This is a genomic window from Shinella curvata, from assembly GCF_022899935.1.
GTDB lineage: Bacteria > Pseudomonadota > Alphaproteobacteria > Rhizobiales > Rhizobiaceae > Shinella > Shinella curvata.
The window spans coordinates 270,053-326,231 of the sequence record NZ_JALJCJ010000001.1; the positions used below are offsets into that span (position 1 = coordinate 270,053).

Consider the following 56,179-nt stretch of genomic DNA (forward strand, 5'->3'; position numbering starts at 1 on the left):
ACGCGCCCTTCGTCTATCGGTTAGGACGCCAGGTTTTCATCCTGGAAAGAGGGGTTCGACTCCCCTAGGGCGTGCCACTTTTCCAGCATCGACATTTCTTACCGATCAAGCTGCCGCAGGCCTCCTTAGGGGCTCTTCCGCAAGACAAACAGCCTGTCGCGATACGATTCCGTATTGGATTTTCACGCGTCTTTCCATCACTTCCCGCGATCGAAAAAATGGCCCCATCTTTCGATGGAGCCATCCGTCTCTTTATCGATGTGACCGCCGAAATTTATGTCGGCAGTTACAGGATGAAGTCTCCCTTCACGAGGTTCAGACGGTCGTCGAGATGCAACACGAAATCGGCTTTGCCGTCGCCGTTCCTGTCGCCGTAGACATAAGTATCCGACGCAGCCTTGACGAAGCGAAGCTCGCCGGCCTTGTCGTTGAAACCCTGCGTTCCGATGAAGGTGAAAGCTTGGTTTCCGCCGACCTTTGTGTTCGCATCGATCGCCGACAGGCTGATCCTGTCACCCTGGCCATGCGAAAAGTCGAAGATCGTATCCGTTGCGCTCTTGAACCTGGAGAGATCGCCGACCGACTTGAAGACAAAGGTATCCTTACCGGCACCACCGTAAAGATCATCCGCTCCGGCGCCGCCAGTGAGCGTATCATTGCCCTTGCCGCCCGAAAGCTTGTTGTCGCCGGTATTGCCGATAAGCTTGTCGGCAAACCGGGAACCGGCCAGGTTTTCGATCGAGCTGTAGGTGTCGCCCTTCGCTTCGCCCGCATTGCTGGAAGCCTTCGCAAGGCTCGCGGTGACACCCTTGGTGGCGCCGGTATAGGACGCCGTGTCCGTACCGCTTCCCCCGATCAGGCGATCGGCACCGCCGCCACCGGTAAGCGTGTCGTTCCCCTTGCCGCCGTTCAGCGTGTTGGCGGACCCATTGCCGAGGAGCTTGTCGGCAAATTTCGAGCCCGTCAGGTTTTCGATCGAGCTGTAGGTGTCGCCGTCCGCATCGCGGGTATTGCTGGACGCATCCGCAAGGTTTGCCACAACGCCTCGCGTGGCGTTCGAATAGGATGCAGTATCCGCACCGCTGCCGCCGATCAACCTGTCCGCGCCGGCACCGCCAATAAGCGTGTCGTTGCCTCTACCGCCGTTCAGCGTGTTTACAGAGCCGTCGCCGATCAGTTTGTCGGCGAAGATGGAACCGGTCAGGTTTTCGATCGAAATATAGATGTCGCCCGCTGCATCCCCGGTGTTGGAGGAGGGTTTCGCAAGGCTGGCAACGACGCCTGCGGTCGCGTTTGAATAGGCCGCGGCATCCCTGCCCTCGCCACCATTCAGGCGATCGGCTCCCTTTCCGCCGATCAGTTTGTCATTGCCGTCGAGACCCTTGATGTGATCCGCAGCATCCGTTCCCAGCAGGACATTGTTGCCGTCGTCGCCCTGGATGATGTCGTCAGGCTTGAAATTGGTGATCTGCAACACGAAGGTTTCGGTCGTGGAGCCGCCACGCCCGTCCGTCGCCGTTACCTCGAACGTCCGTGTGGGAGAGCCGTTCGTCGCCGTATCGAAATCGATGTTTGCACCAGCCTTCAGCAACAGCTGATTGCCGACCCGTGTGAACAGGGCATTGCCGGCAGCATCAAGCGTGAACGTCACCGGATCGCCGTCCGCATCGGTCCCGCTGAGAGTGCCAACAACCGTTCCCGCCGCCGCATTCTCGACCAAAGACCCAGCCTGCGTGAAGTTTACGCCGGAGGGGGCGACGTTCACGAGCGTGCTGGCCGTACGCGTCTGGTCGGAGAAGACGAACGTCTCCACGGAGACGACCTTGTCCGTGCCGTCGAAGCTTGCGCCCCGCTCATCCTCGATCGTGAAGCCGGACGATGTCTTGGTGATCGTGTAGTCCGAGCGCTTTCCGGAAAGGATGAGCGTGTCGTTGTCATTGCCGCCGTTGAAGCTATCATTGTTGGCGCTGGCGACGAATGTATCGTTGCCGCCAAGCCCATGAACGGTGTCGCGTCCAAGCCCGCCATCAATCAGGTTGGCTGAATTGTTGCCCAGCAGGGTATCCCCGCGACGACTGCCGACCAGATTTTCGATGCTGATATAGCTGTCGCCCGCCGCATCGCCCTCGTTGCTGCCGGTGTTGAGCAGATCGACTTTCACGCGACCTATGGAGCTGGCGTAGGACGCCGTGTCCTCTCCGCCGCCGCCGTTCAGGGTGTCGCCGTCAGCGCCGCCGTCGAGCGTGTCGTTCCCCTCGCCGCCCTTCAGGGTGTCGCCGCCGGCGCGGCCGTAGAGTACGTTATCCTTGGCGTTGCCCGTGATGATATTGACGCCATCGGAACCGATCGCGTTCTCGAAATTGATCAGTTCGTCGTCGCCACTCCTACCGGCGGCAAGGTCGATGTCGATATCGCCGATCCCCTGGATCAGTTCATACGTGTCGATGCCACCCTTGCCGTCGAATGAATCGCTACCGCCCACGCTGAGGAAGTGATCGTCGTAGTTGCCGTCGGCTGCCGAAATACTGTCATCGAACTTCGAGTCGATGACCCACATGGCTTCCACCTGAAAGATCTGCGTCTTGAGATCGGGAAGATTGCGAACCTCATCGGGCTTGAGCTCGAAAACCACTGGGGAAGAACTGTTCTCGAAGTCGATGACGGCGGTGTCGGTCCCCGCGCCGCCATTGATGACCGTGTCGTACAGGTCGGACTGGATAACAGAGGTCCCGATATAGATCTGAGTCAGGCCGGAAATGTAGTCAGTGCCGAGGAAATGGGCGAAATAGTTGGTGGAGACGATGAAGTCGTTGCCGTCGCCGCCGTTCATATTGTCTTCGCCGTCGCCGCCGAAGAGGAAGTCGTTGCCCTTATCGCCCTTCAGAATGTCATTGCCGCCGCCACCATAGAGACGATCGTCGTTGATGCCGCCGTTGATCGTGTCGGCCGAAGCGGTGCCGCGCACCCAGAACGCATCGATGCCGGAAATTTCCGTCGTGCCGTTCGGCAGCGTGAAGGTGCCGTCGGCGATCAGGTTGAGCGGCGACAGCAGCGACGAGGTGAAAGAAAGGTCGATGACCCCGGTGTTGAAGCCCGCGCCGCCATCGATCGAGAGATCGGCGCCGGGGTCGTCGATCGCGGACTCGTTGAAGATGTCATACCATTCGTCTTCAAGAAACTGGCGATCGAGTTCGTCACTGATCCCCGACAGCGGTCCGGCGAATTTCTCTATGTAGCTCAGATAATTGCTGTCGCAATAGAACAGAAAATCATCCCCCACGCCGCCGCTCAGGGTGTCGTTCCCCTCGAACCCGCCGAGAAAATCGTCTCCACCTGCGCCATCGATCCTGTCGTTTTGAGAGGATCCGAAATATAGATCCGTTCCATCGGTCCCGACGATATCGACCTGTGATGAAGGATTAAGAAGAATGTCGTTGTCCGGCGAAACGTCAGAATTCTTCAGGATCGTATAAACTTTTACCATTTTCGTTCTCCCACTTCCGGTGAACTTATCTGGGTAGAATTTTGGCGTTCCTACATGATCCCATCGTTTGCACTGGTGGTTTAAATGCAACAGCGCCATGGCATATCAAGAAGACCCAAAAATATCCCAGAAATCCCCAGTTTAACAAAATACTTACCAAATATTATTTTTATACGGCCTCACATGAAAGTCCATAGGGCTACAAGACCGGTGCTTTTATTTTTAGCACCGGGACTGCGATCAATATAAAGAGGGTTAATCTGCGGCTAGAAGGCCTTTGCGGCGTCCAGCATACGGAACTGTATGCGCCGGCTGCCCTGCCAGCTGTCGGCGGAAAGCGTGCCGGCGACGTGCACGGCCTGACCGCGCTCCTTCATCAGGAAGATGCCGAGATCCGCATCGGCGGCGCGGAAGGCCATGGCGTCGATGCGCCCGCCATCGGGGCCTTCGAGGCTGACGCGCAGGTGATTGACACCGACGGGGCGCACATCGCGGATACGGTGCGCCGGCAGCGCGAAGATCGGTTGCGGATGGCCCGAACCGTAGGGGCCGGCCTGTTCGAGCTGGTCGGCAAGCGCGAGCGTCGCACCGGTGGCGCTGAGAGCGCCATCGATCTTCAGCGTCTCTACCGCCACGAGATCGCGCACCGTGCGCTCTGCCTTCGCCTCGAAGAAGCCGCGCAGGCGGCCGAGCTTTTCCCGCTCCACCGTCAGTCCCGCCGCCATGGCGTGACCACCACCCTTGACGAGAATGCCCTCGTCCACCGCCGCGCGCACCATGCGACCCATGTCGAAGCCGCTGATCGAGCGGCCGGAGCCGGTGCCCTTTCCGGAGGGATCGAAGGCAATCGCAAAGGACGGGCGGCGAAAACGGTCCTTGAGACGCGAGGCGAGCAGGCCGACGACGCCGGGGTGCCAACCTTCCCGCGCCGTCAGGATCACCGAAGCGCCCTCGCCCGTGCCATATTCCGCCTGCGCTTCGGCCTCCGCCTCCGCCAGCATGGCGGCCTCCATGGCCTGGCGCTCGCGGTTGAGGTCGTCGAGCTGCTTGGCGATCCGCTCGGCCTCGCCGGGCTCGTCGATGGTCAGCAACCGGCTCCCGAGTGCAGCATCGCCGATACGTCCGCCGGCATTGATGCGCGGGCCGACGAGGAAACCGAGATGATAGGGCGTGACCGGCCCGCCGATACCCGCCTGTTTTAGCAGCGCGGTCAGCCCGGCATTACCGAGATGGCGCGCGGCGACGAGGCCTTTCACCACATAAGCGCGGTTCAGCCCCTTCAGCGGAACGACGTCGCACACCGTGGATAGCGCCACGAGATCGAGCATGGAAAGCAGGTCGAGGGTTTTCGCCCTGCCGTCACCACGCTCGCGCAAAAGGCGCTGCAGCGCCACCAGCACGAGGAAGACAACGCCGGCGGCGGAGAGATGGCCCTGCCCCGACAGATCGTCCTCACGGTTCGGATTGACCAGCGCATGCGCCAGCGGCAGGTTCTCGCCGACCTGATGGTGGTCGATGACGACGACATCGATGCCACGGTCTCTGGCGACGGCGAGCGATTCGTGGCTCGTCGAGCCGCAATCCACCGTGACGATCAGCTGCGCACCGCGCTCGATCAGCTGCCCGATCGCATTGGGGTTCGGCCCGTAGCCCTCAAAAATGCGGTCAGGAATGTAGATTTCGGCCTCGACGCCAAAATGCACGAGGAAGCGATAGAGCAACGCCGAGGATGACGCGCCGTCCACGTCATAATCGCCAAAAATCGCCACGCGCTCGCGCCGCTCGATGGCGCGCGCCAGCCGCTCCGTCGCGATCTGGCAATCCATCAGGCTATAGGGTTCCGGCATCAGCCGGCGCAGCGTCGGGTCGAGGAATTCGAGCGCATTGTCGAACGGCACGCCGCGGCCGGCCAGTACGCGGGAAATCAGGTCCGGCAGGCCATGGTTCTGGCTCATCGCCAAGGCGCGGTTTTCCCCCGCCTGGTCGAGCCGCGCCACCCAGCGCTGCCCGGTCGCCGAGCGTTCGACGCCGAGAAACGGCCTGACGACGGGATCTGCGTTTTCCAACATGCTCATCGCGGCTCCGGCCATCAGAATGCGGGCAAAGGCCTCACAACCTCTCCTCCGTCATGCTCGGGCTTGACCCGAGCATCCACCGACGCGGATGCCGCGGGGATCCTCGGGTCAAGCCCGAGGATGACGTTGCGGGTGGTGCGACGGTCGTCAGCAACCATGTACTATGCCGCTGCGAATAAACGGCAATCAAGCCGTCTTCGGACGCTCGATGCGGATCACCTGCGGTTCGCCGACGAGATAACCCTCGCCCTTGATGGAGGCGACGGCCTTGCGGACCGAATCTTCCATCGTCGCGTGGGTGACGAGGATGATGGTCTTGGGATCGGTCGATTCGGTGGTCGACTGCGCGCGCTGCACGATCGATTCGAGCGAGATGCCGTTTTCCGCCATGTGCTTGGCGATGCTGGCGAAGACGCCCGTGCGGTCTTCCACGGAGAGGCGGATGAAGTAACCGCCGTGGTGCTTGCGGATCTGCGCACGCTTGTAGGGCTGAAGTGCCGCCGCTGGGCGGCCGAGCACCGGCACGGTCTGCGCACCCGGACGGCTCTTGGCGATATCGGCGATATCGCCAAGCACGGCCGACGCCGTGGCATTGCCGCCCGCGCCGGGACCGACCATCAGCAGCTCGCCGAGAATGTCGGATTCGATGGCGACAGCGTTCGTCACGCCATCGACCTGCGCAATGACGCTGTCGAGCGGCACCATGGTCGGGTGCACGCGCTGTTCGACGCCGGTATCGGTCTTCTGCGCCACGCCGAGCAGCTTGATGCGGTAACCGAGATCGGCGGCAGCACGGATGTCGTCGATGGAGATATTTGTGATCCCCTCGAGATAGATGTCGTCGGCCGCGATCTTCGTGCCGAATGCGAGCGTCGTCAGGATCGACAGCTTGTGCGCGGTGTCGTTGCCCTCGATGTCGAAGGCCGGGTCGGCTTCGGCATAGCCGAGACGCTGGGCTTCCTTCAGGCAGGCCTCGAAGGACAGGCCCTCTTTCTCCATCTTGGTCAGGATGTAATTGCAGGTGCCGTTCATGATGCCGTAGACGCGCGAAATCGTGTTGCCCGTCAGGGATTCGCGCAGCGCCTTGATGACCGGAATACCGCCGGCAACCGCCGCCTCGTAGTTGAGGATGCAGCCGTTCTGTTCAGCAATGACGGCAAGCTCGACGCCGTGGGCGGCCAGCAGCGCCTTGTTGGCGGTCACGACATGCACGCCGCGCGACAGCGCCGCCTTGACGGCCGAATAGGCCGGATCGCCCGAGCCGCCCATCAGTTCGACGAAGACGTCGATCTTGGCATCGCGGGCAAGTGCGACGGAATCATCGAACCATTCGGCAGAAGAAAGATCGACGCCACGGTCGCGCCCCTTGGAACGCGCAGTAATCGCGACGATCTCGATCGGCCGGCCGCAGGTCGTCGTGAGCATGTCCCTGCGTTCGACGAGAATCTTCGCGAGCGAGGCACCAACGGTCCCCAAGCCCGCAATGCCGATCTTCAGGGCATCAGCCATGGTCATGTCCTATGTTTGGAAGAAGGCCCTGCGCTGGAACGCGCAGGGCGGATGGTTTTAGCGATGGGCGTTGAGCGAGATGACGTTGTGCATCGTCTCGTCGGCCGTGGAAAGGAACTTCTTGATATTGCGCGCCGCCTGACGGATGCGGTGCTCGTTCTCGACGAGCGCGAGGCGGACATAATCGTCGCCCATCTCGCCGAAGCCGATGCCGGGTGCAACCGCCACATCCGCCTTCTCGACGAGCAGCTTGGAAAACTCCAGCGAGCCGAGATGACGGAACTTTTCCGGGATCTTTGCCCAGGCGAACATGGTCGCGGCCGGCGGCGGAACTTCGAAGCCGGCCTTGCCGAACGTATCGACCATCACGTCGCGGCGGCGCTTGTAGACATTGCGCACTTCCGCGATGTCGGAGCCATCGCCGTTCAGCGCATGGGTCGCCGCCACCTGGATCGGCGTGAAGGCGCCATAGTCGAGGTAGGACTTCACGCGCGTCAGCGCGGCGATCAGGCGCTCGTTGCCGACGGCAAAGCCCATACGCCAGCCGGGCATGGAGAAGGTCTTGGACATGGAGGTGAATTCCACCGCCACGTCGATGGCGCCGGGCACCTCCAGAACGGATGGCGGCGGATTGCCTTCATCGAAGTAGATTTCCGAATAGGCAAGGTCTGACAGCACGATGATGTCGTGCTTCTTCGCAAACGCGATGACGTCCTTGTAGAAATCAAGCGAGGCGACATGCGCCGTCGGGTTCGACGGATAGTTGATGATCAGCGCAAGCGGCTTCGGGATCGAGTGGCGCACGGCGCGCTCGAGCGGCGGGAAGAAGCTCTCGTCCGGCTCGACGGACATCGAGCGGATCACGCCGCCCGCCATCAGGAAGCCGAAGGCATGGATCGGATAGGTCGGGTTCGGGCAGAGAATGACGTCACCCGGCGCGGTGATCGCCTGCGCCATGTTGGCAAAGCCTTCCTTGGAGCCGAGCGTCGCGACGATCTGCGTCTCCGGGTTCAGCTTCACGCCGAAGCGACGGGCATAATAGGCGGCCTGGGCGCGGCGCAGGCCCGGAATGCCCTTCGAGGAGGAATAACGGTGCGTGCGCGGGTCCTGCACCACTTCGCACAGCTTGTCGACGATCGCCTTGGGCGTCGGCAGATCGGGGTTGCCCATGCCAAGGTCGATGATGTCGGCACCACCCGCTCGCGCGCTTGCTTTCAAACGGTTGACCTGTTCGAAAACATACGGCGGCAGACGCCGGACCTTGTGAAACTCTTCCATCTTTAACCCCGTTAGGCGTGAAGTCCCTTCGGCAGCCCTGCCGGAGGACGCAAACTTCACGCGACTCAAGTAGTCGATTACGGGCGAAAGCGTTCAAAATGAAGGCGCTCCGCCCGCACCGGCGGCCATCGGCCGCCTTCCGCTTTGCTGCCAAACGGCAAGAAAGGCAAGTGCTAATTCGTCTTCTGGATTTCCGAAAGCGTCTGCTGGCCGTGACCATCGCGCAAGGCCTGCAATTCGGCGAGCTGGCGGCGGTATTCGGCCTCGGAAATCGCACCGGAGCGGCGGCGATTCGTCAGTGATGTCAGGCGGCCGCTGATGGCGGATGCCTCCTCGTCGCCCATCTGCTGCGTCTCGGCGCTGACGATGGCGGTGATATCGGGATAGGCTTCGGAACGGTCGGCACCGGCATTGATCGTCGCGGCCGACTGCGTCGACGTCGAGGAGGCGCAGGCCGAGAGAACGGCCGGCACGGCGGCCATGAGAAGGACGGCGCTCAAGCGCCTGATTTCGAACGCCATGTGGCTGTATGCTCCTGTCGAAACGACCGGTTCCGGATATTGCCGGGAAAGGCTGTCAGGCCCTTGTAATCTGTTTCGGACAGAATGTAAAAATACAAAAGAGACAATAAAATCGGGAGGAAGAGATGGCCGAGGACAGCAAAGCGGGTGAACGCGATGCGGCCACAGACAAGCCCGGTTTTCAGGCTTTCGATCCGGCCGTCATCGAACCCTACATCGTCAAGGATCCCGAAGCGCTGACGGTCAATATCGCGCGCACCGTGGAACAGCTCGGCAAGGCCGCTTCCGCCTGGCTCGCCCCGCGCGAAAGCGGCGAGAAGGTCGACACCGTCGCCGAGCCGATGGTCGACATGGTCAAGACCCTTTCCAAGGTCTCCGAATACTGGCTGGCCGATCCGCGCCGCACGCTCGAAGCCCAGACCATGCTGCTCGGCAGCTATTTCAACATCTGGTCGCGCACGCTGAACAAGCTCGGCGGACAGGAGGTCGACAACGCGCCCGATCCGCACGCCAAGGACAAGCGCTTCGCCGATGAGGACTGGGTGAAGAACCCCTTCTTCGATTTCCTGCGCCAGGCCTATTTTGTAACGTCCGACTGGGCCGAAAAGCTCGTCGCTGACGCCGACGGGCTCGACGAGCACACCCGCCACAAGGCCGGCTTCTATGTGAAGCAAATCGCCAGCGCGATCTCCCCGACCAACTTCGTCACGACGAACCCGCAGCTCTACCGCGAGACGGTCGCCTCAAACGGTGCCAATCTCGTGCGCGGCATGAAGATGCTGGCGGAGGACATTGCCGCCGGCAAGGGCGACCTGAAGCTGCGCCAGACGGACACCAGCAAGTTCGCCATCGGCGAGAACATGGCACTGACACCCGGCAAGGTGCTGGCCCAGAGCGATGTCTGCCAGGTCCTCCAGTATGACGCGACGACGGAAAAGGTGCTCAAGCGCCCGCTCCTCATCTGCCCGCCCTGGATCAACAAGTTCTACATCCTCGATCTCAACCCGGCGAAGTCCTTCATCAAATGGGCAGTCGACCAGGGCCACACGGTCTTCGTCATCTCCTGGGTGAACCCGGATGAACGCCATGCCGACAAGGACTGGGAATCCTATGCCCGCGAGGGCATCGGTTTCGCGCTCGACACGATCAAGCAGGCGACGGGCGAGGAAGAGGTCAACGCTATCGGCTATTGCGTCGGCGGCACGCTGCTCGCCGCCACGCTCGCCTTGCACGGCCAGGAGGGCGACAAGCGCATCCGCACCGCGACACTCTTCACCACGCAGGTCGATTTTACCCATGCCGGCGACCTAAAAGTCTTTGCCGACGAGGACCAGATCGACGTTATCGAGCGCGGCATGAAGGCGACCGGCTATCTCGACGGCTCTAAGATGGCGACCGCCTTCAACATGCTGCGCGCCTCCGAGCTGATCTGGCCCTATTTCGTCAACAACTACCTGAAGGGCCAGGACCCGATGCCCTTCGACCTGCTCTACTGGAATTCAGATTCAACGCGAATGCCCGCCGCCAACCATTCGTTTTATCTAAGAAATTGTTATCTGAAGAACACACTCACAAAGGGTGAAATGAAGCTCGCTGGCAAGACCCTGTCGCTGAAGGATGTAAAAATCCCGATCTACAATCTTGCCACCAAGGAAGACCATATCGCACCGGCGAAATCGGTCTTCGTCGGCAGCAAGTTCTTCGGCGGCAAGGTCACCTATGTCATGGCCGGATCCGGCCATATCGCCGGCGTCGTCAATCCGCCGGACAAGAAGAAGTACCAGTACTGGACCGGCGGCCCGGTAAAGGGCGAGTTCGAGGACTGGGCGGCGAAGGCGATGGAAACCGCCGGCTCCTGGTGGCCGAACTGGCATGAATGGATCAAGGCCGAGGACGACCGAATGGTGCCCGCCCGCAAGACTGGCGGCACGATGAACTCCATCGAGGAAGCCCCCGGCTCCTATGTGCGCGTGCGTGCCTGACGCCAGATGATCTTCGATCCGCCGCTGCTCTCCGGCACCCTCGTGCAGCGCTACAAGCGCTTCCTGTTCGACGCCATTCTCGACGACGGCTCGACGATCACGGGCTCCTGCCCCAATACCGGCTCGATGCGCGGCCTGACCGCGCCGGGCTCGCGCATCTGGATGTCGGAAAGCGACAGCCCGACGCGCAAGCACCGCCACCGCCTGGAACTGGTCGAGGCGGACGATACCGTCGTCGGCATCAACACCGGCCTGCCGAACCGGCTGGCGGAGGAAGCGATCCTCGCCGGCCTCGTTGCCGATCTTGGAACCTACCCCGTGATCGAGCGCGAGAAGAAATACGGCCGCAATTCCCGCATCGATATCCTGCTCTCCGGCGACACGCGCCTACCCGCCTATGTCGAGGTCAAGAACGTGCATTTCCGCCGCACGCCAGATCTCGCCGAATTTCCCGATACGGTGACGGAACGCGGCGCAAAACACCTGGAAGAGCTGGGCGACATGGCCGAAGCCGGTTTTCGCGCCGTCATGCTCTATCTGATCCAGCGCGAGGATTGCGATCGATTCCGCATCTGCGCCGACCTCGACCCGACCTATGCGAAGGGCTTTCAGCGCGCGATGGCACGCGGCGTTGAAGCCTATGCGGTGAAATGTGCCGTTACTTCGAAGCAAATCCGCCCCGTGGCCGCGATCGCCATGGACGAACCCGGTGCCGCTGTTTTATGACGGTCAGGAAAGACTAGCGAAAGTTCGACCATGGTGACCTATATCGACGCGACCTCCGCGCCGCTGAAGAACACGGGCGTGATCCGCCTCTATGACGCCGAGGCCTTTGACGGCATGCGCAAGGCCTGCCAGCTCACGGCGCGTTGCCTCGACGAGCTCTACCCGCTGGTCAAACCGGGCGTCGCGACCGACGTCATCGACCGCTTCGTCTTCGAATTCGGCATGGATCACGGCGCTCTGCCCGCGACGCTGAATTACCGCGGCTACACCAAGTCGAGCTGCACCTCGATCAACCACGTCGTCTGTCACGGCATCCCGAATGACAAGCCGCTGCGCGACGGCGATGTCGTCAATATTGACGTCACCTTCATCGTCGATGGCTGGCACGGCGATTCGAGCCGCATGTATCCCGTGGGCGAGGTCAAGCGCGCCGCCGAGCGCCTGCTCGAAGTCACCCATGAATGCCTGATGCGCGGCATCGCCGCGGTCCGCCCCGGTGCACGCACCGGCGCCATCGGCGAGGCCATCCAGACCTATGCGGAGGCCGAACGCTGCTCGGTGGTGCGCGATTTCTGCGGCCACGGCGTCGGCCGGCTGTTCCACGATGCGCCGAACATCCTGCATTACGGCCGCGCCAACGAAGGCCCGGAAATGAAGGAAGGCATGATCTTCACGATCGAGCCGATGATCAATCTCGGCCGCCCGCATGTGAAGGTGCTGTCCGACGGCTGGACCGCCGTCACGCGCGACCGATCGCTTTCGGCGCAATACGAGCACACGGTTGGTGTGACGGCCGATGGCTGCGAGATCTTCACCCTGTCGCCCGGCGGCCTCGACCGCCCCGGCCTGTCATCCTAGGCCGCCCATGACGGGATCGCGCGGCCGCCCGGACAAATCCTCCTCTGCGAGCGCGGAGGACGCCGCGCCGCTCGCCGACGATCTCTTTGACGAGGCCGACGAGCGCGGCCACTTCTTCGAGCGCCCTGCCCGCACGTCCTCGGCAAAGGCCGTTCCGCCCCCGGAAGACAAACACTATCACGGCCACCGCGACCGCCTGCGTACCCGCTTTCGCGATGCCGGCGACACCGCGCTCGCAGACTATGAAATCCTCGAACTCCTGCTCTTTCGCCTCATTCCCCGCCGCGACACTAAGCCGGTGGCAAAGGCTCTGCTGGACCGTTTCGGCACGCTCTCCAGCGTCTTCGGCGCAACGCCGGAGCTCCTGCAGGAGGTGAAAGGCATCGGCGAGGCCGTCGCGCTCGACCTGAAGCTCATCTCCGCCGTCGCCCAGCGCACGCTGAAAAGCGAGATCCGCAACAAGACGGTGCTCGCCTCTTGGTCGTCGGTCATCCAGTATTGCCACGCCGCGATGGCGCATGAGCCGCGCGAACAGTTCCGCATCCTCTTTCTCGACAAGCGCAACACCCTGATTGCTGACGAGGTGCAGGGCCGCGGCACGGTCGACCACACGCCGGTCTATCCGCGCGAGGTGGTGCGCCGCGCGCTGGAACTCTCCTCCACCGCCATCATCCTCGTGCACAATCACCCGTCCGGTGATCCCACCCCGTCGCGGGCGGACATAGACATGACGAAGACGATCGTGGAAACAGCCCGCCCGCTTGGTATTACGGTGCATGATCACATCATCATCGGTAAGGACGGCCATGCCAGCCTCAAGGGCTTGAGACTTATGTAGGTTTCCCAAATCGGATGACCGATCCTTCATCCGATTGAAACGGTTTGCTGCCACATTCGGTTGACGAAACTTGCCCGGCGAAGACAATTGCTGCAACGCAATACGATTCTTCCCGCACAGGACTGGGGCCATCTCACATGCAGGAATATGATCTCGTCGTCGTGGGCAGCGGCCCCGCAGGCCGTCGCGGCGCCATCCAGGCGGCCAAGCTCGGACGCAAGGTTCTCGTGGTGGAGCAGGGAAAACGCGTCGGCGGCGTCTCGGTCCATACCGGCACCATTCCGTCGAAGACGCTGCGCGAAACCGCACTTAACCTTTCCGGCTGGCGCGAGCGCGGCTTCTACGGCCGCGCCTACCGCGTGAAGCAGGAAATCAGCGCCGATGACCTGCGTCGCCGCCTGCTCATCACGCTCGATCATGAAGTGGAAGTGCTGGAGCACCAGTTCGCCCGCAACCGTGTGCAGCACATCCGCGGCAAGGCGAAGTTCATTACTCCCGATACGATGGAAATCCTCAAGGACGATGGCGAGGCCGTCCATGTGCAGGCGAAAAGCATCATGCTGGCCGTCGGCACCAAGCCCTACCGCCCGGACAACATTCCGTTCGATGGCGTCAGCGTTCTCGACAGCGACGAGTTGCTCGACATCAAGGAGCTGCCGCGCTCCATGGCTGTCATCGGCGCCGGCGTCATCGGCATCGAATATGCCACGATCTTTTCGGCACTCGATACGCAGGTCACGGTCATCGACCCCAAGGCGACCATTCTCGATTTCATCGACAGGGAGATCATCGAGGAGTTCATCCACGATCTGCGCGACCGCAACATGAAGCTGATCCTCGATCAGAAGGCCGAGAAGGTGGAAAAGTTCGAAAACGGCAAATGCGAGATCACGCTGGACAATGGCCGCCATGTCACCTGCGACATGGTGCTCTATGCCGCCGGCCGTGTTGGCGCGACCGACAGCCTGAATCTTGCCGCCGCCGGCCTCACCGCCGATGCGCGCGGCCGCCTCAGCGTCAATCCGGAAACCTTCCAGACGGAAGTGCCGCATATCTATGCCGCCGGCGACGTCGTCGGCTTCCCGGCACTTGCCTCCACCTCGATGGAACAGGGCCGCATCGCCGCCCGCGTTGCGGTCGGCGCCATTGCCAAGGAACCGCCGAAATATTTCCCCTACGGCATTTATGCCGTGCCGGAAATTTCCACCTGCGGCCTCACCGAAGAAGAGGTGAAAGAGCGCGGCATTCCCTATGAATGCGGCATGGCCCGTTTCCGGGAGACGTCGCGCGGCCACATCATGGGCCTCAATTCCGGTCTGCTGAAGATGATCTTCTCGCTGAAGACCCGCCGCCTGCTCGGCGTGCACATCGTCGGCGAAGGCGCGACCGAACTCGTCCATATCGGCCAGGCCGTGCTGAACCTGAAGGGCACCGTTGAATATTTCGTCGAAAACACCTTCAACTATCCGACACTCGCCGAAGCCTACAAGATCGCCGGACTCGATGCCTGGAACCGCATGGGCGACCTATCGCAGACGGGCTGAGCCGCCCGTCGAAGGAGCCGCGCATGAAAATCCTGTCGCTGAATGTCTGGGGCGGCATGCTGCACGCGCCGCTTCTCGATTATCTCGCCGCGGCCGATGTAGACGTCTACTGCCTGCAGGAAGTGCCGCGCGCCGTTGGTGCGCGGTCGGATTGGCTGACCTACCGCGATGGCGCGGTCGAGCTTCAGCAGCGCTCCAATCTCTTTCGCGAGATTGCTGAAGCTGTGCCCGGTCACGATGGGTTTTTCGCCCCGACCGCCCGTGGCCAACTGATGGATGGCGATCGCCCCTGCCATCAGGAATTCGGCCTCGCAACCTTCATCCGGCAGGACACCGCCATCATCGGCCAGGCGCTGGATTTCGTGCACGGCACGTTCTCTCCGCATGGTTTCGGCGCCCATCCGCGCTCCCGAAACGCCCATGTCTCCCGCCTCTACGATTACAAGGCGGACCGCGCGCTGACGGTCGCACAGTTCCACGGTCTGCGCGAGCTGGATGGCAAAGGCGACACGCTGACGCGAGAAAATCAGGCAAAAGCCCTTGCCTCGCTCATCGGCCGCATGCACCGCGACGGTGAAGGCCTCGTCCTCTGTGGCGATTTCAATGTGCTGCCCGACAGCGCCACTTTTACGACGCTTGGTCGTCTCGGGCTGACCGACCTCGTCACCACGCGCGGCTTCACGGACACGCGGACCTCGCTCTATACGAAGCCCGGGCGGTATGCCGATTACATGCTGGTGAACGACGCCCTGAGCGTCGAGACATTCAGCGTCGTCGAGACACCGGAGATTTCCGACCACCGGCCGCTGATTCTGACCACCGGATAAACAGTCTTCAACCGGCCTTCGGCCGCGTCATGGCAAAGACCTCTGCTCCACCATCGGCATAATCCATATAGCCCATGCGCCCGAGCGGGCGCGCCACCGCCATGTCGATCATGCCGTCACGAAGAATTTCCGGGCTGATGTGAACGCCGACCACCTGGCCGAACACGACCCAATTGTCGGATTCGCGCCCGTCGATATCCACCGGCCGCAGGATCTGCGTGGCCTGGCATTCCAGCACCGCATAGGCCTCGCCGACATAGGGCGCATCGACAAGCCGCCCCGTCACCGGCGTCAGCCCGGCAAGTTCGAATTCATCGACGCCGTGCGGCACGGCGATCGAGCTTGCATTCATCCGTTCGGCGAGATGGCGGCTGGCCAGCGAGCAGGTGAAGACACCCGTTTCCTCGATATTCGTCACGCTGTCCTTGTGGCCGCTGGAGGAAAACATCACCAGCTTGGGCGTATCGCTCACCGCGTTGAAGAACGAATAGGGCGAGAGATTGCGCCGACCGTCCACGGCCTTGGTGCCGATCCAGCCAATCGGCCGTGGCGCGACGATGGCCTTGAAGGGATCGTGCTTCAGGCCATGCGCGTTTGCCGCCGTCTCGTAGAACAGCGCGTCAGGCGTCATCGCCGACCCATGTGACGATCTCGGAAAGCTCCGGACGCGGACGTTCGGTCGGCGGCACGGTGGGCGTGCCGATATGGATGAAGCCCGCGACCTTCTCGCCCTCGTTGACGCCGAGGATCGGATAGGCGCGGCTGTCGAAGGCATACCATTCCGTCAGCCAGTTCGACGCGAAACCATGCGCATTGGCGGCCATGACGAGGTTCAGGCAGACGGCGCCGGCCGACATGACCTGCTCCCATTCCGGGATCTTGAAATGCGGTGCCGCCTTGCTCACGACGGCGACGACGACGGGGGCCCGCGTCAGCCGCGTGTTCTCCACCTTCACCATTTCCTCGGAAAGATCCGGCTTGTCGCCCATCGCGATCTTGGCCAGTTCCTCGCTGATGCGGCGGCGCTCCTCGCCGCGATAGACGATGAAGCGCCAGGGCGCGAGCTTGCCGTGATCGGGCACGCGCGAGGCGAGCGTCAGCATCTCCTCCACCTCGCCTTTGGAGGGGCCGGGCTCGCTCATCTGGAAGGCAGGAATGGACCGGCGGGTCGAAAGATAATCGATCAGCTTGATTTCGGTTTTCATCGGGGAGGAGTTCCAATATCGTGCCGGCGGGCCGGCCTTGAAAATGCCATTAGACGCGTCTTCAAGTGGAGCCTTACAGTCAGGAAGTCAACCACATCCATGCGCATGCCTTTCCATCCCGTCGTCGCCGTGGGCCTTACCGTCGCGAGCCTTGTCGCGTCGCTCGTTCCCGTGCATGCGCAGGATTCGGTCGAGAGCTTTTCGCAGATCACCACGCCGCCGGTGAAGGGTGGCAAGCTCACTTCCTTCAACCCGATCATCACGGGTGAAGCCACCCCGACGAACCTGCGCGACATCACCTGCGAGGCGCTGCTGACCAAGGATGGCAGCCCCATGCAGCATGGCCTGACCTGGCGCGTCTTCTCGCCCATCCCCGGCGCCGACGGCAAGCTGCCGCTGCTCGCAACCTCCGAGGGCGGCACGGCAGGGTTCCAGCTCGTGCCCGGCGAATATTTCGTCAATGTTGCCTTCGGCCGCGCCGGCGCCACCAAGAAGCTTGTCGTGCCCGATACCGGCGAAGTCGACAAGCAGGTCATGGTGCTCGATGCCGGCGGCATCATGCTGAATGCCGTTTCAGGCTCCGATGTGCGCATTCCGCCGAAGGAACTGAGCTTTGCCGTCTACGCCGCCGAAGTGCGCGAAGATGGCGAACGCAACCTCGTGGTCGATGACGTCAAACCGAACTCCGTGGTCCGCCTCAATGCCGGCACCTATCATGTCGTTTCAGACTACGGCACGGTCAATGCCGTCATTCGTGCCGATATCCAGGTGGAAGCCGGAAAACTGACGCGCGCCACCATCCAGCACCGCGCCGCGAAACTCACGCTGAAGCTCGTCTCGGAAGGCGGCGGTGAAGCCATCGCCGATACCGCCTGGTCGATCCTGACATCGTCAGGCGATACCGTTTCCGAAAGCGTCGGCGCCTTCCCGACTGTCGTGCTCGCCGAAGGCAGCTACATCGCGGTCGCCCGGAACAAGAACAAGATCTACCAGCGCGATTTCACCGTGCAGGCCGGCGTCAACACGGATGTCGAGGTGCTGCTCGACGAGAAGGCGAACGACCAGAAGGCCGCCGCCGAGGATGTCGTGGATTAACCTGCCCGGCGCAGGAAGGGTTTCGGCCGAGGTGCCATAGCGAACACTGCATCATAGAGCCGCGCCGTCAGCGTCTTGCGATCCCCCGAATCGAGCTCCGCCCAAGACAGCACGCCGCCGATGCGCGCGCCGATCGTCGAGCCCGAGAGCCGGCGGAATTCGCGGATGAGCAACGACAGGCGCAGCGTCAGCGAAACCTTGCTGGCGAGATGGAAGAGCCGACCGTTCTGCCCTTCGAAATAGACTGGAATGACATTGGCCTGTGCGGCCTGGATGAGCTTTGCCGGAAACATCTTCCACGGCAGGTCTTCCGCCCGCCCGAAAACCTTCTTTGCCGTCGCCACACCGCCCGCCGGAAACACGATGACCGTCGTGCCCTCCTTCAGGAGCCGCACCGCTTCCGCCCGCGTCTTCATATTGAGCGCCAGCGCTTCCTTCGTCTCCTCGAAGGACACCGGCAGCGCATAGGGCTGCATTTCCGGCACTTTCAAGAGATCGTTATGGATCATGACCTTGAACGGTCGCCCGAGCTGTTCGGCCAGCGCCAGAACCGCAATACCGTCGCCGATACCGAACGGATGGTTCGCCACGATGACAACGGGCCCCTCCGGCAGGTTCGCCGGCGGCCAGGCGCCCTGCACGCTGAGCCGCACATTGATGAGGTCGAGCATGTCGCCGAAGACGCGCGCGCTGGTGCCGACGATGGAATGGCGCCACGTGTCATAGAGCCGGGCATAGCGGTTACGCCCGGCCAGACCTTCCATGGAGCGGATGAACCATCGTTTGAGGCGCGGATCGTTCTCGTTGGCGTAGGACAGTTCTTTGAACCGCACGGTATTCCCCAAAAAAATGATCCCGCACGGATAGCACGGGATCATGAACCTTTTCAGACAGGCGTTGTCGCCATCACGCTCTTCCGAGCTTGCGCTTGACATCCGGCGGCGTGGCTTCCAGCGACAGCGAGGCGATCGCCTCGTCGAGCGTCATCGACGTCTGGTTCTGCGAACCGAGACGGCGGATGTTGACGGTGCGCTCCTCCGCCTCCCGCTTGCCGCAGACGACGATGACCGGAACCTTGGTCACGGAATGCTCGCGGACCTTGTAGTTGATCTTCTCGTTGCGGAAGTCGGTCTCGACGGTCATGCCGGCGTCGCGCAGCTTCTCCGCCACCTCGCGGCCATAGTCGTCGGCCTCGGAGGTGATGGTCGCCACCACCACCTGCTGCGGGGCGATCCACAGCGGCATATGGCCGGCAAAGTTCTCGATCAGGATGCCTAGGAAGCGTTCCATCGAGCCGCAGATGGCACGGTGGATCATCACCGGCTGCTTCTTGTCGGAGTTCTGGTCGATATAGAAGGCGCCGAAGCGTTCCGGCAGGTTGAAGTCGACCTGCGTGGTGCCGCACTGCCATTCGCGGCCGATGGCGTCCTTCAGCGTATATTCGAATTTTGGGCCGTAGAACGCGCCCTCGCCCGGCAGGATGCCGGTCTTGATGCGCCCGCCGGACTGCGCCTCGATCTGCTTCAGCACATCCATCATGACGCTTTCCGCCCGGTCCCACAGCGCGTCGGAACCGACGCGCTTTTCCGGACGGGTCGAAAGCTTCACGACGACCTCGTCGAAGCCGAAGTCCTTGTAGACCGAGAGGATCAGGTCGTTGATGCGCAGGCATTCCGCCGCCATCTGCTCATCGGTGCAGAAGACATGCGCATCGTCCTGCGTGAAGCCGCGCACGCGCATCAGCCCGTGCAGCGCGCCCGAAGGCTCATAGCGATGCACGTTACCGAACTCCGCAAGACGAACAGGCAGTTCGCGGTAGGACTTCAAGCCATGCTTGAAGATCTGCACATGGCCCGGGCAGTTCATCGGCTTCAGCGCGAAGACGCGCTCGTCGTCGGTCTCGTCGCCGGCAACGGTCACCTTGAACATGTTGTCGCGATACCAGCCCCAGTGGCCAGACGTCTCCCACAGCGACTTGTCGAGCACCTGCGGCGCGTTCACCTCTTCATAGGTGCCGGAAAGACGGCGGCGCATATAGGCGACGAGCGTCTGGAACATGCGCCAGCCCTTGCCGTGCCAGAACACGACGCCCGGCCCTTCCTCCTGGAAATGGAACAGGTCCATTTCGCGGCCGAGGCGACGGTGGTCGCGCTTTTCGGCTTCGGCGAGGATGTTGAGATAGGTGTCGAGCTCCTCCTGCGTGCGCCAGGCGGTGCCGTAGATGCGCGTCAGCATCGGGTTGTTCGAATCGCCGCGCCAGTATGCGCCCGCGACCTTCATCAGCTTGAAGGCCGTGCCGATCTGGCCGGTCGAGGCCATATGCGGACCGCGACACAGGTCGAACCAATCGCCCTGGTAATAGATCTTCAGGTCCTGCCCCGCCGGGATCGCATCGACCAGCTCGACCTTGTAGGCCTCGCCCTTGGCGGCAAAGACCTCTTTGGCCTTGTCGCGCGACCAGATTTCCCGCGTGAACGGCTTGTTGCGCTGGATGATCTCCTTCATGCGCTTTTCGATCTTCGGCAGATCGTCCGGCGTGAAGGGCTCGTTCTTGGCAAAGTCGTAGTAGAAGCCGTTGTCGATGACCGGGCCGATGGTCACCTGCGTGCCGGGCCAAAGCTCCTGCACGGCCTCGGCCATCACATGCGCGGCATCGTGACGGATCAGCTCCAGCGCCCGATCGTCCTCGCGGGTAACGATCTCGATCCGGCCGTTGGAAACGGCCTCGGAGAGATCGCGCAGCTCGCCATCGAGCGCAATCGCAATCGCCTTCTTGGCCAGCGACTTGGAAATTGCCTCGGCCACATCACGGCCCGTCGAGCCCGCGGGATAGTCGCGGACGGAGCCATCGGGAAAAGTCAGGGAAACAGGTGCAGACATCAAAAATCTCCTATCCAGTCCCGCCAACGAATGCGGGTGGTATGCGAGGGTAAAGGCGGGATGCGCCGGCGCGTTGCGGAGGGCGGTATACGGCGATTTGGGGGGGATTGGAAGAGGTAGAAACCCTACGTCGGCTTGGGTCATGATAAATATCGATTATGATGATCCGTTTGCTCAACGGCTACTTCGCACCCAAAGCGTTCATCTAAGATCGCAATCGTCGCAATCATTTACGTGCCCGTCTGGTGGTGAAGTTCACCATCTATCTAAAATAATATGGCCCACCTCAACGATTCCAAAGCCACTTTCGCGAATGTATAAAAGTCACGTACGAGCAAGTATGGAGACAGTCATGAGCTATATCGTTGAACTTGTTGTCGTCACGACGGGATTTCTAGCGGCACTCGCCGCGCTGCTCAAAGAGATTAATTCCTGGAGAACAAGTCGAAGAGATCAGGAAATTACAAATAAAACAGATGGGAAGCGTCATGATTTTCTGTGAAAAATGCGATAGCCCCCATAACGTAAAGAACGGCAAGGTTCGAGGCGTACAAAGATACCGGTGCCGAGATTGCAAACATAATTTCGTAGTGGATTTCAAGCATCGATACCCAAGAGACGCTAAATTACTACATCTTATGATTATACACTACGGAGCGTCAGAGCAATTTTGGCACGAAGATGGGCCAACCGCTGCGACGGTAGAAACCTGGGCCGCCGACGCTCGCCAGTTGGCGGACTGGTTTATAAGAGCGCTCGCAGATCATCATTTTTTCTGCTTGTTCTTTGCTCGCGAGGATTTTGAGAAATCCTATAGCGGTACTGTAGGTCTCGCCGCCGCAATTACAGGAAATTCGGGGAGAGACCACCTCAATAGATTCATGGATTTACTTGATGCCGAGTTTGCACATATTTGCGAGATTGCGGAACAGCATCCGGAACATGAATACTACGGAGTACAAAAAGACATTAAAACAGACCTTGAGCTCGTCACAAATGATTTAGAAGCAATGGCAACCCTAAAAGCCGGCCAAATACCGTGACAGATAACCAAATGAGACGACTGATCCGGAGATAAGTCGAAATCCAGTGTCAACTTTGAGCCGAAATCGGCCATTCATTCAGGTCGAAAGGTGTTCGCTTCCGGCGAAACCGAGCTAACTTAGCCAAAAACTGCCTCACTCGTTTTCCCCACCCTCACCCCCTTATACTCAACCTCCTCCCGCCGCCGGACGGATCGCATAACGTGTCGATGCGGGCGGGAGGAGGCGCTTTCGTGGTTTGCCGAAACGTACGGCAGGGGCGAAAGAGGCGCGGAGCGCCGTGGTGAGCAAAAGCCTATTCCCGTGTCTTCATGGGAACGGGCCGGCGGGAATTGCGGCGGGCGAGGCTTCCCGCTCTCCAGAGCCCGCTGGGCTTTGCCATGCATGAGGGGGACAAACGGGCTGCTCAAAAGACAGTCTGGGCCACGCAAAACGGAGCCTCCTGCAAAGAAGGCTCCGTCAAGGCAGGTTCACGGTGTCATTTCAGGCGAACAGGAAGTCGCCCTTGTTGAGGCTGCTTTCGGTGACGCCCCTGAGCAGCAGCGTGTCGGATCCGGCGGTCAGAAGCACGCCGTCATCCGTATCGACGGCGTGGCTCTTGAAGGAGGAGAACGAGGTTACGCCGCTCAATTTGACGAGGCTGATGACATCTTCTCCCGAGAAATCGTAGATGATGTCGTGCCCGTCTCCCCGTCCGAAGACGAAGGTGTCGGCGCCGGCGCCGCCCTTCATCTTGTCGTTCCCGGATGATGAAATGATGGTGTCGTCGCCCGCGCCGCCCCAGAAACGGTTATTCGCTTCGTTGCCGATCAGCAGGTCGTCGCCCGCGCCGCCCCTGGCATTCTCGATCACGGCGCCATTGGCGATCGAAAGGCCGCCGCCGATGCCCTTGAGGCCGCTGGTTCCTTCACGCAGGATCTCGCTGAACGATCCGCCGGCATTGTAGGCGGCCTGGGTGATCTGCTTGCGGACGAGGCTGGACAGATCGTCATAGAAATCGGTGGTCTTCAGCGCGGCCAGCGTCCGTGCCATCGCCCCGGTATTGCCCGATGTGTTCAGGGTCGCATCGAACAGGTTGATGATACTGTAGTCACCGCCGGAGACGCTGATCGTATCCGAGCCGCTGGTGTCCCAGACGCAGGCATAGGCGCGACCGATCGTCATGTCGCCCTCGCCAAGATCGAGCGACGCGCTGCGGGCATAGGTCAGGCGATAGGTGGACGCGCCTTCGGCATAATCGGCCTTGCCGTAGAGCGCCTGCAGGGCCGCAATATCAAGCGCCATGTAGGTAACGGCATGGCCGTATTTCACGCCGGCACTCGCGGGGTTGTAGGACATGACCGAATACCGCTCATTGTCCAGCACGCCGAGCCTGGCGAGCGGCTCGCCCGTGTCCTCGTTGTGCGTGTGCATCAGGCCCATCGAATGGCCGATCTCGTGCAGGACGGTCCAGCTGGCATACTGGCCGCCACCCTTTTCCGCCGCCGCCGTCAGCGCTTCCGCGCCTGAATTGAAAACGCCCATCTGCCAGCTGTCGCCGGCAGCACGGTGCGACGTTCCGGGGAACGGGAAAAAGCCTTCCAGATCCTCGTCGATCGGGGCGGACGAGCTGACAAGAACAAAATCCGCCTTGGTCGTGTTGGTGGTTTGCGTCAGCTTGAGAACCGTTACGGCCGAAAGCGAATTGTAGGCCGTGAGCGCAACACTTTTGAAAGCAAAAGCCGCATCCGGTTTTCCTGTAAATTCTTCGTTGAACGACGACCTGAACTCGGAATCCAGCGACAGGCTGTTCTGGTTTCCGAAATAATACTGCAGTTTTACCTCACCCCAGACCTTGTCTGCGGTTATCGCATCAAGAAGAGAACTGGCAACCTTGGGTGCCGCGACAACTTTCGCCATTCGATACTCCTATTTCTTCCGTAAAAGCATTACGGGCGAAAGCGCGAATCGTCCAGATACAAAATACAGGCACCTGAATTTGCGCCGCACGCAACAAATACGGACAGAAAAAGAAGAATTATTTCACGAAATTTCCATAGCCTCTCTACAGAGAAGCTCCATCTATCCCGCAAAAGTACTTATGAGGTATCTGCGAGCAAAAAAATCAACACACCCCAAGATGACAGGATGAAATCGCATCCGAAAGAATTCGCGGAGTCCGAAAACGCTCCTTCGAGAATCTAACCGCCTTGCATGAAAACTGATCTCGACCGGCAAGACTCTCGGCTGCCGGCCCTGTTGCTTGAGGCATCGCCCCGTTCTGCGAGAACGACGGCAGGCGCTCAGGAAACGCCGAGCGATTCTGCGGAAATCCAGAACACCGCATCCTGCGATTCGGTCGTCTCCAGCCAGACGAAATCGAGATGCGGGAATTCCTCCTCGAGAATCTCCCGGCCCGAGCCGATCTCGCAGATCATGCCGCCCTCGGGATTGAGGTAAGCGGGCGCCTCTTCGAGAATGCGGCGCACCAGATCGAGCCCGTCGACGCCGCCGTCATGGGCCATCTCCGGCTCGGCGCGAAACTCCGGCGGATAACCTTCCAGCGCCTCGTGATCGACATAGGGCGGATTGGTGATGATGAGGTCGTAGGTGCGGCCCGCAAGCGGGGCGAAGAGATCGCCCTGAAACAGCGTCACCTGATCTTCGACATCGTGTTCGTCGAGATTGATCTTCGCCACCTCCAGCGCATCGGCCGAGAGGTCCACCGCATCCACCGTCGCCTGCGGGAAGAATTTTGCGGCGATGACGGCAAGGCAGCCGGAGCCGGTGCAGATATCGACGGCGCTTTCCACCGCCATCGGGTCGGGCAGGAAGGACGAACCGTTTTCACCGAGATATTCGGCAAACAGGATTTCGCCGATATGCGAGCGCGGCACGATCACCCGCTCGTCGACATGGAATCGCACGCCCTGGATATAGGCGCGGCCGGTGATGTAGGACGAGGGCTTGCGGGTCGTAACACGCGTCTCGATGCGCTCGGCCAGCATGCGCCGCTCCTCCGGCAGCAGGCGGGCATCGAGGAAGGGATCGAGCGCGTCGATCGGCAGTTCCAGACTGTCGAGCAGCAGATAGGCCGCGTCGTCGCTTGCCGTCGTCGTGCCATGCCCGTAGCTCAGATCGGCTGCATTGAAACGCGAGATCGCATAACGCCAGTAATCGCGCAGCGTCACGAGTTCTGTGGTGATATCTTGCTGGGTCAACGGCGGCCTCGTGTGCGCTATATGCGATAGAATTGACTGGACTGACCCGGCTTTAGAATGGCAAGGGCTGGGCGGTCAATCGCGACGATAGAGGCTTTCCGCAACAGTATGGCGAAGGATACGCGCAACAGGCAAAAACCGACTCCAGCCCGCAGGGCAGGCACAGCGTCGCGCGCCCCCGCCACCACCAAGCAGCACCCGAAGGCGACGCCGGACGGCAAGCGTGTCACCCTGCCCCGCGCCCTCTCCAAACTCGGCTTCTGCTCGCGCACCCAGGCCGAGGCACTGATCGCCGAGGGCCGTGTCGCGCTTTCCGGTCGCATCGTCACCGATCCGGAGACCTGGATCGACCTCGCCGCTGCCGTCATCACCGTCGACGGAGCGCCTGTCGCCGCCGAAGCCCGCCTCTACCTGATGCTGAACAAGCCGCGCGGCCTCGTCACCACCCGCCACGACCCCGAAGGCCGACCGACCGTGTTCGAATGCCTCGCGGACTACACCCGCGCCCATCTCTCTCCCGTCGGCCGCCTCGACAAGGCGAGCGAAGGCCTGCTCCTCTTCACCAACGACACGGAATTCGCCAACGCCCTGCTCGACCCCGCGACCCATGTCGCCAAGACTTATCACGTGCAGATGGACCGCATCGCCGACGATGCCGTGCTCGCATCACTTGAAGCTGGCGTGCACCACGACGGCGAATTTTTGCGGGCAAAGGCCGTGCGCAAGCTGCGCGAGGGCGGAAAGAACTCCTGGCTGGAAATCACCCTCGACGAGGGCCGCAACCGCCAGATCCGCCGTATGCTGGAAGCGCTCGGCATCGAATGCTTGCGCCTCATGCGCGTCTCGATTGGCAATCTGCGCCTCGGCGATCTGGAAAAAGGTGCCGTGCGCGCCCTCACCGAGGGTGAAATGAAGGATCTCCGCCGCCTCATCCGCCAAGGTTAGCGGAAGGCGACCTCGAGGTTTTGCCGGTCGCGTGAAATGACCGAGCAATTCGTCTCGAACCCGTCGGCCTTGATGGCGAGCGTGAATTCCGGCGGAATACCGGCCGTGTTGCTGACCACGATACCGGCACCATCCACGCCAAGACTTTTCACCGTACAATCGATCGTCGAGCGGCGGTCGTTGAAGACGATGTTACCGGCCTTGAGAACTCTGCGGCGCGCGTTCATCCCGTCCGCTCCCTGCATGGAGGCGAAGGACATGCAGCGGTTCCGCCCCGCCCCCTTCGCCTGGTACATGGCCGCATCCGCCTGCGCGAGCAAGGTCTCGATATCGCGCCCGACAATGGAGAGTGCCGAGGCACCGAAACTGGCGGTCACATTGAGCGTGCCGAATTCGCCCGAAATCGATCGCGCGGCAATCTCCGACCTAAGCTTTTCGGCGGCGATCATCGCATCTTCGCCGCCGACATGGGGAAGAATAATGGCGAATTCCTCGCCGCCGAGGCGACCGAACAGATCGCCGGTCCGCAGCTTCGCCCGGCAGGTGGCGGCAACCGCCTTCAGCACCTCGTCGCCCGCCGCATGGCCGCAGGTGTCGTTGACCTTCTTGAAATGATCGACATCGAGCACGAGGCAGGCGAGATCATGCTTGTGGCGCAGCGCGGTCGCAATCAGCTGCTCGGCCTCGCGCTTGAAGGCCCGGCGGGTCAGAGCCTCTGTCAGGCTGTCGGTGGAGGCGGTCTGCATCAGCTCGATCCGGTCCATCGCCGCGCCGGCCAGCTCCTGCAAGATGCCGAGATCCCTGCGGCTGAAAGACCGCGGTGTGCGATCAATGGCGCAGACGGTGCCAATCGTGTGCCGCTCCTTCGTTTTCAGCGGCACGCCGGCATAAAAACGGACATGATCAGGACCCGTCACGGCAGGATGCATCACGAACCGCGGATCCTTCGTCGCGTCCTGTACGATCATCGGCTGCTCATCGTCGAGCACATAGCGGCAGAACGTATCTTCGACCGGCACTTCGTCGGCGGAAAGCCCGGAGCAGGACTGATACCATTGCCGATGACCGTCGATCAGCGAGACGAGGCCGATCTCGACGGTGAAAACCTGCTGGATCAGCCGGACGATACGGTCAAAGCCTTCATCGCGCGGACTGTTCAGAAGATCGAGATTGTCGAGTGCCGCGAGACGGTCCCGCTCGCGCTTGATGCTCTCTACCGACGACTTGCCGAATGTCCTAGCGGTCACGCCCGAAATCCTCCCTCAAGATCCCGAACCTGTCACTGGACAAAAACGGTATGTCTTTTTGAACATGGTAAAGCGCCGTGAGCAACGGCCACAAATAAGGGCTCTTCGCTTTTCCCCGTCGAAACGGCCTGCTGTATAGCTATGGCGAAAGCAGACCTGAAATCGAACAACCAGCAGACGTGCGGGAGGGCGTGACGTTGGGTCAGCCAAGCATCTTCACGAGACCGTTGACCGTGTTGGCGTTGCGCAGCGTGCCGATGCCGAGCTTCTTCGTCGTCAGATGCGACAGGAGCCGCGCCTCGCTCGGCTTGCCGCCGAAATCGATCCAGAGGTCACCATCGACGATGGCGAGCCGGATGTCGGGCGTGGCAAGCGATTCGAGTTTCGGCAGCACATCCTTGTCGAGTGGCCGGCGCATCACGCGGATACCGACATTCTGCCCGTCGCCTTCGGGAAAGGGATTTTGCGCGGCGATACACCTCCAGGCGTCGGCCGTGCGGAGCAGGATATCGACATGTTTGCCAAAGCGCGCGTGAAAGGCCGCCTCCAGCCGCTGCTCGATCTGGGAAAGCGGTGCCTCCTCCGCCTCGAAGATCAGATTGCCGGTGGCAACCAGCGTACGGGGCGCGCGAAACCCGAGTTCTTCCGCCATGGCGCGGAGGTCCGTCATAACGAGCCGCTTTCCGGGGCCCAGAACGATCGAATACAGAAGGGCGACATAGGTGGTCACGGATCACTCTCTCCCGGCACGAGAAATGCGCCACAGCCGCCAGGGCGCCCAGAGGGTAAAGCGACTTTCCAGCATCTCGGGCACGGGATCGAATCCATGCGTGCCGCCGGGGCCGCAACGCACGACGCGAAACAGCGTCATGAAGCCACCTCGCCACAGCCCGTGACGGGCAATGGCCTCATAGCCATATTCCGAGCAGGTCGGGAGGTGACGGCAGGAATTGCCGATGAAACCGGAGAGCGTCAACTGGTATAGGCGGATGAAGCCCATGCCGAGAACCCGCCCCGGCGTCTTGCGAAACGGTCCCCGCCAGTTGCGGCCCTTATAGGCGAGGCGCGGCGCGTCGTGCCGACAATCCGGGCCGTCACACATTGTCCTTCACCCGACGTTGACGAGCCGCTTCGCTTCGATCTGGCCGATGGCGTCCACCACGGCGTCGAAGGTCAGCATGGTCGAGGCGTGGCGGGCCTTGTAATCTTTTACAGGCTTGAGAAAGCGCATGTCCTCGAAAGGTCCGACCGGCCCCTCGCCATCCGCCTTCAGCATGGCGAGCATGTCTTCCCGCGCCTGGCGGATTTCCGCAACCGTTGCGCCGATTACATGGCGCGCCATGACGGAGGACGAGGCCTGGCCCAGCGCACAGGCCTTCACCTCATGGGCAAAGTCGCTGACCGTGTCGCCGTCGAGCTTCAGATACACCTTCACCCGCGAACCGCAGAGCTTGGAATGGGCGTTCGCCTCGGCGTCCGCCTCCGGCAGCGTGCCGATGCGGGGAATGTTGCCGGCAAATTCTAGGATACGGCTGTTATAGATATCGTCCATCATGGCCCTGTTTTCCGCGCTTTTTGCGGAATCTTCAATGATCCGAGGAGATTATTCCGGTCACGTCGGGAAAAAAGCATGGCGTGTCGCCTCCCGCCTCTTTCGCACTTGGTGATCGATACTATATGATAACTCGTATTGGGGTGAGCGTTTTGCAAGATGCCGTCAAGCGGAAGGCAGACATCACCTGTTGTTTGGGAAACCGTGCCGGACGGTCAATCGCACTGTTAAGCGAAGACCTGAAAGCCCCGGAGCCCGCCGACGGAACCCAAGCCTGCAGGGTTAGGCGAATGGCCAGTGGCGAGTCCGATAAACACGTCAGGTAACCTGCAGAAAGGTCATGGGTCCATGGACGCCATAGTCACCAATTTTCCGCGTATCGACGACCAGTCGGACCGTCCTTCGCAGAAGGAAGCCGAGGATGCCGTTCGCGTGCTGCTGCGCTGGGCGGGTGATGACCCGCAGCGCGAAGGCCTGCTCGATACGCCCAAGCGCGTCGCAAAGGCCTACCGCGAACTGTTTTCCGGTTACGAGCTTGCCGCCGAGGACGTGCTTGGCCGCACCTTCGAGGAAGTCGCCGGCTATGACGACATGGTGCTGGTGAAGGACATTCCGTTCTTCTCGCATTGTGAACACCATATGGTGCCGATCATCGGCAAGGCGCATGTCGCCTATCTACCGAACGGCCGCGTTCTCGGTCTCTCCAAGATCGCCCGCGTCGTCGAGATCTTCGGCCGTCGCCTGCAGACGCAAGAGACCATGACGGCGCAAATCGCGAAATCGATCGACGAGACGCTAAATCCGCGTGGCGTGGCCGTGATGATCGAGGCCGAGCATATGTGCATGGCGATGCGCGGCATCCAGAAACAGGGCTCGACAACGCTCACCACCACCTTTACCGGTGCCTTCAAGACCGAGCCGACCGAACAGGTCCGGTTCATGACGCTGATCCGGAGCTAGGCGAAGTAGCGGCTCCACAGGACGGAGCCGACCGCCATGACGATCACCTTCGACGCCCCCTCCAAGGACAAGGCCGAACTCGAAACGGGTCCGGCCTTTACGCCGCGTTTCGACGAGCACGGCCTCGTGACGGCCGTGGTGACGGATGCGAAGGATGGCGAACTGCTGATGGTCGCCCACATGAACGCCCAGTCGCTGGCACTGACCATCGAGACCGGCATCGCCCATTACTGGAGCCGCTCGCGGCAATCGCTGTGGAAGAAAGGCGAAACCTCCGGCAACCTGCAGACCGTGGTGGAAATGCGCACCGATTGCGACCAGGACGCCGTCTGGCTGAAGGTTTCCGTCGCCGGCCATGACGCAACATGCCACACCGGCCGCCGCTCCTGTTTCTATCGTACGGTTTCCAACGGAAAGGACGGCGCGGAACTGACCATTACCGGCGGTGCCCCGCAATTTGACCCAGCGGCCGTCTACAGCAAAAATTAAGCATCTGCACAAGTTCTGGACCGTTCCTGCACGGATTCACCCTTTGGAAACCGATCCGGACGCCTAATCCTTCTCATGGCGGCTGCTATCCCCGCCATGCGGATCAGGACATGGAACACCATCGCTCGTATGCGTCACGACCGGTTTCCAGAACCACCCCGAAGGGGGTGACGATCCCGCAGGCAAATGCCCTCCTCCAGCCTCGACCGGACGCAAAACGCAGTGCTTTCATGCCTGTTTTCGCCGTGAAAGTTACCCGCGTCACAGACTGCATATATCCTGTCACTTATTGTGTTCCCAAGGATGCCGAGGCAGTGGAACCGATTGCCTCGCCGCGAATTCCTTTCGGGTACGGAGGTCGCGCATGTTGAACTGGAGTTTTAATCGTAGTCTCGTAACGGCGGATGCTTCAGATCCAGGCGGCCCTTCCATGAACGATATGTCTCACATCCCTGCACCGGCCCCGCCGCGCAAATCCAAGATCGCGCTGGCGCTGGGGGGCGGCGCTGCCCGTGGCTGGGCCCATATCGGCGTGCTTCGGGCGCTGGATGAGGAAGGAATCGATATCGGCATGATCGCCGGCACCTCGATCGGCGCCCTCGTCGGTGGCTGTTATCTCGCCGGCAAGCTGGACGAGCTGGAGGCTTTCGCGCGCTCACTCACCATGCGCCGCATCGCCAGCCTGCTCGATTTCACCATTCGCGGCTCCGGCCTGTTCGGCGGCATGCGGCTGACGAAGCGCATGCAGGAACACCTGGAAAATCTTTCCATCGAGGATCTCGACCGCCCCTTCGTCGCCGTCGCAACGGAAGTCAACAGCGGTCACGAGGTCTGGATCAACAGCGGTTCGCTGATCACGGCGCTGCGCGCCTCCTATGCCCTGCCGGGCATTTTCGAACCGATCAAGTGCAACAATCGCACGCTGGTGGACGGCGCGCTCGTCAATCCGGTGCCCGTCTCGGTCTGCCGGGCCCATGAAGAGCCGCTGGTCGTCGCCGTCAACCTCAACTACGATCTCTATGGCCGCTCCGCCGTCATCAAGCACAGCGCAAGCCCGCAGAAGATCGACGAAAACAGGCAGGAAGACAGCGCGGCACGGCTGGGTCTCACCGGCGTCATGGTGCAGTCCTTCAACATCATTCAGGATCGCATTTCCCGCGCCCGCCTCGCCGGCGACCCGCCGGATCTCGCACTGCATCCGAAGCTGTCGGATATCGGCCTGTCGGAATTCCACCGTGCCGGCGAATCCATCGACCGCGGCTACCTCGAGGCGAAAGCCCGGATTTTCGAGATCAAGCGCATGCAGGAAGTGGTGATGGCGCGCTGAGATCAACGCGTCTCAGAAATTCGGCGGGCGGGACGATGGGAAATCGTTCCGCCCGAAACCGTTGCAAGGATAGCGTCAGCTGGCGATATAGGCCTTGATGGCTTCAGCTTCATGCTTGATCGCACGGATGTGGGATTTCACCACGTCGCCGATCGAGATGATGCCGACAAGCCGCCCGTCCTTTTCCACCGGGATGTGACGTGCGCGAAGCGTGCTCATCATTTCCATGAGCTGTTCGACGGTTTCCGTCTCGCTGCAGCGATGGACATTGCCCCACATGATGGAGGAAATGGGCTTGTCCAGGCATTCTGCCCCGTTGCGGGCAATGGCGGCCACGATGTCGCGCTCGGTCAAAATGCCCGCGATGCGGTCATTGCGATCCACGATTACGATGGCCCCGATGTGGTTTTCATGAAGATAGACGGCAGCCTGTCTTACGGTAAGCTGCGTGCCGCCCGTTACAACGTTGCGGCCTTTTTCGTCCAGTATCGTCTTTACATACATGCGTACCTCCCGTGTGCATCATGACGCAGAGAGGCGGGACACCCGCGCAGGGATGCCCTGCCTGTACCAGGAACATCCTTCCTCCTCTGGATGCCCCTTGTTCCGGTGTGCATGTGCGAACCGGAACAGGAAACATGGTGCGCCACGAAGGAGGCGATTGCAAGGCCGCTAATGGACTATCGTTAATCCCGGCGAGGGTCGGCCGTCGCCACGTCAAACAGCGGGAAGAAAAGGAAGCCGAACAGGAAACCGCCGATATGCGCCTCCCAGGCCACCGTCCCACCGGCGGCGGAGCCGAAAATCTGACCGAACCCGATGAGGAAGTTGGTCAGGAACCAGATGCCCGAAAAAACGAGCACCGACCGGTTCGACAGCGCCTCGGAGATCGTCAGTCGCCGGTTGAGATGGGCGAACTGCCGGCTGATACGGCCGCTCGGCGAAAAGACGAATCGCGCCGCCGCGCCCATCAGGCCGGAAACGACGCCCGAGGCGCCGACGACGAGAATCATTGCGCCCCAGTGCAGAGCGCTATGGAACGCCACGGCCGCGATGGCCGAAAGGCACCAGAAGAGAAAGAACCGCGCAAGGCCGATACGTCGCACCACGGGCGCGCCGAAGGCGACCATCCAGAAGGCGTTGAAGATCAGATGCTCCCAGCTGCCATGCAGCAGCGAATAGGTCACGGGGCTCCAGAGCCAACCCAGATCCTGTTCCGCGAAGGGGATCGTGTAGCGCCCGGGAATGAAGGCGAATGTCAGGAGGACATTTTCGTCTGCGACCGTGGACAGCAGATAGGTGCGCACGACATGGATGAGCGTCAGCACGCCGAGCATGAAGACGAGACCGCCGGGCAGGTTGAAAGCAGGCTCTCGCTTGCGGACATCCGCTTCGTCACCTTGCACTTCAATGCCGTCATTACGCATGGCCGATCCACCAAATTCACAAAATACGAATCGCGCTTATACAGAGAAAAGAAAGGCCGTGCAGCTTTCGCTGACGGCCGGTGCCCCCAATCCCCGGGGCTGAAATCGATGTGCAGTAAACCATTCCCTCGTCGAGGGATGCCCTGATGTTTGGCCAAAACCGGCCCGCCGCGCAATCGAAACCAATTGTTAACCTTAACATCGCTCTGGCATGAAACTCGCACTGCTCTCCGTAAATGCCCGCTCCATGCGCCTTTGCGTGCCGGAACGGAACAAAACCGAATGGATATGAGCATGCAGACGAAAGCCGTGACGGCCCTTTACGATTACTGGACGCGCCAGCGTGGCGACCGCCTTGTTCCGCCGCGCAGCGCAATCGAACCCGCGGACATCGCCGCCATTCTGCCCGACGTCTTCATTCTGGAGCACAGCCGGTTGCACGATCCACGCTTTCGCCTGGCCGGTACCCGTCTCTGCGCCCAGTTCGGCCGCGAACTGAAGGGCACCGCATTCGACGCGCTCTTTGCGCCGGACCAGCGCAACCGGATTGCCCGCATCACCGAAAACGTCATGGCGCATGGTGCGCCCGCCACCATGCAGATACAGCTCGTCGACGGCACGCTCGAAACGACCGAGGCGGAAATCGTGCTTCTGCCGCTCGCCTCGAAGGGGCGCGTGGCGGATCGCATCATCGGCGCATTTGCACCCCTTCCCGGTCAGCGCCAGCCCCTCGCCGCCTTCCGCTATGCGACGCTCGGGGCTCTCTCGGTCATCGATCCGAGCCGCCGGCATGCCGCGGCGGGCCATCGCCCGGCAATCCCCATGCCGGCCTCGATCATGGCCATACGCCCGCCGGCACTCGGCCAGACGGTCAGTCGCGTCTTGCACTTGAGAATTTTCGAGGGCGGGCGACAAGCGCGCGACACACGGGAGCACTAAAAGACATCACAACTCAAAGCATCCGAAAATTGCCGGATCGCAAAAAACCAATCACTTTTCAAGGAAGCGACAAACCTTCTGTTAACCGCGAAAGATTAAGACTTGGAAAGACATAGGATCATCAGGCACGCGCGCTCATGTATTCATTTCAGCAGGCATCGCCAGCCGCCCGTAAACCGCAGCCCGATCAGCGGAGCTTTCAGCGCGTCTCTGTGAACCTGCCCGGCCGCCTGATGCTGCCCAACCACGACGAATATGATTGCTCCGTCGTCGACATGTCGCCAGGTGATGCCAGCTTCGTCTGCTCTGCCCGCCCGCGCGTCGGCGAGCGCATCATCGCTTATGTCGATCATCTCGGTCGCATCGAAGGCAATGTCGCGCATCTCGGCAACGAAGGCTTCGCAATCATCCTGACCGCTACGGACCGCAAGCGCGAGAAGCTCGCCGCACAGCTGACGTGGATCGCCAACAAGCACGAACTCGGCCTCCCCGAAGACCGTCGCCACAATCGCCTGACGCCACGCAACACGCGCACCGAAATCACACTCGACGACGGTCGGCGCTACCCTTGCCGTATCATCGACCTCTCGCTTTCGGGCGCTGCCGTCGATATCGACGTGCGCCCCGCCCTTGGCACCCCCGTCCAGCTCGGCAACATGAAGGGCCGCGTGGTACGCCATTTCCAGGAAGGCGTGGCGATCGAGTTCTCATCGGTCCAGTCCAAGGAAGCCCTCACCTCGTTCCTGTAGCGTTTCGGAACGCCGCAACGCCAATCTGTTTCAAAAGGGCCCCGCAGGGCCCTTTGCTGTTTCAGGATGGCACAGCGAAAATTTTGCAAATATTTTTTGCCCGCTAAAAGAGCCTTGAGCCCGTCACACCGGGCAGTCGTGTCGGCTCAAGAGCGTCCGGACACGAAACACGACGACAATTGGCTGCCCCGATAAGCCGGCAATGCGAGATCATTCGATCTGCACGCGCACCTGAAAATTCATAAAATAAATCGAAATCAATAGGTTGCGCGACGCGGCATCATTCCCTGGCGTCCCAATTTCGTTCAAATTTTAATCAAAAGCACCTCAAATACAATTCAAATTATATTCAAGTTTTGTTTTCATTTTATACTTATGCAATCTTGATTTGAACTAAATTATACTTCCGATTTTCGCGTAAGATCAAAAAGTCCGTGTCATTGTCCCATCATCAAACGGGGACAGAACAATGACAAAAACACTTAAGACAGGGGCATTCGCGTTTCTCTTCTCTTTGGCCGCAGCGCAGGCCGCCATGGCTCTGCCAGCCAATATTCCGCTTGCCGGCGCGACCAACCAGCCGATCGGCCACTATGAATTCTGCAAGCGCTACGCCGAGGAATGCCGCTCGAACGGCAAGGATACCGGCCCTCTCGTACTGACGCAGGAAAACTGGAAGACGATCCTCAACGTCAACTATTCGGCCAACACGGAAATCCAGCCGATGACCGATATGGAAATCTACGGCGTCGAGGAAGAATGGGCGTATCCGGATGCCGTCGGTGACTGCGAAGATTATGTGCTGCTAAAGCGCAAGCGCCTGATCGAAGCTGGTATTTCGCCCTCCAACCTACTGATCACCGTCGTTCTCCAGCCGAATGGCGAAGGTCACGCGGTGTTGACCGTGCGCACTGATCGCGGCGACTTCGTGCTCGACAACATGCGCAACAAGGTGCTGCTCTGGTCCGAAACCGAATATCGCTACCTGAAGCGCCAGTCCTCGGCCAATGCCGGCAAATGGGTCAAGCTCCAAGACGGCCGCGCCGATGCCGTCGGTAGCGTCAAGTAACAGCGCCGGCGCTGATCACAGCGCCTCGTGACAAGAATCCCCGGCGATCCCGCCGGGTACGCAAAAGGGCCCGGTCAGTCCCCCAATCCCCGTCCCGACCTCGGCCCTGCGGCCGGTTCCGCTGTCCCCGGAACCGGCCGCTCCTTTTTTTAGGCGTGCCAGGCAGCGCCGGAATTCATGGAAAATTAACCATACTCGCAGAGCCTAGCCTGAAGAGATTCAGGTACCTGGATCTAGATTTCTCTAGGACGCGCGAGGAACGATGGCCGTAGCGACGACAGGCGACGAAGAACACGCCCCGCTCCTCTCCAACCGCCTGCTCGCACGACTGACCATCGGGGTCGCCGTTCTCGCGACGCTCACCATCGGCATCAGCATTGCCGGCCGCATGCTCGGAGAACACATCGCTCTGGCGGGCCACACGGAAAAAGCGGAACCGGTCGACGTCATAATCGGCCAGGACCAGATCCGCCTTCCCGCCAATGTCATCCGCTTCGACGAGCAGCGCCAGACGGGCCGCGCAGAACGCGTCGACCTCTATCTCGCCTGGCCGGAAATGCAGGGCTACACCAATGCCGGGCGCAGTCGGTTCAATGACGCCAATCGCCCCGAAAGCCTGATTTTCCTCAACCTTTCGCAAAGCACCATGTCGAAGGACATGTCCGGCCGCCTGGAACCGATCTACAGCCACCTCTTCGACGGCCGCACGGAACTCGGCCCCGCCGCGTTGACGCTGCGCCACCTCAAGGAAAACAGCGGCTACGGTGGCGAGGTGTTCTTCACCGGCACACTGCCCGACGGGTCCGATTATGCCGTGCGCTGTATGATGCCCGCGGACGATGCGCAATCGACCAGCGCGGACTGCCAGCGCGATATCCACATGGGCCGCGATCTTTCCGTGCTTTATCGCTTTTCGAGCAGACTTTTGCCGCAGTGGCAGGCCATGGAGGCGCGCGTCCGCGACTATCTGGGCCGGTCATTCGTGCAGAACGGCCGCCTCATCACCGCCGCCCGCAGCCGATAAAATAGCGTCGATCTCAGAAACCAATGATTCATCATAAACCGATTGGTAACGCTGTCCCGCTACTGTGCTGCCAACGGTCGTGCGGAACCTCCCATCCGAACGCCATCTGCAATCCGAGAATGAAGAGTAACGTAGTGTCCCGTTCCGTATTCCTCGATTTCCTCCCCCGCTCCTGTCAGGCTGTTGCCACTGTGGCGAAAGGTCTGGTGATGGTCGGGATGGTCGCCACCGTCGCAGCAGCTACCCCCGCGCAGGCCGCCCCGAAATATGCCGGCATCGTGATCGACGCCAAAACCGGGAAGGTGCTCTACAGCGAGGATGCCGACGAGCTGCGCTACCCGGCATCTCTCACCAAGATGATGACGCTGTATCTGACCTTCGAAGCGCTCGAGGCCGGAAAGATCCGTCTCAATACCCGCGTTCCCTTCTCGAAAAATGCCGCAAGCGAGCCGCCGACCAAGCTCGGCGTCGGCGTCGGCAATTCGATCACGGTCGAGCAGGCCATGCTTGGCTTGATCACGCGTTCGGCGAACGATGCTTCGACGGCGCTTGCCGAAATGCTGGGCGGCTCGGAAGAGCGCTTCGCCCGGATCATGACGCAGAAGGCGCGGGCGCTCGGCATGACGCGGACCACCTATCGCAACGCCAACGGTCTTCCCAATTCGGCGCAGGTGACGACCGCCCGTGACCAGGCTCGCCTCGGCATCGCGCTTCGCCAGCATTTCCCGCAGTATTACGACTATTTCTCGGTCCGCAGCTTCCGCTTCGGCAAGCAGACCATCAACGGCCACAATCGCCTGCTCGGCAGCGTGCGCGGCGTCGATGGCATCAAGACCGGCTATACCCGCGCCTCCGGCTACAATTTGGTGACCTCGGCCGTCGCCGACGGCCGCAGCGTTGTCGGCGTCGTCCTGGGCGGCCGTTCGGGCGGTGCACGCGACCAGCAGATGCGCAAGTTGATCGCCGCCTACATGCCGAAGGCCTCGCGCCGCGGCGGTGGCGACCTGATTGCCGAAACCAAGGATGCGCCGACGCTGACCGCCGAAGTCGCAAGCGAAGCGGTGACTGCTTCGGCGAGCGGAACGCTCAGCAATCGCGCGATGGAACTGCCGGAAAACGGCCCGATCCCGACCTATCGTTACAATGAAGCCCGTATCGAGACGGCCTATGCCGCGACATCGGGTGCAAACGAAATCATCGGCAAGCGTGCGCTCGCCGCGACGCTCAAACTGCAGCGTGAAAGCGCCGTTCCGGCTGAAGACCTGACGGAACAGGGCGACACGGATGGCTCGCTCGACAAATTGACGACCTCCTCGACCACCACGGCGACCGTCGCATCGGAATCCACGCCTTCCGGCTGGGTCATCCAGATCGGCGCTACGCCGGACAAGGGTCAGGCGCAGGAACTGCTCTCCAAGGCAAAGAACTCGGGCGGCAAGGCGCTGTCCAGCGCGATGCCCTTCACGGTCGCCGTCAACAGCGGCAACGGTGAACTCTATCGCGCCCGCTTCGGCGGCTTCGACAACCAGAATGGCGCGACGTCCGCCTGCAAGGTGCTAAAGCGCAAGGGTTTTGCCTGCTGGGCCAGCCAGCAGTAATGAGATTGGACCGCGCTTGACAGCGCGGTTCCCGGACTACCGTCTTGCGCCCGCAACAGCATCGGTCAGGTATTGCGTACCGATGACTGCGGGAGGAAGACAGGCGGGTGCCGCGTCTGGCGGCTCTGCCATCCTCGGTTGGGTATTGCGTACGAGGCAGATCATGGCGATGAACGAAAACCTTTTCGATGTTCCCACCGCGACGCGCGACGAAAAGCGCCGACCGCTGATGGGCACGCTCCACCCGCTGCACGAGGCAGCGATGCGGATCGCGGATATCGGACTTGGACGTTCGCGCAACAAGACGAAGGATCTCGTCGGCATGCTGCTGGCGCATGGTGCCCGGGCCTGGCGTTCGGGTCAGCCTGCCGCCGGGATCCATCTCCATGTCGGCGTCAGCGAACGCCGCTATCCGGTGCGCATGCGCCTGCGCTGATTTTCGGCTTTCAGAGAAGGCCGAGTTCGGCGAGTTCGCGCCGCAGTTCCAGCGGCAGGTCTGCCGTGCCCTCGCCCATGTCCTTGAGATCGCGCGGGGCGTCTTCTTCGGTCAGGTAGCGCCATCCCTGGAATGCGCGGCGCGGCTGGAATTCGGTCTCGATGACCTCCGGTCCCAGCACCAGTTCGCAGCGCGAGATGCCGTCGACATCCGTAAAACTCTTCAGACCCAGCAGGCGCTGGCGCGCCTGCACCTGGCCTTTGATCACCCAATAGAGTGAACCACCGTCGAGCAGTTCCTGATCCCGCTTCGGGATCATGCGGGTGATGTGGCTGGAATGCGGCTCCATGCCCGCCGCGATCGCGATGAGCGAGCGTTCGGACACCCATTCACGCAGATCATCGATGCTGTCAGCGCCGACACAGAGTTTGATGAGATGTAGGGCCATGGCTCTTTGAACGCCCTTGCGGCGGCCGGGTCAAGGGGCCGCCGCGTCGCACTCCACAGGGAACCTGAGGGGAATCAGCATTCCACCACGTTGACGGCGAGGCCGCCGGTGGAGGTTTCCTTGTACTTCTCGTTCATGTCGACGCCAGTCTGGCGCATCGTCTCGATACAGGCGTCGAGCGGCACGAAATGCTGGCCGTCGCCCTTGAGGGACAGCGAGGCGGCAGTGACCGCCTTGACGGCGCCCAGCGCATTGCGCTCGATGCAGGGCACCTGCACGAGACCGGCGATGGGGTCGCAGGTCATGCCGAGATGGTGTTCCAACGCGATTTCCGCCGCATTCTCCACCTGCTCGGGCGAGCCGCCCATGACGGCAGCAAGACCGGCCGCGGCCATGGCCGAAGCGGAGCCGACTTCGCCCTGACAGCCAACCTCGGCGCCCGAGATCGAGGCATTGTGCTTGATGATGCCGCCGACGGCTGCGGCCGTCAGAAGGTAATCTCTGATACCGTCCTGGTCGGCGTCTTCATGAAAATGCAGGTAATAGCGGATCGTGGCAGGCACGACGCCGGCCGCACCATTCGTTGGCGACGTCACGACGCGGCCACCGGCCGCATTCTCCTCGTTGACGGCCATGGCGTAGACGGACAACCAGTCATTGGCGAGCAGCGGGTTCGCCTTGTTGGAGCGCCACTCCTCCTGCAGCTTGTCATGGATCGAGCGGGCACGGCGGCGCACCTTCAGGCCGCCGGGCATGATGCCTTCGTTCTTCAGGCCGCGATCGATGCAGCTCTTCATGGCGCCCCAGATGCGATCGAGGCCGGCATCCAGCGCCTCGCGCGACATGGTGGCTTCCTCGTTGGCACGCTTCATCTGGGCGATCGTCATGCCCGAGCGTTCGGCCATCTCGAGCATCTGCTTGGCCGACGAGAAGGGGAACGGAACCTTCGCGCCGCCGGCCTTCGCCTTGCTGGCGCGCATCTGCTCCAGTTCCGTATCGGTAACGACGAAGCCCCCGCCGACCGAATAGTAGATGCGCTTCAACAGAAGGCGGTCGTCGCGATCATAGGCAGAGAAGGTCATGCCGTTGGCATGGCCTGGCAGCGGGTTCTTCTTGTCGAAGATCAGGTCGGTCTTCGGCTGGAAGGCATAACCGGGATGGCCCGGCGGCGTGATGCGACCGGTGCGCTCGACCTCGCCGACGATCGCATCCATCTGGTCCGGATCGACCGAATCGGGCCGCTCGCCCATCAGGCCGAGAATGACGGCGCGGTCGGAGCCATGGCCGACGCCGGTATAGGCGAGCGAACCGTGCAGGCTCATGCGAATCGTCGCGACATGAGCGTTCGAAGGGCGCGGCCAGTCGTCGGATAGGATCAGGTCGAGAAAACGGTTTGCCGCCGACATCGGCCCCATCGTGTGGGAGCTCGATGGCCCGATACCGATCTTGAAGACATCAAAAACCGAAAGGAACATTCCCGGACTTCTCCCTTGCCGCGGCAGGCTATGTTTTAAACGCCGAAGCTACGTTATCACGCAACGCCCGCATGGCGATCTCCCGACATCGGATTTTACCAGTGCGACATGCCAAAAACAAAAACAGCGCGTCCCCGTGGAGAACGCGCTGTTTATGTAGGGACTTGGGCCTGAACTTGTCAGATGCCGCCGAAGAGGTAGGCGATGACCAGAACGGCGCCAAAACCGATGACTGCACGGGCGGTGACGCCCCAGCAGGATTTCTGAACGGTACTTTCCATGATTTCCCCAGATGGAAGATGTCGTGCGAGCCGCCTAGATCAGCGCTGCATGCCCTCTGTTTAATGAAGAATTCATGAAACCGCAATCGCGAAAAATGGCGAAACCAAGGCGGTGGCGACATGGGAGCCCCGCGCTACGCGCATGACCTGTCGCAAAATCAGACAGTTGCCAGCTTTGGGCGACCGGCCGTTTCCATGCTCTCCCGCCTCCGTTTCGCCCAAGGTCTGAACGCCCGGCAGAAGAGGCCGCCGCGATGCTTGCAAAATGCCGAATCCGTGGCACAAGACGTCTCATGAACACCCCGGACCTCATCGCCCTCGCCCTCTTCCTTGTCCTGTGGATGGGGTATTCCTGGATAACGGACAGGGCGAAGCTTTTCGACCGGGTGAGCCTCACGCGTGCCATGAGTTCGCAGCGCGCCGTCTGGATCCGCAATGCCATGCACCGCGACCTGCGCATGATCGATACGCAGATCATGGCCGGCCTGCAGAACGGCACGGCTTTCTTCGCTTCCACCTCCCTGCTTGCGCTGGGCAGCTGCTTTGCGCTGCTCGGTGCGACGGAACAGGTTTTTGCGATTTTCAACGACCTGCCCTATTTCTTCCACGGCAGCCGCGCCGGTTTCGAGACCAAGGTCGGCGGCCTCGCCATCATCTTCGGCTACGCCTTCTTCAAGTTCGGCTGGTCCTATCGCCTCTTCAACTATTGCACGATCCTGCTGGGTGCCATGCCGATGAGCGGCGACATCCACAAGGATCCGGCTGGTGCAGACCTTGCCGCCGACAAGGTGATCCGCATGAACATCCTGGCGGCAAAGCACTTCAACAAGGGGCTACGCGCTATCTTCCTGTCGATCGGCTATCTCGGCTGGTTCGTCAGCCCGTTCCTCTTCATCGCCACGACCATCGGGATCATCATCGTGCTCGTGCGCCGTCAGTTCTATTCGGAAGCGCGGCTCGCCGTGCTCGAACGCCTCGACTGACCTTTCCCAACCGGCCACCTTTCGGCCATCCGCCCGGCGCAAGCTTGGCGTGGCACCTTCCTATGGACCAAAGCAATGCGGCGACCCCGAACCATGATGACGACGGTGATTGACGGCAATGGGGCAGTACACGGCGCCGAAACGCGCCGGCTTCCACGCACCCCGCTGATCGACCAACTGCGAGGCGTCGCGCTGATCGCCATGGCGATCTATCATTTCACCTGGGACCTCGGTTTCTTCGGCTATATCGAACCGGAAACGGCGACAACCGGCGGCTGGCGCATTTTCGCCCGTCTTATTGCGGGCAGCTTCCTGTTTCTCGTCGGCTTCAGTCTCGCGCTCGGCCACCAGAACGGTTTCAAGGCGCGGCCGTTCTTCATGCGGCTCGCCAAGATCGGCGGAACGGCAGCGATCATCACCGTCGCCACCTGGTTCGCCTTTCCGGACACGTTCATCTTCTTCGGCATCCTGCACGCCATCGCAACAGCGAGCGTCGTCGGCCTCCTCTTCCTGCGCCTGCCCATCGCCGTCACGCTGCTTGCCGCAATAGCCGCCGTCGCCGCGCCGTTCTATCTCCGCGCGCCGCTCTTCGATCATCCCGCACTCTGGTGGGTCGGCCTGTCGGTCGACATCCCGCGTTCGAACGACTATGTGCCGCTGCTGCCTTGGCTCGCACCGGTGCTGCTCGGCATATCGCTTGGCAAGTTTTTCGTGGCGAGTGCCCTTCCCGAACGGTGGGCCGGCCTTGGCGGGCGCCAAAAAGTCTGGTGGAAAAGCCTTTTGGAGACGGCCGGGCGCCACAGTCTCGCCATCTATCTTATCCACCAGCCCTTGCTGATCGCGCTGGTCTACAGTTTTTCGCTGCTCGTTCCCGCGCCCGCACCCGATCCGGTCGCCGGCTATACCAAGAGCTGCATGCGCGCCTGCGAACCTGAACGCGGCGTCGGTTTCTGCGAAAGCTTCTGCGGCTGCACGCTGAGCGGATTGCAGGATCAAAACCTCTTCGCCGACCTCAACCGCGGCGCGATCGATGTAACGACGGACGAGCGGATCAGCACGATCTCCTCGCAATGCACGGCAAAGGCCGAAACGACAACCGACCTCAAGGAGTAGGGATCATGAATGCCTATCGCATGAAGCCACTCGCTTTTCCTTGGCCCCCGCTGATCTACGGCGCGGCGCTCGCGGCGGCCTTCCTGCTCCAGGCGCATTTTCCCATCGCCGTGTCGGACAGGGAAAGCTGGATCGCCACAGCGGCAGGCAGCGTGCTGATCCTGATTGCCGTCGTGCTGGATGTCTGGGCGATGCGCACGCTGCTCGATTGCCACACGACCATCATGCCGAACCGCTGCTCCACCCATCTGGCGACGTCGGGCCCCTACCGCTTCACCCGTAACCCGATCTATCTCGGCTATACGCTGGCCACAGCCGGCATAGGCCTCGTGATGCTCAACCCCTGGTGTCTCGTAACCGCCACGATCGCGGCCGGCGTCACCAGCATCATCGCCATCAGGCGCGAGGAACTGCACCTGCTTTCACGCTTCGGCATCGATTTCGAACGCTATTGCAGCGGCACGGCGCGCTGGATCTGAAACGAAGATGGCGCCGGACGAAACCATCCGGCGCCATTCAGAAAAGTCAAAAATCCCGTAGGGTTCAGGTGCCGACGCCGATCTCGGCGAGACGGGTGAGGCAGGCCTCCTCGACATTGTCGAGCTCGGCCAGCGTCTCTTCGATATCGCGACGCTTCTGACGCAATTCCTCGCGCTTCTCGATGACCTTGTTCATCAACATTTCAAGCTGGCCCACCTCGCCCGGCGGGTCCTTGTAGACGCGGATGATGTCGCGGATCTCGGCGATCGTGAAACCGATGCGCCGGCCGCGCAGGATTTCCTGGATCAGGCGGCGGTCTGCCGGACGGAAAAGCCGCGTGCGACCGCGGCGCTCGGGATTGATGAGCCCCTCGTCCTCGTAGAAGCGCAAAGTGCGGGTGGAAACCCCGAATTCGCGCGTCAGCTCGGTTATGGTATAAAACTTGTCCACGCCTGCTCCGATCTTCTCTGAGCGGGCATTTTATTGACTTTTACGTATAAGTCAATTTTTCCGCGTCAATGGATGGCAAACCACCATGTCGCCAGGCCAAGGAAGGCGAAAAACCCGACGATATCCGTTACAGCCGTCACGAAGACGCTGGAAGAGACGGCAGGGTCCGCCCCCGCCTTGTCGAGCAGGATGGGAATGGTGATGCCGGCAAGGGCGGCCGCACACATGTTGATCAGCATGGCCGTCGCGATGACGCCGCCGATATTGATGTCCTGAAACCAAAACCCCGCGACGGCGCCGATCATCAGACCGAATGCGACCCCGTGCAGAAGGCCGACGCCGGCCTCGCGGCGCACGACACGCCACGCGTTGTGGATGTCGAGGTCGCGCGTCGCCAGCGCCCGCACAGTTACAGTCATGGTTTGCGAACCGGCATTGCCGCCCATGCCCGCTACGGCGGGCATCAGGATGGCCAGTGCGACGATCTGCTCGATCGTTGCCTCGAACAGCGAGATGACGGAAGCGGAGATGAACGCCGTCAACAGGTTGACGAGCAGCCACGGCGCACGCGACCGGGAGGTGGTGATGACGGTGTCCGACAGCTCTTCGTCGCCGACGCCACCGAGGCGCATCAAGTCCTCCTCGGCCTCTTCCTGGATGACGTCGACCACGTCGTCGATGGTCAGCACGCCGACGAGGCGGCCGTTCTCGTCGACGACGGCGGCGGAAAGCAGGTCGTACTGCTCGAAGAGCTGAGCCGCCTCTTCCTGGTCCATGTCGGCCGGGATCGGGTGATTGGTCTCGCGCATCACCGTTTCGATCTTCGTGCCGCGCGCGGTACGCAGAATTCGGTCGAGATCGACGACGCCGAGCAGGCGGAAAGTCGGGTCGATGACGAAGATCTGCGAAAAGCTCTCCGGCAGGTCCGCGTCTTCACGCAGGTAATCGATCGTCTGACCGATCGTCCAGAACGGCGGAACGGCGACGAACTCCGTCTGCATGCGGCGGCCGGCCGTGCTTTCGGGATAGTCCAGCGAACGGCGCAGACGAATCCGCTCGGTAAACGGCAGCTTGGAGAGGATCTCTTCCTGATCTTCCTGATCAAGGTCTTCCAGAATGTAGACGGCATCGTCCGAATCCATCTCGCCGATAGCGGCGGCGATCTGCTCGTTCGGCAGGTGCTCGACGATATCGAGACGGATCGCCTCGTCGACCTCGGTCAGCGCCGCAAGGTCGAAGTCAGCGCCGAGCAGCGAAACGAGTTGGCGACGCTGCTCTGGCTGGATCGCCTCGAGAAGATCACCCATTTCCGATTCGTGCAGGCGTGCCACGTGGCGGCGCAGAAACAGAAGATCACGGTCGGCGATGGCCGCGCCGACATGCATGAGGAAATCCGAGCGGATCGAGCCGTCCTCGGCGTAGATGTCCTCTCCGTCGAAAGTACTGTGTTCGATGGTGCTGCCCTGCTGCTCGATGCGGTCGTCGTCGCCGGTGTTGTCCATCGGGCCGCTCCTTGCGTCGGAATCGTCTCTACGGGCCATACCGGCAGCGCAGAGACGAGAGATTTTACATGCAGGGTTCCTTGCGATCGCCCGCATCCGGGCGTCTCGCGCCTCATCGTGCTAACCCAAAGCGCCCGTCCGGTCCATCACCGAAAGCGGCAAAAGCGGGCATGGCGGTTTTTTTTCGCAAGCTGTTGCAATTCCATGCAAATCGATGGATTTGCCGCGTCGGGACGACGGTCGGCATTTTCCCTTTGCCGCAAACAGGCTAGGACAGAGAAAACCGACGCCCGGAGAAACCATGGCCCTCCTGCCCATCGTGCGCTATCCCGATCCCCGCCTGCGCCAGCCGTGCCGCCTCGTGGATGATTTCGACACCCGGTTGGCGACCCTCGCCGAAGATCTTGCCGCAACCATGCGGGCAGCTCCCGGCATCGGCATCACGGCAGCGCATGTCGGCATCCTCGAGCGCCTGACCGTGATCGAACTCGACGGTCCCGGCTCGCTCAGGGTCTATATCAACCCCGTGATCGACTGGTTTTCGCCGGAGATGCAGCGCCACACCGAGGGCAGCGTCTCCATGCCTGGCGTCACCGACGAGATAGAGCGCCCTGCCCGCATTCGCCTGAACTATCGGGACCTTTCCGGCGCGCTGCAAACGGAGGAAGCGGATGGCCTGCTTGCCGTCTGCCTGCAGCACGAGATCGACCAGCTCGACGGCATCTTCTGGATCGATCGGCTGTCCCGGCTGAAGCGCGAGCGCATCGTCAAGAAATACGGCAAGCTCAGGGACTGATACGCGCAAACCTTTCTGAACACAGCAGAATCACCGTCGAAAAAATCTCAGCGAAGCCGGAACAATCGGATTCGTCCCGCATTTCTGAGCGCGAATACAAGGGACGATACCAATGAAAATGATTTCCTGGGACAAGACTTTGGGCATCCTGCTGCCGGGTGCCGAACGCCCACGTTTCGTGCGCGACGTGGCCAGCGCCATGCACCTGCTTGCCGAACTCTGGCCGGTGACATACGGCCGCGCCTATCAGCGGGCGCTCGCCTTCTGCGCCCGCGCACTGGAGGGCCGGATGAGCGCGGCCCGCGCCCGGTTGGCCTTCATTGCTGCGGCGCGGGAAGCGCGTGTGCATGTCGTTTCTTGACGGGAACAAAAACGCAGAAACAAAAAGATCCGCCTTTCGGCGGATCTTTTTTAGTGCGGTTGAGAAGACTCGCCAAACCGACGCAACACGCTGGAATTCGGGCGTTCAATGGTCCAACGATCGCGCACCCTTTGCGGGCCTCCGCCTGCAAAAGCATCCATCGTTTTCTCGGCAATGTGGATACCCCAGAACACCTTCCGATTCGTCGTTCGTTTCCCTCTGACCCTACACCGCCTACTTGACGCTCCGCGCAAAAAGAACAAAAAACATGCCTGCAGCGCCCCCCCGATCGCGACGGGTGGGTTCGAAAATATCGCTGAACACCGGCAAAATGCGGTGTAATTGCTCGACAGATAAGCATCTTATTTGGGACTGGCCGATCAAGGGTTCGCCCCTTGGCCGTCCATGTAGTCGCGAACCTTCTTCAGATACGATTTCCAGAACCGGTCGTTCATGTGGATGAAGTCGCCGTCCCTTCTATTGAACTTCCTCTTCGTCACCATCTTGGTATTGAGGGTGGTTTCCGGCTGAGAGACGAATCCAATTCTTCTCGCTGCGCAGAACTCCGCTGCCTTTTCCAGAAATCGCACCTTCGCCCTGACAGGAACCTGGGTGAGTTCCAGCATATTCGAAAGTGGATCACAGAGCAGAACGCATCTACCGGGTGCCAGGCGAGGAAAGACCTCAAGAACCTCGTTGTAGATCTTGGTCGGCGAATTAATCAGGAAATCGGCTTCCGGAAACATCTCGTCGAGCACGGCATCCGATAGCGGTGCCGGCCCCTTCATGAAGCGCTGCGGCTGAATCCAATGCCCGATGAAGACGATACGATCGTAGTCTGCCAAGTCATGGAATTCTGACGGACTACGGCCGTTTGCGCCGACTATCGAACCTTTGACCGAGTACCGGCCACCGTCGCGCGACCAACGAAGATTGGTCGGTCCCGCCGTTATATAGAACGTGTTCTCGAAATCCGGGAATATCGCCCCGATGGGACCCTTTGCGTTGCCTGCATGCGATCCGCCGCACCATAAGATCTTCTTCATCGGCCAAACGCTTCTAAAAGGGCCTCTTCACACTGTACGTCCTCCTTCGCGTCATCGCCCGCACTTTCTTCATTTGGCGCATCCTTGGCTGATGCGACCGGCGGGTGTTCTGCGAAGAAGTGCCCCATGACGAACTCGACCGTTTCGTCGCGAACGCTTCGAAGATTGTCTGCAAACGCTGTCGAATGCAGTCGCGGATTGGTGACGATCTCGTACGACGGGAAGTAGTCGATATGTTCATGTCGAGCTGAAAGCGTGCCGGCAACGGACCGAAGAACCGCCTTCGAATAACTCGTTGCTACCAGCACGTGGTTGCCGGTAGCGGTCGCCGTCAGCGGTACGGGAGAAACGGTCAAGATGACTTTGAACGGGCGACCGCCTCGGATCCGCTTGATGATTTCCTGGCACTCTTCGAAAGCCCCAAGCACCTCGTCGTAGCTCTCGTTTTGGAAGACAAACTCGTTGGCGTCGAATGTTCCGGCGATCGTTCCCGGTGCAGTCGGGTAGACTGTGCCTGTCGATCGATGCAGCCATGTTTCAGTGAGGCCGAGGGTGAAGATGAAGATGTCGAGTTGCTTGAACAGTTTCTCGACCATCTTGATGTGATGGCGACGATGCAGCGTGACCTCGCTACGGCTTTGAAGCCCTTTCGGCTCCACCGCCGGTCGCATGGCGTCTACGAACCTGTCGCCTTTCTGCCAGGCGACGTTCTCCGGGATGAACTCCCCAGCCACCTCGCGAGCGAGTTGCAACAACTGTCGTGTGGTATAAATGTTGCCGTATCGAGCGCTGTAGGTGCTGTAGCCAAACGCCAGATGCTTCTCTCTCGGCAGCCCGAGCGGGGCCGGCTCCACATCGAGAACACGATACCCATTCTTGTTCAGATGCCGCGAAATATGCTGGGCAAAGCACGAGCCCGCAGTTGCAATTCGAGCGGTGCGGTCGATCTCAAACTTCTTGCGATAGATCCCCTCCATTTTATATGGATTGGCACTGACAACACCGCTCTTCCAAAAGGCGGCGGATGGCAATATTTCGTAGGGATTCATGCTGCGTCTCGGCACACTAAGACTATGGATTTCTTATGAATAGTCAGGCCACTGATATCAGTCAATAGGACCAGTAATTCCAAACAGGGCAGTGGCTTTTCACATTCTTGCCAACAGTTCTGTGTTGATTGCCACTGAGAACTGCCCCCCGATGCTCGAACAGTCGGATTCTTGTACTACGCTTGGCACAGCGGTTGACTAGGATTTGGGCTCGGCGATGGGACCGGAAATTTTAAGTAGCAACTGGTGAAGCTCCAACTTTATGGACGCGAAATATCATCGCGCTGCGCCGCCTCGCTTCGCTGCAGAATCTCTCGTACGAACTTGATGTCGCCGGTCAGCTGGTGTGGCCACCGCCGATCGTCTCGGGGCCGCAGTCGCCACCGGCGCCTTTCGGGCCGGCGTAGAAGCCGAGCACACTCAAGCGCTCCTAGACCTGCGGGGTCATTGTCATGGCCGTCCTTTCTAAGGAGAGGCAGGCCGGCTGGAACAAAGCGGGCCGTCGGGAATTTCAGCGCCGATCACGCTGGCTGGAGGCCGACATGAAGGGCAGATCGCAGGAGCAGAAGGATCGGGATCACACATTGCTGGCGGCCGGTGCGCTCATCGTGGCCGGTGCAATTGTCATCGGCATTCCGCCGTGGATTCTTTTCGGCGTTTAGGGCAGGCAAACGCCGGCAACTGCCATGCGTTCGTTGTTGTTTTGCTTCACGATTTCGGCCGTTTTGCGTGCGGTATTCTGCATGATGCGAGACTCGATATCCCTCACCTCGGCTACGGTCCGGCCTTCACAGGATGTGCTTGGCGAACCACCTTATTTGGTGTGGTCGATGACCATCTCGTCGGGGTGGAGGAGCGCCATGAAGCCGCCCTTCCCGTCCATAGCGCCCGAGCGCGAACGCTTGCCGGTATAGCCGCCGCCGTCGAAGGGGGTGACCTGCATGCCGGCTCAAGGGTCCGCGGACGCTCCACCACTACCGAAGAGACTGAAAAGGCCGCCGAGGAACCCGCCGCCGCCCGACGTGCCGCTGTTCATGTTGACAATGGCGTCGACAAGATAATCCTGGATTTTATCGATCACCCTGTCGAGGACGGGAGATCAATTTGAGGAACGGCGCGCCATCAAGCGTGCATGGCCGAAATCCTCCGCAAGCAGGCAGAGCAATCGCTCGGCATCAAGTCGGGGGAAGCGGCCAGTCGCCCATATGGGAGGTGAAGGGATGAATCTTACTGGCGAACAAGGAGAACTCCTGGAGTGCGTGCGGGATGGTAGATCGCTAAAACTGGCTGAACGCAAAGACGATCCGGTCCGCCAGTTTTGCCGGCGAAAAGGCGTAACGTCAGTCCTTGTGAACCCTAGACGATGGGTCATTACAACACGCGGCCGATGGGTCATTACAACACGCGGCCGCGACGCTCTGGGGAAGGAGCGCGGCAATGGCGGCTGAAGACCTTGTCGCCTACTTCAGGCAAAGACACGGCTGGAAGTGCCGCGCAGGCTCCGCCATCTTCCGCGACCTCTCCACTTTCGCCGACGAGCAGCGCGCGTCCTCGGCGAGCGTGCAAGATCTCTACATTCTGTTTTGCGTGTCACATGGGATGATACCGAAAGACGCGCCGCCCGGCACGACAGAAGGTGCTCAATGACGGCGCCGGGGCTCTGCAGCATACGAAACGAGTTCGAGCCAGCGGGGACGCGATGTCCGCCATGTTCAAGCACGGGTGCCAGGACGCGGGGCTCGGGCATCTGTCTGCCCGTGGCGTCAGGAAAGGCCTGGCGGAGATGAGAAGCTCGCAATACGACATCATGGCCATCCTCGGCCATTCTGAAGCGAAAACGAATGAGGTTTACACCCGCCGCATCGAGCGCTGGAACCTCGCCAAGACAGCGATGGCGAAGGTTGGTAGTGGGTGCGTGGGGTAATTTGGTCCAATGTCCTGAAAACTTTGGGCCGATCAGGAACCTATGTGACTGAATAGAAAAAGAAAAACCCGGCACTAGGCCGGGTTCTTGGTGCGGTCGAGAAGACTCGAACTTCCACGGGTTGCCCCACAGCGACCTCAACGCTGCGCGTCTACCAATTCCGCCACGACCGCATCGTGGTAGGCGTCACCTTGCGGCGACGGAGGTGCATGTAGCAAAAGCATTTGGGGGGTGCAAGGCCGATACGAAAGAAAAATGACGGAAAGCGAAACAATTTCAACAGGGCTTTCGCGAACACCCTGAAACCCCTGAAATCCTTGCATGATCGCGCCTATATCTGGCACAAGAAATCCGAAAGGACGGCCATCATGCAGCGTCAGGACATCTCCATCTCCCTTCTTGCCATTCCTGGCTCGCCGCCGGTGCGCTGGCGTATCGCGAGAGAGCCGGTTTCCTATGAGGAGGCCGTGCAAACCATGGAAAACGAGGCGGCGGCGATCGCCCGCGGCGAGGCCGACGAACTGGTCTGGCTGGTCGAACATCCCCCGCTCTATACCGCCGGAACGAGCGCCGATTCCGCCGACCTTGTCGCACCGGATCGTTTCCCGGTGTTTTCCACAGGCCGCGGCGGCGAATACACCTATCACGGCCCCGGCCAGCGGGTCGTCTATGTCATGCTGGACCTGAAGCGGCGGCGTCAGGATGTGCGCGCCTTCGTGGCTGCGCTCGAAGCCGTGGTGATCGACACGCTCGATTCCATGAATGTGCGCGGCGAACGCCGCGAGGACCGAGTCGGCGTGTGGGTGCGCCGCCCGGAACGGCCGGTGCTGCCGGATGGGTCGCCGGCCGAAGACAAGATCGCCGCGATCGGCATTCGCCTGCGGCGCTGGGTGAGCTTTCACGGCTTCTCGCTCAATGTCGATCCGGATCTCGAGCACTTCTCCGGCATCGTCCCCTGCGGCATTCGCGGCTATGGGGTCACGAGCCTCGTGGACCTCGGCCTGCCCGTCATGATGAGCGATGTGGACATACGCATCCGCACCTCCTTCGAGCGGGTGTTCGGCGACACCGTTTCAGAGGCGGACTGTCAGTCCAGCAGCCTGCCGCAGGCATAGACGATCGCGTAACCATGCAGCACGAGCGCCGCATAGAGGCCGAAGCCGGCAAGCAGACGTTGCGGCGCGGTCATCGGGTCGAGCGCCTTGCGCGGTTTGACGCCGCCGGCGCCGAGAAGGCTCAGCACGGTAAAGATCGCCAAGCCGGCAATCAGCATGCGCGCCGGCAGGCCGATGCGCCAGCCGACCCACAGAATCGCCAGCGTCACCAGGAAACTGGCGATCAGCAGGCTCGCTCGCGTCGAAAAGACCTGCCGCAGGACCTGCCCGCCGTCGAAACGATGCATAGGCAGAAGGTTCAGAAGGTTGAAGGCGCCGAGAATCAGCATGAAGACGAGCAAACCAGGCCCCGTCACGCTTCCGCTGTCATGCAGCGCGATCAGCGGCGGGACGAGGAAGGCCGACATGCCGGCGCCCATCAGCGCGCAGACAGCCACTTCGAAATGGGAATTGTAAGGCCGGCCGCCGACCGCGATGCCGCCGAGCAGTGGCACGAAGATCATGCGCACCCTCTGATGCCCGAAGGCCCGGTAGGCGGCCATGTGGCCGAGTTCATGCAGCACGATGACTACCGTCAACAGTGACGATAGCTGGAGCCCCTGTATCGTCAGACCGAAGAACGGCCAAAGCAGCAGCGTGGACAGCACCGCGAGACCCGCCTGCGTCCATGGGCTTTCGAGCACACCACCCATGTCGCCCCTGCCCGTCGCCAGCCATTGGTCGAGCGCCTTCATTTCACGGCGCAGCTGTATGTAACGGAAGAGCAGGAAGGCGATACCACGATAGCGGTCGGTCTGCTCGACGATGAGCATCGTGCCGCCCGGCACGGGCCGCAGGAATCGCCGTTCGACATAGTGCCCCCAGAAGGAGGCGTCGAGCGCGCTGTCATCGACCACCCGCGTCTCGCAGGCAAGGCCCCCGGTATCCAGCGCCTCACTGACCTCCAGCGTGCGCATGATGGGGGCACCGTGGCGATCGGGCTGCGACAGGGTCTGCCTCACGCGGTCCGGAGAAAGCCGTTCGCTGGCGACGATGGAAGGGTGCCAGTCGGCTTCTGCGCCGAGCGGGCTGACAAGTGCCGCGATTCGGTTCGGCGGCGCTTTGAAGATGCGGGTGAGCTGGAGCGTGCGGCGTCCAATGGGAGCCGCGATCAAGAGCCAGATCAGGCCGAGATTGATCGCCAGCAGAAGGAGAACCGAAAGGGATGTCGACATGCCGTCCTCCCTGACCGTCATGGCAGGCAATTGAAGGCTAGCGGCAACATCCTAACAAATATTAAGAGCCGGACTTACGCGAATTCCATGATGACGGCATCGACCGCGAGGCTTTCGCCGGGTTTCGCCCGGATGGAGCCGATCGTCAGGTCCCGTTCGGCGCGCAGCACGTTTTCCATCTTCATCGCCTCGACCACCGCCAGCGTCTCGCCCGCCTTCACTTCCTGCCCCTCGCTGACCGAGATGGACACGACGAGGCCCGGCATGGGGCAGAGCAGCATCTTCGATGTGTCCGGCGGCAGTTTGACGGGCATCAGCGCGTCGAGCTCCGCATGGCGCGGCGTGAAGACGCGCGTGCGCACGGAAAGACCCTGCCAGTCGATGCGCATGCCGTTCGCGAAGGGCCGCAGCTGTGCCGTCACGCGCCGCCCGTCGATCGTGCCGTGCCAGACCGCCTCACCCGGCCGCCACTCCGTCGCGACGGCATCATCGGACGCGAGCGCGTGATAGTCGTCACCGATCTTCACCACCCAATCGCGACGCAAGCCTTGCGCCGGCCGGAGACGGTCGAGGTGGTTGGCGCGACGAGTGGCGTCGATGAGATGGGCAGACAGGGCGATCCGGGCAAGGATGCCTGCCTCCTCCGCCATCGGCATGGTGGGCGCAAACCCCTCGGGATATTCTTCCGCAATGAAGCCGGTGGAAAGCCGCCCTTCCCGCCAGCGCGGGTGGCGCATCAGGGAGGCGAGGAAGGGCACATTGTGCTCGATGCCGTCGACGGTGAACCCGTCCAGCGCGTCGCTCATGGCGTCGATCGCCTCGAGACGGGTCCGAGCCCAGGTGCAGAGCTTTGCGACCATCGGGTCGTAATACATGGAGATTTCGGCGCCTTCGTAGACGCCGGTATCGTTACGAACCAGCGCAGCGCCGCTACGCCCTTCGGCAGGCGGCCGGTAGCGGGTGAGACGGCCGATGGAGGGCAGAAAATTGCGATAGGGATCCTCGGCATAAAGCCGGCTTTCGATCGCCCAGCCGTCCAGCCTGATGTCCGCCTGCGACAGCGCCAGCTTTTCGCCCGCCGCGACCCGGATCATCTGCTCGACGAGGTCGATGCCGGTGACGAGTTCCGTAACCGGATGCTCCACCTGCAGACGCGTGTTCATTTCGAGGAAATAGAAATTACGATCGCGGTCGACGATGAACTCCACCGTGCCGGCGCTCTGGTAGTCGACGGCCCTGGCCAGTGCCACGGACTGCTCGCCCATGGCGCGGCGCGTGACCTCGTCAAGGAAAGGCGACGGCGCCTCCTCAACCACTTTCTGGTTTCGCCGCTGGATGGAGCATTCACGTTCGCCGAGATAGAGCGCCGTGCCATGCCCGTCGGCGAGCACCTGAATCTCGATATGGCGGGGATCGACGATGTACTTCTCGATGAAGACGCGATCGTCTCCAAACGAGCTTTTCGCCTCGGAGCGGGCACGCTCGAAACCGTCACGCACTTCGCTTTCATCCCAGGCGATACGCATGCCCTTGCCGCCGCCGCCGGCCGACGCCTTAATCATCACGGGATAGCCGATCTCGCCGGCAATGCGCTCGGCATGGCCGGCATCCTCGATGACGCCAAGGAAACCCGGCACCGTCGAGACGCTGGCGGCATTGGCGAATTTCTTCGATTCGATCTTGTCGCCCATAGCGCGGATTGCCTTGGGCTTGGGACCGATGAAAATGATACCTTCCGCCTCAAGTGCCTCGCAAAAACTGGCGCGTTCAGAGAGGAAACCATAGCCCGGATGCACGGCTTCAGCGCCTGTCGCCTTGCAGGCGGCGATGATCTTCTCGGCGACGAGATAGCTTTCGGCGGCGGCTGGCGGGCCGATATGCACGGCCTCGTCGGCCATTTCAACGTGCAATGCATCACGATCGGCGTCGGAATAAACCGCGACGGTGGCAATGCCCATCCTGCGTGCCGTCTTGATGACGCGGCAGGCGATCTCGCCGCGATTGGCAATCAGGATTTTCTTGAACATGCTTTCCTCCCGGCAGTCTCTACGGGAGTTGTAGCCACAAACGCGGTGCCCGTTCAACGGCGGCAGTGTTGCAAATTGTCCATCGCGCCAAGCACTTTAGTCGAAGGCAGCGCTCGTCGTGGGCGCACGGTTCTTGTGCTCGCGCCAGATGATGAAGAGGCCGGAAGCGACGATGATGGCAATGCCCAGCCATTTCGAGGGCGTCGGGAAGTCGCCGAAGATCGCATAACCGAGCACCGTGGCCGAGATGATCTCGAAATACTGGAAGGGGGCGAGAAGCGACAGCGGTGCCATGCGGAAGGCGCGCACGACCAGCATATGCGCATAGCCGGACAGCGCCCCCAAGATGAGGAGCAACACGAGCGAGAAGGCGGAATCGGGCAGCGACGGCGCAAAGTCCGCAATGCCGGCCGAATCGCCGAGGAACAGCGCGGCTCCCATGAAGATGGTGCCGCCGAAGCCGGCAACGGTTTGCATGGTCAGCGGCGAGTCGGCATCACCCAGCGCGCGGTTCATGAAGAGATAGATGGAATAGAGGAAGGCGCAGGCAACCGGCAGAAGCGCGGTCCAGCCGAACAGCACGAAGCTCGGCTGGATGACGATAAGCGCGCCGCCGAAACCCACCATGATGGCGAGCCAGCGGCGCCAGCCGACACGCTCGCCAAGGAAGATCGCCGACATGGCCGTGAGGATGAAGGGCTCGACGAAATAGATTGCGAAGACATCGGCGAGCGGCATGTATTTCACGGCAGCGAAGAAGAGGAGGCTCGCGGCACCGTGGATCGCCCCGCGCAAAAGGTTCATCCACGGGCGTTTCGGCCGCAGCATCTCCCGGCCGCCAGCCATGAAGACGAGTGGGACCGTGCACAGCACCTGGAAGAAGAAGCGGTAGAACGTCACCTGCCCCGGCGACATGCCGACGAAGTTCGCCATGTATTTGGCAATCGCATCCATGCCCGGCAGAAGCAGCATGGCAACGGCCATCAGTGCGACGCCCTGCATGACGCTTCCGCCGGAATTGTCGATGGCGCTGGCTTTGGCGTTCATGGGCGACTCCTTTTTCGCCTCTGCATAACCCTTTTCCTCCG

The 56,179-nt window shown here is 61.2% G+C and carries 54 protein-coding genes and 2 tRNA genes; 28 read left to right on the forward strand and 28 right to left on the reverse strand.

Annotated elements, in window-relative coordinates; all coding sequences use genetic code 11:
• The first annotated feature begins 2 nt into the window (after positions 1-2).
• Positions 3-77, forward strand: a tRNA-Glu gene (locus tag MUU55_RS01355).
• 209 nt (positions 78-286) lie between these two features.
• Here the strand turns inward: MUU55_RS01355 and MUU55_RS01360 are convergent.
• The 5 genes from MUU55_RS01360 to MUU55_RS01380 form a co-directional block, all read right to left on the reverse strand.
• A complete protein-coding gene (locus MUU55_RS01360; protein WP_244758969.1) occupies positions 287-3,484 on the reverse strand; it encodes a calcium-binding protein in 3,198 nt (1,065 codons plus the stop codon).
• A 266-nt stretch (positions 3,485-3,750) separates the two neighbouring features.
• Positions 3,751-5,553 (reverse strand): single-stranded-DNA-specific exonuclease RecJ, encoded by a 1,803-nt coding sequence (gene recJ, locus MUU55_RS01365; protein ID WP_425314139.1) that lies wholly within the window; start codon positions 5,551-5,553, stop codon positions 3,751-3,753.
• A 192-nt stretch (positions 5,554-5,745) separates the two neighbouring features.
• Positions 5,746-7,068, reverse strand: a complete 1,323-nt coding sequence (locus MUU55_RS01370; protein WP_244758971.1) for a homoserine dehydrogenase — start codon at positions 7,066-7,068, stop codon at positions 5,746-5,748.
• 57 nt (positions 7,069-7,125) lie between these two features.
• On the reverse strand, positions 7,126-8,346 hold the full coding sequence (locus tag MUU55_RS01375; RefSeq protein WP_244758972.1) for an LL-diaminopimelate aminotransferase: 1,221 nt from the start codon (positions 8,344-8,346) through the stop codon (positions 7,126-7,128).
• 173 nt (positions 8,347-8,519) lie between these two features.
• Positions 8,520-8,867 (reverse strand): SHOCT domain-containing protein, encoded by a 348-nt coding sequence (locus MUU55_RS01380; RefSeq protein WP_244758973.1) that lies wholly within the window; start codon positions 8,865-8,867, stop codon positions 8,520-8,522.
• A gap of 125 nt (positions 8,868-8,992) precedes the next feature.
• On the opposite strand from MUU55_RS01380, the gene MUU55_RS01385 reads away from it, so the two are divergent.
• From MUU55_RS01385 to MUU55_RS01410, 6 genes are all read left to right on the forward strand, one after another.
• Positions 8,993-10,849 carry a PHA/PHB synthase family protein gene (locus MUU55_RS01385; protein ID WP_244758974.1) on the forward strand — a complete coding sequence of 619 codons (1,857 nt, stop codon included), beginning with the start codon at positions 8,993-8,995 and terminating at the stop codon, positions 10,847-10,849.
• A 6-nt stretch (positions 10,850-10,855) separates the two neighbouring features.
• The gene (sfsA, locus tag MUU55_RS01390; protein WP_244758975.1) at positions 10,856-11,575 is read left to right on the forward strand and encodes a DNA/RNA nuclease SfsA; all 720 of its coding nucleotides are present in this window, start codon (positions 10,856-10,858) and stop codon (positions 11,573-11,575) included.
• A 30-nt stretch (positions 11,576-11,605) separates the two neighbouring features.
• A complete protein-coding gene (map, locus tag MUU55_RS01395; protein ID WP_244758976.1) occupies positions 11,606-12,433 on the forward strand; it encodes a type I methionyl aminopeptidase in 828 nt (275 codons plus the stop codon).
• 7 nt (positions 12,434-12,440) lie between these two features.
• Positions 12,441-13,271 carry a RadC family protein gene (radC, locus tag MUU55_RS01400; RefSeq protein ID WP_244758977.1) on the forward strand — a complete coding sequence of 277 codons (831 nt, stop codon included), beginning with the start codon at positions 12,441-12,443 and terminating at the stop codon, positions 13,269-13,271.
• Positions 13,272-13,408: 137 nt separating this feature from the next.
• The gene (gene sthA / locus MUU55_RS01405) at positions 13,409-14,815 is read left to right on the forward strand and encodes a Si-specific NAD(P)(+) transhydrogenase (RefSeq protein WP_244758978.1); all 1,407 of its coding nucleotides are present in this window, start codon (positions 13,409-13,411) and stop codon (positions 14,813-14,815) included.
• Positions 14,816-14,838: 23 nt separating this feature from the next.
• A complete protein-coding gene (locus tag MUU55_RS01410) occupies positions 14,839-15,642 on the forward strand; it encodes an endonuclease/exonuclease/phosphatase family protein (RefSeq protein ID WP_244758979.1) in 804 nt (267 codons plus the stop codon).
• Between the two features lie 7 nt (positions 15,643-15,649).
• Here the strand turns inward: MUU55_RS01410 and MUU55_RS01415 are convergent, their stop codons facing one another.
• Together MUU55_RS01415 and MUU55_RS01420 are read right to left on the reverse strand one after the other, a co-directional pair.
• A complete protein-coding gene (locus MUU55_RS01415) occupies positions 15,650-16,258 on the reverse strand; it encodes a flavin reductase family protein (RefSeq protein ID WP_244759842.1) in 609 nt (202 codons plus the stop codon).
• Positions 16,259-16,262: 4 nt separating this feature from the next.
• Positions 16,263-16,847 carry a nitroreductase family protein gene (locus tag MUU55_RS01420; RefSeq protein ID WP_244758980.1) on the reverse strand — a complete coding sequence of 195 codons (585 nt, stop codon included), beginning with the start codon at positions 16,845-16,847 and terminating at the stop codon, positions 16,263-16,265.
• 99 nt (positions 16,848-16,946) lie between these two features.
• On the opposite strand from MUU55_RS01420, the gene MUU55_RS01425 reads away from it, so the two are divergent.
• Positions 16,947-17,942, forward strand: a complete 996-nt coding sequence (locus MUU55_RS01425) for a hypothetical protein (RefSeq protein WP_244758981.1) — start codon at positions 16,947-16,949, stop codon at positions 17,940-17,942.
• Here MUU55_RS01425 and MUU55_RS01430 read toward each other — a convergent pair.
• Together MUU55_RS01430 and thrS are read right to left on the reverse strand one after the other, a co-directional pair.
• Positions 17,939-18,775 (reverse strand): lysophospholipid acyltransferase family protein, encoded by an 837-nt coding sequence (locus tag MUU55_RS01430; protein ID WP_244758982.1) that lies wholly within the window; start codon positions 18,773-18,775, stop codon positions 17,939-17,941. The genes MUU55_RS01425 and MUU55_RS01430 overlap by 4 nt on opposite strands.
• Positions 18,776-18,848: 73 nt before the next feature.
• A complete protein-coding gene (gene thrS, locus MUU55_RS01435) occupies positions 18,849-20,822 on the reverse strand; it encodes a threonine--tRNA ligase (protein ID WP_244758983.1) in 1,974 nt (657 codons plus the stop codon).
• A gap of 352 nt (positions 20,823-21,174) precedes the next feature.
• Between thrS and MUU55_RS01440 the strand changes: the two genes are divergently transcribed.
• Positions 21,175-21,324: a hypothetical protein gene (locus tag MUU55_RS01440; RefSeq protein ID WP_244758984.1), complete on the forward strand. Its 150-nt coding sequence runs from the start codon at positions 21,175-21,177 to the stop codon at positions 21,322-21,324.
• Positions 21,311-21,865, forward strand: coding sequence for an IS1/IS1595 family N-terminal zinc-binding domain-containing protein (locus tag MUU55_RS01445; protein WP_244758985.1), 555 nt, complete (start codon positions 21,311-21,313; stop codon positions 21,863-21,865). Before MUU55_RS01440 ends, MUU55_RS01445 begins: the two co-directional genes overlap by 14 nt.
• A gap of 483 nt (positions 21,866-22,348) precedes the next feature.
• Here the strand turns inward: MUU55_RS01445 and MUU55_RS01450 are convergent, their stop codons facing one another.
• Both MUU55_RS01450 and prmB read right to left on the reverse strand, forming a co-directional pair.
• Complete coding sequence (locus MUU55_RS01450) at positions 22,349-23,764, reverse strand: M10 family metallopeptidase (protein ID WP_244758986.1); 1,416 nt, start codon at positions 23,762-23,764, stop codon at positions 22,349-22,351.
• A 383-nt stretch (positions 23,765-24,147) separates the two neighbouring features.
• The gene (gene prmB, locus MUU55_RS01455) at positions 24,148-25,065 is read right to left on the reverse strand and encodes a 50S ribosomal protein L3 N(5)-glutamine methyltransferase (RefSeq protein ID WP_244758987.1); all 918 of its coding nucleotides are present in this window, start codon (positions 25,063-25,065) and stop codon (positions 24,148-24,150) included.
• A 108-nt stretch (positions 25,066-25,173) separates the two neighbouring features.
• Here prmB and MUU55_RS01460 point away from each other — a divergent pair, with 108 nt between their 5' ends.
• Positions 25,174-26,010: a pseudouridine synthase gene (locus MUU55_RS01460; protein ID WP_244758988.1), complete on the forward strand. Its 837-nt coding sequence runs from the start codon at positions 25,174-25,176 to the stop codon at positions 26,008-26,010.
• Here the strand turns inward: MUU55_RS01460 and MUU55_RS01465 are convergent.
• The 4 genes from MUU55_RS01465 to MUU55_RS01480 form a co-directional block, all read right to left on the reverse strand.
• Complete coding sequence (locus tag MUU55_RS01465) at positions 26,007-27,257, reverse strand: sensor domain-containing diguanylate cyclase (protein WP_244758989.1); 1,251 nt, start codon at positions 27,255-27,257, stop codon at positions 26,007-26,009. The two genes, MUU55_RS01460 and MUU55_RS01465, sit on opposite strands and share 4 nt — an antisense overlap.
• A gap of 202 nt (positions 27,258-27,459) precedes the next feature.
• On the reverse strand, positions 27,460-27,987 hold the full coding sequence (locus MUU55_RS01470) for a DUF1697 domain-containing protein (protein WP_244758990.1): 528 nt from the start codon (positions 27,985-27,987) through the stop codon (positions 27,460-27,462).
• Between the two features lie 3 nt (positions 27,988-27,990).
• Positions 27,991-28,359: a membrane protein insertion efficiency factor YidD gene (yidD, locus tag MUU55_RS01475; protein ID WP_244758991.1), complete on the reverse strand. Its 369-nt coding sequence runs from the start codon at positions 28,357-28,359 to the stop codon at positions 27,991-27,993.
• A gap of 6 nt (positions 28,360-28,365) precedes the next feature.
• Positions 28,366-28,812: an iron-sulfur cluster assembly scaffold protein gene (locus MUU55_RS01480; protein WP_244758992.1), complete on the reverse strand. Its 447-nt coding sequence runs from the start codon at positions 28,810-28,812 to the stop codon at positions 28,366-28,368.
• Positions 28,813-29,157: 345 nt separating this feature from the next.
• Between MUU55_RS01480 and folE the strand changes: the two genes are divergently transcribed.
• From folE to MUU55_RS01495, 3 genes are all read left to right on the forward strand, one after another.
• Entirely contained in the window at positions 29,158-29,769 is a 612-nt protein-coding gene (gene folE, locus MUU55_RS01485) for a GTP cyclohydrolase I FolE (RefSeq protein WP_244758993.1), read from the forward strand.
• Between the two features lie 36 nt (positions 29,770-29,805).
• Complete coding sequence (gene hisI / locus MUU55_RS01490) at positions 29,806-30,258, forward strand: phosphoribosyl-AMP cyclohydrolase (protein ID WP_244758994.1); 453 nt, start codon at positions 29,806-29,808, stop codon at positions 30,256-30,258.
• A gap of 364 nt (positions 30,259-30,622) precedes the next feature.
• Positions 30,623-31,585: a patatin-like phospholipase family protein gene (locus tag MUU55_RS01495; RefSeq protein ID WP_244758995.1), complete on the forward strand. Its 963-nt coding sequence runs from the start codon at positions 30,623-30,625 to the stop codon at positions 31,583-31,585.
• Positions 31,586-31,660: 75 nt separating this feature from the next.
• Here the strand turns inward: MUU55_RS01495 and MUU55_RS01500 are convergent, their stop codons facing one another.
• Positions 31,661-32,089 (reverse strand): CBS domain-containing protein, encoded by a 429-nt coding sequence (locus MUU55_RS01500; protein WP_244758996.1) that lies wholly within the window; start codon positions 32,087-32,089, stop codon positions 31,661-31,663.
• 182 nt (positions 32,090-32,271) lie between these two features.
• A complete protein-coding gene (locus MUU55_RS01505) occupies positions 32,272-33,012 on the reverse strand; it encodes a rhomboid family intramembrane serine protease (RefSeq protein WP_244758997.1) in 741 nt (246 codons plus the stop codon).
• Positions 33,013-33,306: 294 nt separating this feature from the next.
• Between MUU55_RS01505 and MUU55_RS01510 the strand changes: the two genes are divergently transcribed.
• From MUU55_RS01510 to MUU55_RS01535, 6 genes are all read left to right on the forward strand, one after another.
• Complete coding sequence (locus MUU55_RS01510) at positions 33,307-33,951, forward strand: PAS domain-containing protein (protein WP_244758998.1); 645 nt, start codon at positions 33,307-33,309, stop codon at positions 33,949-33,951.
• A 137-nt stretch (positions 33,952-34,088) separates the two neighbouring features.
• Positions 34,089-34,700, forward strand: a complete 612-nt coding sequence (locus tag MUU55_RS01515; protein WP_244758999.1) for a PilZ domain-containing protein — start codon at positions 34,089-34,091, stop codon at positions 34,698-34,700.
• 469 nt (positions 34,701-35,169) lie between these two features.
• A complete protein-coding gene (locus MUU55_RS01520; RefSeq protein ID WP_244759000.1) occupies positions 35,170-35,769 on the forward strand; it encodes a transglutaminase-like cysteine peptidase in 600 nt (199 codons plus the stop codon).
• Between the two features lie 262 nt (positions 35,770-36,031).
• Complete coding sequence (locus tag MUU55_RS01525) at positions 36,032-36,793, forward strand: hypothetical protein (protein ID WP_244759001.1); 762 nt, start codon at positions 36,032-36,034, stop codon at positions 36,791-36,793.
• A gap of 119 nt (positions 36,794-36,912) precedes the next feature.
• Positions 36,913-38,391, forward strand: a complete 1,479-nt coding sequence (locus tag MUU55_RS01530; protein ID WP_244759002.1) for a D-alanyl-D-alanine carboxypeptidase — start codon at positions 36,913-36,915, stop codon at positions 38,389-38,391.
• 163 nt (positions 38,392-38,554) lie between these two features.
• Positions 38,555-38,827 carry a hypothetical protein gene (locus tag MUU55_RS01535; RefSeq protein ID WP_244759003.1) on the forward strand — a complete coding sequence of 91 codons (273 nt, stop codon included), beginning with the start codon at positions 38,555-38,557 and terminating at the stop codon, positions 38,825-38,827.
• A gap of 10 nt (positions 38,828-38,837) precedes the next feature.
• Here the strand turns inward: MUU55_RS01535 and MUU55_RS01540 are convergent, their stop codons facing one another.
• Together MUU55_RS01540 and MUU55_RS01545 are read right to left on the reverse strand one after the other, a co-directional pair.
• A complete protein-coding gene (locus MUU55_RS01540) occupies positions 38,838-39,275 on the reverse strand; it encodes a DUF1489 family protein (RefSeq protein ID WP_244759004.1) in 438 nt (145 codons plus the stop codon).
• Positions 39,276-39,349: 74 nt separating this feature from the next.
• Positions 39,350-40,750: an L-serine ammonia-lyase gene (locus MUU55_RS01545; RefSeq protein ID WP_244759005.1), complete on the reverse strand. Its 1,401-nt coding sequence runs from the start codon at positions 40,748-40,750 to the stop codon at positions 39,350-39,352.
• 574 nt (positions 40,751-41,324) lie between these two features.
• Between MUU55_RS01545 and MUU55_RS01550 the strand changes: the two genes are divergently transcribed.
• The 3 genes from MUU55_RS01550 to MUU55_RS01560 all read left to right on the forward strand — a co-directional run bounded on the left by MUU55_RS01550 (position 41,325) and on the right by MUU55_RS01560 (position 43,606).
• Complete coding sequence (locus MUU55_RS01550) at positions 41,325-42,014, forward strand: DUF599 domain-containing protein (RefSeq protein WP_244759006.1); 690 nt, start codon at positions 41,325-41,327, stop codon at positions 42,012-42,014.
• 96 nt (positions 42,015-42,110) lie between these two features.
• Positions 42,111-43,127, forward strand: coding sequence for a heparan-alpha-glucosaminide N-acetyltransferase (locus MUU55_RS01555; RefSeq protein ID WP_425314140.1), 1,017 nt, complete (start codon positions 42,111-42,113; stop codon positions 43,125-43,127).
• 5 nt (positions 43,128-43,132) lie between these two features.
• Positions 43,133-43,606, forward strand: coding sequence for a methyltransferase family protein (locus tag MUU55_RS01560; protein WP_244759007.1), 474 nt, complete (start codon positions 43,133-43,135; stop codon positions 43,604-43,606).
• Between the two features lie 64 nt (positions 43,607-43,670).
• Here MUU55_RS01560 and MUU55_RS01565 read toward each other — a convergent pair whose 3' ends face one another.
• A complete protein-coding gene (locus MUU55_RS01565; protein ID WP_244759008.1) occupies positions 43,671-44,057 on the reverse strand; it encodes a MerR family transcriptional regulator in 387 nt (128 codons plus the stop codon).
• A gap of 65 nt (positions 44,058-44,122) precedes the next feature.
• Positions 44,123-45,559: a magnesium transporter gene (gene mgtE, locus MUU55_RS01570; RefSeq protein ID WP_244759009.1), complete on the reverse strand. Its 1,437-nt coding sequence runs from the start codon at positions 45,557-45,559 to the stop codon at positions 44,123-44,125.
• A 301-nt stretch (positions 45,560-45,860) separates the two neighbouring features.
• Here mgtE and MUU55_RS01575 point away from each other — a divergent pair, with 301 nt between their 5' ends.
• Together MUU55_RS01575 and MUU55_RS01580 are read left to right on the forward strand one after the other, a co-directional pair.
• Positions 45,861-46,355 (forward strand): peptide deformylase, encoded by a 495-nt coding sequence (locus MUU55_RS01575; RefSeq protein ID WP_244759010.1) that lies wholly within the window; start codon positions 45,861-45,863, stop codon positions 46,353-46,355.
• A 112-nt stretch (positions 46,356-46,467) separates the two neighbouring features.
• Complete coding sequence (locus tag MUU55_RS01580) at positions 46,468-46,716, forward strand: DUF982 domain-containing protein (protein WP_244759011.1); 249 nt, start codon at positions 46,468-46,470, stop codon at positions 46,714-46,716.
• Between the two features lie 380 nt (positions 46,717-47,096).
• Here MUU55_RS01580 and MUU55_RS01585 read toward each other — a convergent pair whose 3' ends face one another.
• The 3 genes from MUU55_RS01585 to MUU55_RS29040 all read right to left on the reverse strand — a co-directional run bounded on the left by MUU55_RS01585 (position 47,097) and on the right by MUU55_RS29040 (position 49,754).
• Positions 47,097-47,762, reverse strand: coding sequence for a hypothetical protein (locus MUU55_RS01585; protein WP_244759012.1), 666 nt, complete (start codon positions 47,760-47,762; stop codon positions 47,097-47,099).
• On the reverse strand, positions 47,759-48,811 hold the full coding sequence (locus MUU55_RS01590) for a GSCFA domain-containing protein (RefSeq protein ID WP_244759013.1): 1,053 nt from the start codon (positions 48,809-48,811) through the stop codon (positions 47,759-47,761). Before MUU55_RS01590 ends, MUU55_RS01585 begins: the two co-directional genes overlap by 4 nt.
• A gap of 814 nt (positions 48,812-49,625) precedes the next feature.
• Positions 49,626-49,754 (reverse strand): hypothetical protein, encoded by a 129-nt coding sequence (locus MUU55_RS29040; protein ID WP_280518834.1) that lies wholly within the window; start codon positions 49,752-49,754, stop codon positions 49,626-49,628.
• Positions 49,755-50,248: 494 nt separating this feature from the next.
• Here MUU55_RS29040 and MUU55_RS01595 point away from each other — a divergent pair, with 494 nt between their 5' ends.
• Positions 50,249-50,458, forward strand: a complete 210-nt coding sequence (locus MUU55_RS01595) for a hypothetical protein (protein ID WP_244759014.1) — start codon at positions 50,249-50,251, stop codon at positions 50,456-50,458.
• Positions 50,459-50,510: 52 nt separating this feature from the next.
• Positions 50,511-50,735 (forward strand): hypothetical protein, encoded by a 225-nt coding sequence (locus tag MUU55_RS01600; RefSeq protein ID WP_244759015.1) that lies wholly within the window; start codon positions 50,511-50,513, stop codon positions 50,733-50,735.
• Positions 50,736-50,823: 88 nt separating this feature from the next.
• Here the strand turns inward: MUU55_RS01600 and MUU55_RS01605 are convergent.
• Positions 50,824-50,908, reverse strand: a tRNA-Leu gene (locus MUU55_RS01605).
• A gap of 195 nt (positions 50,909-51,103) precedes the next feature.
• Between MUU55_RS01605 and lipB the strand changes: the two genes are divergently transcribed.
• A complete protein-coding gene (gene lipB, locus MUU55_RS01610; RefSeq protein ID WP_244759016.1) occupies positions 51,104-51,850 on the forward strand; it encodes a lipoyl(octanoyl) transferase LipB in 747 nt (248 codons plus the stop codon).
• On the opposite strand, the gene MUU55_RS01615 is transcribed toward lipB, so the two are convergent.
• The 3 genes from MUU55_RS01615 to MUU55_RS01625 all read right to left on the reverse strand — a co-directional run bounded on the left by MUU55_RS01615 (position 51,823) and on the right by MUU55_RS01625 (position 56,138).
• Positions 51,823-53,064 (reverse strand): zinc metalloprotease, encoded by a 1,242-nt coding sequence (locus tag MUU55_RS01615; RefSeq protein WP_244759017.1) that lies wholly within the window; start codon positions 53,062-53,064, stop codon positions 51,823-51,825. The two genes, lipB and MUU55_RS01615, sit on opposite strands and share 28 nt — an antisense overlap.
• A gap of 74 nt (positions 53,065-53,138) precedes the next feature.
• Entirely contained in the window at positions 53,139-55,091 is a 1,953-nt protein-coding gene (locus tag MUU55_RS01620) for an acetyl-CoA carboxylase biotin carboxylase subunit (protein ID WP_244759018.1), read from the reverse strand.
• A gap of 96 nt (positions 55,092-55,187) precedes the next feature.
• Positions 55,188-56,138 carry a DMT family transporter gene (locus MUU55_RS01625; RefSeq protein ID WP_244759019.1) on the reverse strand — a complete coding sequence of 317 codons (951 nt, stop codon included), beginning with the start codon at positions 56,136-56,138 and terminating at the stop codon, positions 55,188-55,190.
• Between the last annotated feature and the right edge of the window lie 41 nt (positions 56,139-56,179).

Bases quoted from the DNA above. Each gene is read 5' to 3' on its own strand.
- MUU55_RS01360 (WP_244758969.1), bottom strand. From the start codon at position 3,484: ATGGTAAAAGTTTATACGATCCTGAAGAATTCTGACGTTTCGCCGGAC.
- recJ (WP_425314139.1), bottom strand. From the start codon at position 5,553: ATGTTGGAAAACGCAGATCCCGTCGTCAGGCCGTTTCTCGGCGTCGAA.
- MUU55_RS01370 (WP_244758971.1), bottom strand. From the start codon at position 7,068: ATGGCTGATGCCCTGAAGATCGGCATTGCGGGCTTGGGGACCGTTGGT.
- MUU55_RS01375 (WP_244758972.1), bottom strand. From the start codon at position 8,346: ATGGAAGAGTTTCACAAGGTCCGGCGTCTGCCGCCGTATGTTTTCGAA.
- MUU55_RS01380 (WP_244758973.1), bottom strand. From the start codon at position 8,867: ATGGCGTTCGAAATCAGGCGCTTGAGCGCCGTCCTTCTCATGGCCGCC.
- MUU55_RS01385 (WP_244758974.1), top strand. From the start codon at position 8,993: ATGGCCGAGGACAGCAAAGCGGGTGAACGCGATGCGGCCACAGACAAG.
- sfsA (WP_244758975.1), top strand. From the start codon at position 10,856: ATGATCTTCGATCCGCCGCTGCTCTCCGGCACCCTCGTGCAGCGCTAC.
- map (WP_244758976.1), top strand. From the start codon at position 11,606: ATGGTGACCTATATCGACGCGACCTCCGCGCCGCTGAAGAACACGGGC.
- radC (WP_244758977.1), top strand. From the start codon at position 12,441: ATGACGGGATCGCGCGGCCGCCCGGACAAATCCTCCTCTGCGAGCGCG.
- sthA (WP_244758978.1), top strand. From the start codon at position 13,409: ATGCAGGAATATGATCTCGTCGTCGTGGGCAGCGGCCCCGCAGGCCGT.
- MUU55_RS01410 (WP_244758979.1), top strand. From the start codon at position 14,839: ATGAAAATCCTGTCGCTGAATGTCTGGGGCGGCATGCTGCACGCGCCG.
- MUU55_RS01420 (WP_244758980.1), bottom strand. From the start codon at position 16,847: ATGAAAACCGAAATCAAGCTGATCGATTATCTTTCGACCCGCCGGTCC.
- MUU55_RS01425 (WP_244758981.1), top strand. From the start codon at position 16,947: ATGCGCATGCCTTTCCATCCCGTCGTCGCCGTGGGCCTTACCGTCGCG.
- thrS (WP_244758983.1), bottom strand. From the start codon at position 20,822: ATGTCTGCACCTGTTTCCCTGACTTTTCCCGATGGCTCCGTCCGCGAC.
- MUU55_RS01440 (WP_244758984.1), top strand. From the start codon at position 21,175: ATGAGCTATATCGTTGAACTTGTTGTCGTCACGACGGGATTTCTAGCG.
- MUU55_RS01445 (WP_244758985.1), top strand. From the start codon at position 21,311: ATGATTTTCTGTGAAAAATGCGATAGCCCCCATAACGTAAAGAACGGC.
- MUU55_RS01450 (WP_244758986.1), bottom strand. From the start codon at position 23,764: ATGGCGAAAGTTGTCGCGGCACCCAAGGTTGCCAGTTCTCTTCTTGAT.
- MUU55_RS01460 (WP_244758988.1), top strand. From the start codon at position 25,174: ATGGCGAAGGATACGCGCAACAGGCAAAAACCGACTCCAGCCCGCAGG.
- yidD (WP_244758991.1), bottom strand. From the start codon at position 28,359: ATGTGTGACGGCCCGGATTGTCGGCACGACGCGCCGCGCCTCGCCTAT.
- MUU55_RS01480 (WP_244758992.1), bottom strand. From the start codon at position 28,812: ATGATGGACGATATCTATAACAGCCGTATCCTAGAATTTGCCGGCAAC.
- folE (WP_244758993.1), top strand. From the start codon at position 29,158: ATGGACGCCATAGTCACCAATTTTCCGCGTATCGACGACCAGTCGGAC.
- hisI (WP_244758994.1), top strand. From the start codon at position 29,806: ATGACGATCACCTTCGACGCCCCCTCCAAGGACAAGGCCGAACTCGAA.
- MUU55_RS01495 (WP_244758995.1), top strand. From the start codon at position 30,623: ATGTTGAACTGGAGTTTTAATCGTAGTCTCGTAACGGCGGATGCTTCA.
- MUU55_RS01500 (WP_244758996.1), bottom strand. From the start codon at position 32,089: ATGTATGTAAAGACGATACTGGACGAAAAAGGCCGCAACGTTGTAACG.
- MUU55_RS01505 (WP_244758997.1), bottom strand. From the start codon at position 33,012: ATGCGTAATGACGGCATTGAAGTGCAAGGTGACGAAGCGGATGTCCGC.
- MUU55_RS01510 (WP_244758998.1), top strand. From the start codon at position 33,307: ATGCAGACGAAAGCCGTGACGGCCCTTTACGATTACTGGACGCGCCAG.
- MUU55_RS01515 (WP_244758999.1), top strand. From the start codon at position 34,089: ATGTATTCATTTCAGCAGGCATCGCCAGCCGCCCGTAAACCGCAGCCC.
- MUU55_RS01520 (WP_244759000.1), top strand. From the start codon at position 35,170: ATGACAAAAACACTTAAGACAGGGGCATTCGCGTTTCTCTTCTCTTTG.
- MUU55_RS01525 (WP_244759001.1), top strand. From the start codon at position 36,032: ATGGCCGTAGCGACGACAGGCGACGAAGAACACGCCCCGCTCCTCTCC.
- MUU55_RS01530 (WP_244759002.1), top strand. From the start codon at position 36,913: ATGAAGAGTAACGTAGTGTCCCGTTCCGTATTCCTCGATTTCCTCCCC.
- MUU55_RS01535 (WP_244759003.1), top strand. From the start codon at position 38,555: ATGGCGATGAACGAAAACCTTTTCGATGTTCCCACCGCGACGCGCGAC.
- MUU55_RS01540 (WP_244759004.1), bottom strand. From the start codon at position 39,275: ATGGCCCTACATCTCATCAAACTCTGTGTCGGCGCTGACAGCATCGAT.
- MUU55_RS01545 (WP_244759005.1), bottom strand. From the start codon at position 40,750: ATGTTCCTTTCGGTTTTTGATGTCTTCAAGATCGGTATCGGGCCATCG.
- MUU55_RS01550 (WP_244759006.1), top strand. From the start codon at position 41,325: ATGAACACCCCGGACCTCATCGCCCTCGCCCTCTTCCTTGTCCTGTGG.
- MUU55_RS01555 (WP_425314140.1), top strand. From the start codon at position 42,111: ATGACGACGGTGATTGACGGCAATGGGGCAGTACACGGCGCCGAAACG.
- MUU55_RS01560 (WP_244759007.1), top strand. From the start codon at position 43,133: ATGAATGCCTATCGCATGAAGCCACTCGCTTTTCCTTGGCCCCCGCTG.
- mgtE (WP_244759009.1), bottom strand. From the start codon at position 45,559: ATGGACAACACCGGCGACGACGACCGCATCGAGCAGCAGGGCAGCACC.
- MUU55_RS01575 (WP_244759010.1), top strand. From the start codon at position 45,861: ATGGCCCTCCTGCCCATCGTGCGCTATCCCGATCCCCGCCTGCGCCAG.
- MUU55_RS01580 (WP_244759011.1), top strand. From the start codon at position 46,468: ATGAAAATGATTTCCTGGGACAAGACTTTGGGCATCCTGCTGCCGGGT.
- MUU55_RS01585 (WP_244759012.1), bottom strand. From the start codon at position 47,762: ATGAAGAAGATCTTATGGTGCGGCGGATCGCATGCAGGCAACGCAAAG.
- MUU55_RS01590 (WP_244759013.1), bottom strand. From the start codon at position 48,811: ATGAATCCCTACGAAATATTGCCATCCGCCGCCTTTTGGAAGAGCGGT.
- MUU55_RS29040 (WP_280518834.1), bottom strand. From the start codon at position 49,754: ATGCAGGTCACCCCCTTCGACGGCGGCGGCTATACCGGCAAGCGTTCG.
- MUU55_RS01595 (WP_244759014.1), top strand. From the start codon at position 50,249: ATGGCGGCTGAAGACCTTGTCGCCTACTTCAGGCAAAGACACGGCTGG.
- MUU55_RS01600 (WP_244759015.1), top strand. From the start codon at position 50,511: ATGTCCGCCATGTTCAAGCACGGGTGCCAGGACGCGGGGCTCGGGCAT.
- lipB (WP_244759016.1), top strand. From the start codon at position 51,104: ATGCAGCGTCAGGACATCTCCATCTCCCTTCTTGCCATTCCTGGCTCG.
- MUU55_RS01615 (WP_244759017.1), bottom strand. From the start codon at position 53,064: ATGTCGACATCCCTTTCGGTTCTCCTTCTGCTGGCGATCAATCTCGGC.
- MUU55_RS01620 (WP_244759018.1), bottom strand. From the start codon at position 55,091: ATGTTCAAGAAAATCCTGATTGCCAATCGCGGCGAGATCGCCTGCCGC.
- MUU55_RS01625 (WP_244759019.1), bottom strand. From the start codon at position 56,138: ATGAACGCCAAAGCCAGCGCCATCGACAATTCCGGCGGAAGCGTCATG.